56 protein-coding genes and 1 tRNA gene (1 of these 57 running past the window's edge) are annotated in these 57,671 nt (G+C 36.3%); 28 read left to right on the top strand and 29 right to left on the bottom strand.

The genetic code is table 11. The features are described 5' to 3' along the window. Positions 1-283 precede the first annotated feature (283 nt). The gene (locus tag AACZ92_RS04610; RefSeq protein WP_339697614.1) at positions 284-511 is read left to right on the top strand and encodes a hypothetical protein; all 228 of its coding nucleotides are present in this window, start codon (positions 284-286) and stop codon (positions 509-511) included. On the opposite strand, the gene AACZ92_RS04615 is transcribed toward AACZ92_RS04610, so the two are convergent. Continuing rightward, positions 492-1,082, bottom strand: a complete 591-nt coding sequence (locus AACZ92_RS04615) for a riboflavin synthase (protein WP_339697615.1) — start codon at positions 1,080-1,082, stop codon at positions 492-494. The two genes, AACZ92_RS04610 and AACZ92_RS04615, sit on opposite strands and share 20 nt — an antisense overlap. 58 nt (positions 1,083-1,140) lie before the next feature. On the opposite strand from AACZ92_RS04615, the gene pdxA reads away from it, so the two are divergent. The 9 genes from pdxA to AACZ92_RS04660 all read left to right on the top strand — a co-directional run bounded on the left by pdxA (position 1,141) and on the right by AACZ92_RS04660 (position 8,615). After that, positions 1,141-2,205, top strand: coding sequence for a 4-hydroxythreonine-4-phosphate dehydrogenase PdxA (pdxA, locus tag AACZ92_RS04620; RefSeq protein ID WP_339697616.1), 1,065 nt, complete (start codon positions 1,141-1,143; stop codon positions 2,203-2,205). Between the two features lie 78 nt (positions 2,206-2,283). Continuing rightward, entirely contained in the window at positions 2,284-2,820 is a 537-nt protein-coding gene (locus tag AACZ92_RS04625) for a DUF177 domain-containing protein (protein WP_339697617.1), read from the top strand. Positions 2,821-2,829: 9 nt separating this feature from the next. Further along, positions 2,830-3,027 (top strand): 50S ribosomal protein L32, encoded by a 198-nt coding sequence (gene rpmF / locus AACZ92_RS04630; protein ID WP_116694094.1) that lies wholly within the window; start codon positions 2,830-2,832, stop codon positions 3,025-3,027. A 171-nt stretch (positions 3,028-3,198) separates the two neighbouring features. Next, entirely contained in the window at positions 3,199-4,197 is a 999-nt protein-coding gene (locus AACZ92_RS04635) for a beta-ketoacyl-ACP synthase III (protein ID WP_339697622.1), read from the top strand. A gap of 25 nt (positions 4,198-4,222) precedes the next feature. Further along, the gene (gene accB, locus AACZ92_RS04640) at positions 4,223-4,723 is read left to right on the top strand and encodes an acetyl-CoA carboxylase biotin carboxyl carrier protein (protein ID WP_339697623.1); all 501 of its coding nucleotides are present in this window, start codon (positions 4,223-4,225) and stop codon (positions 4,721-4,723) included. Positions 4,724-4,800: 77 nt separating this feature from the next. Then, a complete protein-coding gene (gene accC, locus AACZ92_RS04645; RefSeq protein ID WP_339697625.1) occupies positions 4,801-6,156 on the top strand; it encodes an acetyl-CoA carboxylase biotin carboxylase subunit in 1,356 nt (451 codons plus the stop codon). A 200-nt stretch (positions 6,157-6,356) separates the two neighbouring features. Beyond that, positions 6,357-7,478, top strand: coding sequence for an FAD-dependent oxidoreductase (locus tag AACZ92_RS04650; protein ID WP_339697626.1), 1,122 nt, complete (start codon positions 6,357-6,359; stop codon positions 7,476-7,478). Then, the gene (gene mtgA, locus AACZ92_RS04655) at positions 7,475-8,167 is read left to right on the top strand and encodes a monofunctional biosynthetic peptidoglycan transglycosylase (protein ID WP_339697627.1); all 693 of its coding nucleotides are present in this window, start codon (positions 7,475-7,477) and stop codon (positions 8,165-8,167) included. Before AACZ92_RS04650 ends, mtgA begins: the two co-directional genes overlap by 4 nt. Then, the gene (locus AACZ92_RS04660; protein ID WP_339697629.1) at positions 8,157-8,615 is read left to right on the top strand and encodes a 3-oxoacyl-ACP synthase; all 459 of its coding nucleotides are present in this window, start codon (positions 8,157-8,159) and stop codon (positions 8,613-8,615) included. The genes mtgA and AACZ92_RS04660 overlap by 11 nt, the downstream gene beginning before the upstream one ends. Positions 8,616-8,630: 15 nt before the next feature. Here the strand turns inward: AACZ92_RS04660 and AACZ92_RS04665 are convergent, their stop codons facing one another. Next, a complete protein-coding gene (locus AACZ92_RS04665; RefSeq protein WP_339697631.1) occupies positions 8,631-10,865 on the bottom strand; it encodes an FUSC family membrane protein in 2,235 nt (744 codons plus the stop codon). Between the two features lie 152 nt (positions 10,866-11,017). Between AACZ92_RS04665 and AACZ92_RS04670 the strand changes: the two genes are divergently transcribed. Continuing rightward, the gene (locus AACZ92_RS04670) at positions 11,018-12,013 is read left to right on the top strand and encodes an NADP-dependent oxidoreductase (protein WP_339697632.1); all 996 of its coding nucleotides are present in this window, start codon (positions 11,018-11,020) and stop codon (positions 12,011-12,013) included. A gap of 102 nt (positions 12,014-12,115) precedes the next feature. Further along, positions 12,116-12,754, top strand: a complete 639-nt coding sequence (locus AACZ92_RS04675) for an SDR family oxidoreductase (RefSeq protein ID WP_339697633.1) — start codon at positions 12,116-12,118, stop codon at positions 12,752-12,754. A 41-nt stretch (positions 12,755-12,795) separates the two neighbouring features. On the opposite strand, the gene AACZ92_RS04680 is transcribed toward AACZ92_RS04675, so the two are convergent. The 7 genes from AACZ92_RS04680 to AACZ92_RS04710 all read right to left on the bottom strand — a co-directional run bounded on the left by AACZ92_RS04680 (position 12,796) and on the right by AACZ92_RS04710 (position 19,922). Then, entirely contained in the window at positions 12,796-13,740 is a 945-nt protein-coding gene (locus AACZ92_RS04680) for an ABC transporter ATP-binding protein (RefSeq protein ID WP_339697634.1), read from the bottom strand. A gap of 75 nt (positions 13,741-13,815) precedes the next feature. Continuing rightward, positions 13,816-15,978, bottom strand: a complete 2,163-nt coding sequence (locus AACZ92_RS04685; RefSeq protein ID WP_339697635.1) for a prolyl oligopeptidase family serine peptidase — start codon at positions 15,976-15,978, stop codon at positions 13,816-13,818. Between the two features lie 86 nt (positions 15,979-16,064). Continuing rightward, the gene (locus AACZ92_RS04690) at positions 16,065-16,442 is read right to left on the bottom strand and encodes a DoxX family membrane protein (protein WP_339697636.1); all 378 of its coding nucleotides are present in this window, start codon (positions 16,440-16,442) and stop codon (positions 16,065-16,067) included. A 102-nt stretch (positions 16,443-16,544) separates the two neighbouring features. After that, positions 16,545-17,534 carry an aspartate-semialdehyde dehydrogenase gene (locus AACZ92_RS04695; RefSeq protein WP_339697638.1) on the bottom strand — a complete coding sequence of 330 codons (990 nt, stop codon included), beginning with the start codon at positions 17,532-17,534 and terminating at the stop codon, positions 16,545-16,547. A gap of 159 nt (positions 17,535-17,693) precedes the next feature. After that, a complete protein-coding gene (mscL, locus tag AACZ92_RS04700) occupies positions 17,694-18,110 on the bottom strand; it encodes a large conductance mechanosensitive channel protein MscL (protein WP_339697640.1) in 417 nt (138 codons plus the stop codon). A gap of 60 nt (positions 18,111-18,170) precedes the next feature. Continuing rightward, positions 18,171-19,280, bottom strand: coding sequence for an alanine racemase (alr, locus tag AACZ92_RS04705; protein WP_339697642.1), 1,110 nt, complete (start codon positions 19,278-19,280; stop codon positions 18,171-18,173). Between the two features lie 3 nt (positions 19,281-19,283). Then, positions 19,284-19,922, bottom strand: coding sequence for a thymidine kinase (locus tag AACZ92_RS04710; protein ID WP_339697644.1), 639 nt, complete (start codon positions 19,920-19,922; stop codon positions 19,284-19,286). A gap of 101 nt (positions 19,923-20,023) precedes the next feature. On the opposite strand from AACZ92_RS04710, the gene AACZ92_RS04715 reads away from it, so the two are divergent. Both AACZ92_RS04715 and rsmI read left to right on the top strand, forming a co-directional pair. After that, entirely contained in the window at positions 20,024-20,803 is a 780-nt protein-coding gene (locus tag AACZ92_RS04715) for a hypothetical protein (protein ID WP_339697646.1), read from the top strand. A gap of 18 nt (positions 20,804-20,821) precedes the next feature. Next, positions 20,822-21,493 carry a 16S rRNA (cytidine(1402)-2'-O)-methyltransferase gene (gene rsmI, locus AACZ92_RS04720; protein ID WP_339697648.1) on the top strand — a complete coding sequence of 224 codons (672 nt, stop codon included), beginning with the start codon at positions 20,822-20,824 and terminating at the stop codon, positions 21,491-21,493. A gap of 6 nt (positions 21,494-21,499) precedes the next feature. Here rsmI and AACZ92_RS04725 read toward each other — a convergent pair whose 3' ends face one another. The 3 genes from AACZ92_RS04725 to AACZ92_RS04735 form a co-directional block, all read right to left on the bottom strand. Continuing rightward, positions 21,500-22,090: a carboxymuconolactone decarboxylase family protein gene (locus tag AACZ92_RS04725; protein ID WP_339697650.1), complete on the bottom strand. Its 591-nt coding sequence runs from the start codon at positions 22,088-22,090 to the stop codon at positions 21,500-21,502. Positions 22,091-22,210: 120 nt separating this feature from the next. Continuing rightward, a complete protein-coding gene (locus AACZ92_RS04730; RefSeq protein ID WP_339697652.1) occupies positions 22,211-24,085 on the bottom strand; it encodes a hypothetical protein in 1,875 nt (624 codons plus the stop codon). 188 nt (positions 24,086-24,273) lie between these two features. Then, the gene (locus tag AACZ92_RS04735; protein WP_339697654.1) at positions 24,274-25,692 is read right to left on the bottom strand and encodes a T9SS type A sorting domain-containing protein; all 1,419 of its coding nucleotides are present in this window, start codon (positions 25,690-25,692) and stop codon (positions 24,274-24,276) included. A 128-nt stretch (positions 25,693-25,820) separates the two neighbouring features. On the opposite strand from AACZ92_RS04735, the gene recJ reads away from it, so the two are divergent. Together recJ and AACZ92_RS04745 are read left to right on the top strand one after the other, a co-directional pair. Next, positions 25,821-27,512: a single-stranded-DNA-specific exonuclease RecJ gene (recJ, locus tag AACZ92_RS04740; RefSeq protein WP_339697656.1), complete on the top strand. Its 1,692-nt coding sequence runs from the start codon at positions 25,821-25,823 to the stop codon at positions 27,510-27,512. A 1-nt stretch (position 27,513) separates the two neighbouring features. Next, positions 27,514-28,284, top strand: a complete 771-nt coding sequence (locus AACZ92_RS04745; RefSeq protein WP_339697658.1) for a carboxypeptidase-like regulatory domain-containing protein — start codon at positions 27,514-27,516, stop codon at positions 28,282-28,284. Position 28,285: 1 nt separating this feature from the next. Here AACZ92_RS04745 and AACZ92_RS04750 read toward each other — a convergent pair whose 3' ends face one another. Beyond that, a complete protein-coding gene (locus tag AACZ92_RS04750; RefSeq protein ID WP_339697660.1) occupies positions 28,286-29,041 on the bottom strand; it encodes a UDP-2,3-diacylglucosamine diphosphatase in 756 nt (251 codons plus the stop codon). Between the two features lie 50 nt (positions 29,042-29,091). Beyond that, complete coding sequence (locus AACZ92_RS04755; RefSeq protein WP_339697662.1) at positions 29,092-29,541, bottom strand: 6-carboxytetrahydropterin synthase; 450 nt, start codon at positions 29,539-29,541, stop codon at positions 29,092-29,094. 105 nt (positions 29,542-29,646) lie between these two features. Between AACZ92_RS04755 and AACZ92_RS04760 the strand changes: the two genes are divergently transcribed. Next, a complete protein-coding gene (locus AACZ92_RS04760; RefSeq protein ID WP_339697664.1) occupies positions 29,647-30,288 on the top strand; it encodes a 2OG-Fe(II) oxygenase in 642 nt (213 codons plus the stop codon). 124 nt (positions 30,289-30,412) lie between these two features. Here the strand turns inward: AACZ92_RS04760 and AACZ92_RS04765 are convergent, their stop codons facing one another. After that, positions 30,413-31,741, bottom strand: coding sequence for an MATE family efflux transporter (locus AACZ92_RS04765; protein ID WP_339697666.1), 1,329 nt, complete (start codon positions 31,739-31,741; stop codon positions 30,413-30,415). 39 nt (positions 31,742-31,780) lie between these two features. Further along, positions 31,781-32,281: a GNAT family N-acetyltransferase gene (locus tag AACZ92_RS04770; protein ID WP_339697668.1), complete on the bottom strand. Its 501-nt coding sequence runs from the start codon at positions 32,279-32,281 to the stop codon at positions 31,781-31,783. 78 nt (positions 32,282-32,359) lie between these two features. Here AACZ92_RS04770 and AACZ92_RS04775 point away from each other — a divergent pair. After that, positions 32,360-32,433: transfer RNA gene (locus AACZ92_RS04775), tRNA-Ala, on the top strand. Positions 32,434-32,460: 27 nt separating this feature from the next. Here AACZ92_RS04775 and AACZ92_RS04780 read toward each other — a convergent pair. From AACZ92_RS04780 to AACZ92_RS04800, 5 genes are all read right to left on the bottom strand, one after another. Then, positions 32,461-33,306, bottom strand: a complete 846-nt coding sequence (locus AACZ92_RS04780; protein WP_339697670.1) for an alpha/beta hydrolase — start codon at positions 33,304-33,306, stop codon at positions 32,461-32,463. Next, complete coding sequence (locus AACZ92_RS04785) at positions 33,303-36,053, bottom strand: PD-(D/E)XK nuclease family protein (RefSeq protein WP_339697672.1); 2,751 nt, start codon at positions 36,051-36,053, stop codon at positions 33,303-33,305. Before AACZ92_RS04785 ends, AACZ92_RS04780 begins: the two co-directional genes overlap by 4 nt. 77 nt (positions 36,054-36,130) lie before the next feature. After that, positions 36,131-37,531, bottom strand: a complete 1,401-nt coding sequence (locus AACZ92_RS04790) for an OmpA family protein (RefSeq protein WP_339697674.1) — start codon at positions 37,529-37,531, stop codon at positions 36,131-36,133. Positions 37,532-37,650: 119 nt separating this feature from the next. Continuing rightward, positions 37,651-38,853 carry a glycine C-acetyltransferase gene (kbl, locus tag AACZ92_RS04795; RefSeq protein WP_339697676.1) on the bottom strand — a complete coding sequence of 401 codons (1,203 nt, stop codon included), beginning with the start codon at positions 38,851-38,853 and terminating at the stop codon, positions 37,651-37,653. Positions 38,854-38,881: 28 nt separating this feature from the next. Then, positions 38,882-42,028, bottom strand: a complete 3,147-nt coding sequence (locus AACZ92_RS04800; RefSeq protein ID WP_339697678.1) for a UvrD-helicase domain-containing protein — start codon at positions 42,026-42,028, stop codon at positions 38,882-38,884. 171 nt (positions 42,029-42,199) lie between these two features. Between AACZ92_RS04800 and AACZ92_RS04805 the strand changes: the two genes are divergently transcribed. Continuing rightward, positions 42,200-42,808: a superoxide dismutase gene (locus AACZ92_RS04805; RefSeq protein WP_339697680.1), complete on the top strand. Its 609-nt coding sequence runs from the start codon at positions 42,200-42,202 to the stop codon at positions 42,806-42,808. A gap of 523 nt (positions 42,809-43,331) precedes the next feature. Beyond that, on the top strand, positions 43,332-43,613 hold the full coding sequence (locus AACZ92_RS04810) for a hypothetical protein (RefSeq protein WP_339697682.1): 282 nt from the start codon (positions 43,332-43,334) through the stop codon (positions 43,611-43,613). A 452-nt stretch (positions 43,614-44,065) separates the two neighbouring features. On the opposite strand, the gene AACZ92_RS04815 is transcribed toward AACZ92_RS04810, so the two are convergent. The 4 genes from AACZ92_RS04815 to AACZ92_RS04830 form a co-directional block, all read right to left on the bottom strand. Next, entirely contained in the window at positions 44,066-45,964 is a 1,899-nt protein-coding gene (locus AACZ92_RS04815; RefSeq protein WP_339697684.1) for an amidophosphoribosyltransferase, read from the bottom strand. A 53-nt stretch (positions 45,965-46,017) separates the two neighbouring features. Further along, positions 46,018-46,941 carry a PfkB family carbohydrate kinase gene (locus tag AACZ92_RS04820; RefSeq protein ID WP_339697686.1) on the bottom strand — a complete coding sequence of 308 codons (924 nt, stop codon included), beginning with the start codon at positions 46,939-46,941 and terminating at the stop codon, positions 46,018-46,020. A gap of 94 nt (positions 46,942-47,035) precedes the next feature. Next, entirely contained in the window at positions 47,036-47,674 is a 639-nt protein-coding gene (locus tag AACZ92_RS04825) for a ribonuclease H family protein (RefSeq protein ID WP_339697688.1), read from the bottom strand. Beyond that, positions 47,674-48,255, bottom strand: coding sequence for a phosphoribosylglycinamide formyltransferase (locus AACZ92_RS04830; protein ID WP_339697690.1), 582 nt, complete (start codon positions 48,253-48,255; stop codon positions 47,674-47,676). The genes AACZ92_RS04825 and AACZ92_RS04830 overlap by 1 nt, the downstream gene beginning before the upstream one ends. 176 nt (positions 48,256-48,431) lie before the next feature. On the opposite strand from AACZ92_RS04830, the gene AACZ92_RS04835 reads away from it, so the two are divergent. Genes AACZ92_RS04835 through pyk form a run of 5 tightly spaced genes read left to right on the top strand, consistent with a single transcriptional unit; the run spans position 48,432 to position 52,654 of the window. Continuing rightward, positions 48,432-48,665 carry an acyl carrier protein gene (locus AACZ92_RS04835; protein ID WP_068590783.1) on the top strand — a complete coding sequence of 78 codons (234 nt, stop codon included), beginning with the start codon at positions 48,432-48,434 and terminating at the stop codon, positions 48,663-48,665. Between the two features lie 12 nt (positions 48,666-48,677). Beyond that, complete coding sequence (gene fabF / locus AACZ92_RS04840; protein ID WP_339697698.1) at positions 48,678-49,931, top strand: beta-ketoacyl-ACP synthase II; 1,254 nt, start codon at positions 48,678-48,680, stop codon at positions 49,929-49,931. 7 nt (positions 49,932-49,938) lie between these two features. Beyond that, positions 49,939-50,682 carry a ribonuclease III gene (gene rnc, locus AACZ92_RS04845; RefSeq protein ID WP_339697700.1) on the top strand — a complete coding sequence of 248 codons (744 nt, stop codon included), beginning with the start codon at positions 49,939-49,941 and terminating at the stop codon, positions 50,680-50,682. 50 nt (positions 50,683-50,732) lie between these two features. Then, positions 50,733-51,224 (top strand): IPExxxVDY family protein, encoded by a 492-nt coding sequence (locus AACZ92_RS04850; RefSeq protein WP_339697702.1) that lies wholly within the window; start codon positions 50,733-50,735, stop codon positions 51,222-51,224. Continuing rightward, positions 51,224-52,654, top strand: coding sequence for a pyruvate kinase (gene pyk / locus AACZ92_RS04855; RefSeq protein WP_339697704.1), 1,431 nt, complete (start codon positions 51,224-51,226; stop codon positions 52,652-52,654). The genes AACZ92_RS04850 and pyk overlap by 1 nt, the downstream gene beginning before the upstream one ends. A 45-nt stretch (positions 52,655-52,699) precedes the next feature. Here the strand turns inward: pyk and AACZ92_RS04860 are convergent, their stop codons facing one another. Together AACZ92_RS04860 and dinB are read right to left on the bottom strand one after the other, a co-directional pair. After that, complete coding sequence (locus AACZ92_RS04860; RefSeq protein WP_339697706.1) at positions 52,700-53,479, bottom strand: SH3 domain-containing protein; 780 nt, start codon at positions 53,477-53,479, stop codon at positions 52,700-52,702. 54 nt (positions 53,480-53,533) lie between these two features. Then, positions 53,534-54,637, bottom strand: coding sequence for a DNA polymerase IV (dinB, locus tag AACZ92_RS04865; RefSeq protein ID WP_339697708.1), 1,104 nt, complete (start codon positions 54,635-54,637; stop codon positions 53,534-53,536). A 42-nt stretch (positions 54,638-54,679) separates the two neighbouring features. Between dinB and AACZ92_RS04870 the strand changes: the two genes are divergently transcribed. Genes AACZ92_RS04870 through AACZ92_RS04880 form a run of 3 tightly spaced genes read left to right on the top strand, consistent with a single transcriptional unit; the run spans position 54,680 to position 56,308 of the window. Continuing rightward, on the top strand, positions 54,680-55,330 hold the full coding sequence (locus AACZ92_RS04870; protein WP_339697710.1) for an NAD(P)H-binding protein: 651 nt from the start codon (positions 54,680-54,682) through the stop codon (positions 55,328-55,330). Next, positions 55,327-55,806 carry a CYTH domain-containing protein gene (locus AACZ92_RS04875; RefSeq protein WP_339697713.1) on the top strand — a complete coding sequence of 160 codons (480 nt, stop codon included), beginning with the start codon at positions 55,327-55,329 and terminating at the stop codon, positions 55,804-55,806. Before AACZ92_RS04870 ends, AACZ92_RS04875 begins: the two co-directional genes overlap by 4 nt. Further along, positions 55,796-56,308 carry a hypothetical protein gene (locus AACZ92_RS04880; RefSeq protein ID WP_339697716.1) on the top strand — a complete coding sequence of 171 codons (513 nt, stop codon included), beginning with the start codon at positions 55,796-55,798 and terminating at the stop codon, positions 56,306-56,308. The genes AACZ92_RS04875 and AACZ92_RS04880 overlap by 11 nt, the downstream gene beginning before the upstream one ends. Here the strand turns inward: AACZ92_RS04880 and AACZ92_RS04885 are convergent. After that, positions 56,300-56,890 carry a TetR/AcrR family transcriptional regulator gene (locus AACZ92_RS04885; protein WP_339697719.1) on the bottom strand — a complete coding sequence of 197 codons (591 nt, stop codon included), beginning with the start codon at positions 56,888-56,890 and terminating at the stop codon, positions 56,300-56,302. The genes AACZ92_RS04880 and AACZ92_RS04885 overlap by 9 nt on opposite strands. Positions 56,891-56,969: 79 nt before the next feature. Next, a protein-coding gene (locus AACZ92_RS04890; protein ID WP_339697722.1) for an efflux transporter outer membrane subunit crosses the window boundary here: on the bottom strand, positions 56,970-57,671 show its 3' portion. The gene runs 699 nt beyond the window's last position; 702 of the gene's 1,401 nt are visible here — the last part of the coding sequence; its start codon lies off the right edge, out of view — the gene reads right to left on this strand; the stop codon is at positions 56,970-56,972.

A 57,671-nucleotide genomic window follows, 5' to 3' on the forward strand; every position in this document is an offset into this window, starting at 1 on the left:
CTGACTCATAATCAGGGGGTCCATGGTTCGAGCCCATGTGGGACCACTTTTATTTGGTCTAGGAAGTTTAGTTCTTTTTATAGTTTTTGTTAAGAAAAGTTTAGAGTTTCCCATTACTTTTTTATATTAAATAAATTGCTTTATTTTAGCTCTTTAAATAATAATAAATTGTATCTATAAGCAGTATAGCAGTAATATAAAAGAGAAAAATGAGTTAATAATTATTGGATAACTTTATTTTTACCTTGATTTTAATAAAAAAATAGTACTTTAGACACCAATTATGCGACCCCGAATCGTTTTCATATTAACTATTGCACTAAGTTTATATAACAGTGCTTTTGGCTTTGCACAATCTGTAAAAGATAGTAAAGGGCCACCCCCGCCTAATGATACTCGAACCCCCGGTCTTCCAATTGATGATAATATCACTTTATTATTGATTGTTGGTGTTTTATTAGGTATATACTTTTTATTAAAAAAATACCGCTCTAACGATATCCCTGCGTAATTCGGCTCACGTATTTTCCCACTACATCAAATTCTAAATTAACAACAGTTCCCTTTTTTATTTCTTTGAAACTCGTATTTTCATAAGTATACGGAATAATAGCCACGCTAAATTTATTTTCTTTAGAGTTAACAACCGTTAGGCTAACTCCATTTATGGTAATTGAACCTTTTTCAATAGTCATATTTCCTTTTCCCTCTTCAAATGAAAAGGTAAATATCCAACTTCCATTTGCTTCTATAACTGATTTACAAACTCCCACTTGGTCTACGTGGCCTTGAACAATATGTCCATCCAATCGGTCACCGAGTTTCATGGCGCGTTCTAGATTTACAGCATCGCCCTCAGCAAGATCTCCAAGATTGGTTTTTTGTAATGTTTCATCAATAGCGGTTACAATATAGCTGTCGTTCTTTACTTCAACCACAGTAAGACAAACACCATTATGTGCTACACTTTGGTCAATTTTCAATTCTGAAGAGACATCGCTTTTTATTTCAATATGAAGGTTAGCACCTTCTTTGGTAAGCTTTTTTATTTTACCAACCCGCTCAATAATTCCTGTAAACATCCTTAAATTAGTTACATTTGTAATGCAAAAATAGAAATTAAAAACCGTATTAACTGCTATGGCGAAGAAGGAAAAAACAATTGTAGGAATTTCAATAGGTGACCTTAATGGAATAGGCAGCGAAATTGTATTGAAAACATTTCAAGATTCTCGAATGTTGGAATTTTGCACGCCTGTGATATTCGCTTCAGTTAAATTAATGTCTTTTTTCAAAAAACAATATAATCTTGAACTCAACCTTCATGGGATTGATTCCTTAGATAAAATAGTACACAAAAAAATAAATGTACTTAATGTCTGGCAGGAACATATAGATGTTAATTTTGGGAAAGAAGATAAAAAAATAGGGGAGTATGCGATTAAATCTCTTAAAAGTGCTGTTTCTTCTTTAAAAGATAAAAAGATAGATGTGCTAGTAACAGCCCCAATTAACAAATCTAACATACAATCTGAAACTTTTAACTTCCCTGGCCACACAGATTATTTAGCCCAAGAGCTTCAAGGCGACAGTTTAATGTTGTTAGTTTCTGGTAATTTACGGGTTGGTTTGCTTACCGACCATGTTGCGGTGAAAGATGTTGTAAAAAATATTACTTCGGAAGTAATAGAAAAGAAAATTAATACCATTCACAATACGTTAATTCAGGATTTTGGAATAAGAGCACCTAAAATTGCCGTTTTAGGGATTAATCCGCATAACGGGGATAATGGTGTTATTGGCAATGAAGACGATACGGTATTGAAGCCCAGTTTAAAAATCCTGCGAGAAAATGGCAAATTAGTTTATGGACCATATGCCGCCGACAGCTTTTTTGGTTCTGGTAATTATAAAAATTTCGATGCTATTATTGCTTCCTATCATGATCAAGGCTTAATCCCTTTTAAAACACTTGCTTTTGGTAAAGGTGTTAATTATACAGCGGGTCTAAACCGAGTGCGAACCTCTCCAGATCACGGGACAGCGTACGATGTTGCTGGAAAAAATGAAGCTGATTACGAGTCATTTCAAGAAGCTGTTTTTAGCGCTATTCAAATTTATAAAAAGAGAAAAGAGTACAAGAAAATCTCAAAAAATCCATTAAAAACTAGTCAAAAAAAATCCTTTTCAAAAAAGAAACGATAAATTAATTTGCTATTCAAATAATTTTTTATCTTTGCACCCGCCTTACAAGTAAGGTGGGAATGAGAAATTGGTGTGATTATGAAGGAATTGAAAGAGTTTACGATCCCTTTTGTAGGGTTGAAAATAGGCGAACACTGGTTTAAATTTACGATTGAAAAACCGTTCTTTGAGCATTTTGAGTATAACGAATTTAACGATGCGACTATAAAACTAGATGTATTGTTGGTTAAAAAGGCAACATTGTTAGAGTTTACCTTATTTTATAAAGGTACTGTAAATGTAAATTGCGATGTAAGCAATGAGCCGTATAACCAGAAACTAGACGGAGAATATAAATTTGTTGTGAAGTTTGGCGAAGACACTAACGTGGAAGATGAAGATTTATTAATTTTACCTCACGGAAGTTACGAAGTTAGCATACAGCAATTTGTATATGAATCTATTGTATTGGCAATGCCAATAAAAAAGATACATCCAGGAGTAGAAGACGGTACGTTAAAAAGTGAGATACTCGATAAACTTGAAGAATTACAGCCTAATAAGGATAGAAATCCAGACGAGAAAGAAATTGATCCTCGCTGGGACGAATTAAAAAAACTATTAACGGATAAATAATATAGAGCAATGGCACATCCTAAAAGAAAAATCTCGAAAACAAGAAGAGATAAAAGAAGAACACATTATAAAGCTACTGCCCCTCAAATAGCTACAGATCCTACAACAGGAGAGGCTCACTTATATCACAGAGCACACTGGCATGAAGGTAAATTATACTATCGAGGACAGATTGTAATCGATGCTGTAGAAGAGGTTGAAGCATAGAGCGTTCAAACTTAAAACAAGTAACTCTCACATACCAGTGGGAGTTTTTTGTTTTTGAGCTTGTAAACGTTAAAAACACCCCATAATACCCTCCATTTTGATGAATTTTTAGTAATTTTCACTTCCTTTAAAAGGTTCTGAAGCCTTTTAGGGTGAATTTAATTCAAATCTATGAACAAAATCACAGCAGCAGTTACCGCTGTCGGTGGCTATGTGCCGGACTACGTGCTTTCCAACGAGATTCTTGAAACCATGGTTGAAACCAACGATGAATGGATAACATCCCGTACTGGAATTAAAGAGCGTAGAATTTTAAAAGATAAAGACAAAGGGACTTCCTTTCTTGCTATTAAAGCAGCCGAGGATCTCCTTAAAAAGAATAATACCGACCCTAAAGATATCGATATGGTGATTATGGCTACAGCCACACCCGATATGCCGGTAGCAGCAACAGGCGTTTACGTAGCCACCCAAATAGGTGCCGTAAACGCTTTTTCATATGATTTGGTCGCTGCTTGTTCAAGTTTTTTATATGGAATGTCTACTGCCGCTCGTTATATAGAGTCGGGACGCTATAAAAAAGTATTATTAATCGGAGCAGATAAAATGTCTTCTATTATCGATTATGAAGATCGTACCACTTGTATTATTTTTGGTGATGGAGCAGGTGCTATGCTTTTTGAACCTAATGAAGAGGGCTATGGGCTTCAGGATGAAATTTTACGCAGTGACGGAATAGGACGGCAAAGTTTGAAAATAGACGCCGGTGGCTCTATCTTACCAGCTTCTGCAGAAACGGTCGCTAATAAAAAACATTATGTTTTTCAAGATGGAAAAACAGTTTTTAAATTTGCAGTTTCCAATATGGCAGATGTAAGTGAAAAAATAATGAATCGTAATAATCTTACGGGTGAAGATGTAGATTGGCTAGTACCGCATCAAGCAAACAAACGAATAATCGACGCCACGTCAAAACGGATGAATCTTCCTTCAGAAAAGGTAATGATGAACATCCATAAATATGGAAATACAACTTCAGGAACCTTACCACTGTGTATTTACGATTATGAAAAACAATTAAAAAAAGGTGATAATTTAGTATTTGCTTCCTTTGGAGGAGGCTTTACTTGGGGCGCTATTTACTTAAAATGGGCCTACGATGCAAAATAAAAAACGAAAGATTAAACCAACTGATATGAAGTTAAAAGAAATTCAAAATTTAATCAAGTTTGTGGCAAAATCCGGAGCCAGTGAAGTAAAACTTGAAATGGACGATGTTAAAATTACCATTAAAACCGGAACAGAGGATGGTAAAGACAAGACGACGTATATTCAGCAAGTGCCAACGATGGCTGCACAGCCACAACAAGTAGCTCCTTCGGCTGCTCCACAACAAGCTGAAGCTTCTGCTCCAGCAGCTGACAGTAAAGAACTAGCTGGTGACGATGATTCAAAATACATTACAGTAAAATCTCCAATAATTGGAACTTTTTACCGCAAACCTTCTCCAGACAAACCTGTTTTTATAGAAGTAGGCGACACAATAAAAGAAGGAGATGTATTATGTGTTATTGAAGCGATGAAACTTTTCAATGAAATTGAAAGTGAAGTTTCAGGAAAAATAGTAAAAGTATTGGTAGACGACGCTTCTCCAGTAGAGTTTGACCAACCACTTTTCTTAGTAGACCCTTCATAAATAACCTCTAAAATTTCGAATCGAAGTCTGAATTTTTTTAGAATTTGGGATTTGGAATTTGTTAATTTCAGAAAGTTATGTTTAAAAAGATATTGATTGCCAATAGGGGAGAGATAGCACTTCGTATTATCCGAACCTGCCGCGAAATGGGTATTAAAACCGTTGCGGTTTATAGTAAAGCAGATGAAGAAAGTTTGCACGTTCGTTTTGCAGACGAAGCTGTTTGTATAGGTCCTGCCCCAAGTAGCGAAAGTTATTTAAAGATTTCGAACATTATTGCAGCAGCCGAAATCACAAATGCAGATGCAATTCACCCAGGATATGGGTTTTTATCAGAAAACTCTAAGTTCTCCAAAATATGTGAAGAACACGAATTTAAATTTATAGGTGCTTCTCCCGATATGATAGACCGTATGGGGAACAAAGCAAGAGCCAAAGCTACTATGCGCGAAGCAGGTGTACCTTGTGTTCCAGGTAGTGAAGGTGTAATTCCAGATTTTAAAGCGTGTAAAAAAATTGCTAAAGAAACCGGTTATCCAGTCATGCTTAAAGCAAGTGCTGGTGGCGGTGGAAAAGGAATGCGCGCTGTTTGGAAAGAAGAAAACCTTCAAGATGCGTGGGAATCTGCTCGTCAAGAAAGTAAAGCTGCTTTTGGTAATGACGATATGTATATGGAAAAACTCATTGAAGAGCCACGCCATATCGAAATCCAAATTGTAGGAGATAGCAACGGAAAAGCCTGTCACTTGAGTGAACGTGATTGCTCAATACAAAGACGTCACCAAAAGTTGACTGAAGAGACGCCAAGTCCATTTATGACTAAAAAGTTACGGGACGACATGGGTAAAGCTGCCGTAAAAGCAGCCGAGTTTATTAAATACGAAGGTGCCGGTACAGTAGAGTTTTTGGTAGATAAACACCGAAATTTCTACTTTATGGAAATGAATACCCGTATTCAAGTAGAGCACCCCATTACAGAAGAAGTAGTAGATTACGACTTAATTCGAGAGCAAATATTAGTAGCTGCAGGCGTGCCAATTTCAGGAAAAAACTATTTGCCACAATTGCACTCTATAGAATGTAGAATTAATGCAGAAGATCCATACAACAACTTTAGACCTTCACCAGGTAAAATAGAAGTATTGCACGCTCCTGGAGGTCACGGTGTACGGCTTGACACACACGTATACGCAGGATACAGTATTCCGCCAAACTACGACTCGATGATTGCTAAGCTAATTACTACCGCTCAAACGAGAGAAGAAGCTATTAGTAAAATGAAGCGTGCTTTAGACGAGTTCGTTATTGAAGGAATAAAAACTACGATTCCATTTCATAGACAGCTAATGGACGATCCAGCTTATGTAAGCGGAAAGTATACTACAGCCTTTATGGATACTTTTGTAATGAATGAACCAGAAGAGGAGGAGTAAAATAAGTTGCAGTAGCCAGTATTCAGTTGGCAGAAAACTGAAGAATATATTTAGCACCAATATCAAAGAAAAAACTTTTATTTTTTTTGGATTGGTGCTTTTTTATTGACATTTACTAATAAATGAATTTAAATAACGGTTGCTGAGTGTTTCGAGGAACGAGAAACGTATCGAAGCGACCGATACTAACTTCAATATAAATGACCTTATCCTATTGGGAACATACATCTTGGCTACAAAATATCGATTTCGCTGTCATAGGTAGTGGATTGGTTGGCCTTAATTGTGCCTTGACACTTAAAAAGAAACACCCAACTGCGAACATCACCGTTTTTGAAAAAGGGATGTTGCCCAGTGGAGCTAGCACTAAAAATGCAGGTTTTGCTTGCTTTGGAAGCCTTTCAGAAATAGTAGATGACCTTTTGACACATTCTGAAGCAGAAGTAGTAAGTCTTGTAAAAGAACGAGTAGAAGGGCTTAAATTACTTCGGAAGAATATAGGAGATGAACAACTTCAATTTAAAAAATATGGAGGCTATGAGTTATTTACCGAAGAAGATACCGAATTATTTGACCACTGTCACTCCAAGTTAGAATCCATAAACCAATTATTGTATCCCATTTTTAAGGAAGATGTCTTTTCAATCACTGAAAATACATTTCAGTTTAAAAAAATTCAGCCGCAGCTTATCTTCAATAAATTTGAAGGGCAAATAGATACTGGAAGGATGATGCACGCTCTGCTTCAGAAGGCATATAAAGCAGGAATTTCGGTGCTAAATTGTGCTGAGGTTACGGCGCTATCGCAAAATTCTGATTCAGTTTCCTTTCAGCTTAACAATGAAATAGAGGTTTCAGCAAAAAAGGTATGCATTGCTACCAATGGTTTTGCTAAACAACTGTTAGATGAAGAAGTACAACCGGCACGCGCTCAAGTTTTAATCACAAAACCAATTGAAAACTTACCTATTAAAGGCACTTTTCATTTAGATAAAGGCTATTATTATTTCAGAAATATTGATAACCGGATTCTTTTTGGTGGCGGAAGAAACCTTGATTTTAAAGGGGAAGAAACCACTAAAATGATAACTACGGAACAAATTCAAAACAGGTTGGAAGAATTGTTACAAACTACCATTTTACCTGAAACTACATTTGAAATTGATAAACGTTGGAGCGGAATTATGGGAGTGGGAAAACAGAAAAAACCAATTGTAAAGCAACTTTCCTCAAACATATTTTGTGGAGTACGTCTTGGCGGAATGGGCGTTGCAATTGGAAGCGCAATTGGAACTAATCTGGCAAAAATAGCAAGTGAATGAAACGATTCTTCAAATTTATTTTTAAAGCTTTAGTCTGGTTTATAGTAATCACGGTTTTGTGGGTGGTTGTCTATAAATTTGTGCCAGTTCCGTACACGCCTTTAATGGGGGTTCGTGCATCTAACGGAGATGAAAATTACCAAACTAAGCACCAATGGGAATCTATTGATGAAATCTCGTCTTATTTGCAATTGGCCGTAATTTGTGCAGAAGATCAAAACTTTATGAACCATAACGGTTTTGATTACGAGGCTATTGAAAAAGCGTACGAAAAGAACAAAACAGGAAAGAAATTGCGTGGTGCAAGTACTATTTCGCAACAAACGGCAAAAAACGTTTTCTTGTGGCCAGAGCGAAGTTGGTTTAGGAAAGGAATGGAAGTCTATTTCACATTTTTAATCGAAACCCTGTGGAGCAAAGAGCGCATTATGGAAGTCTATTTAAACAGTATTGAAATGGGTGATGGCGTGTTTGGCGCCGAAGCCGCTGCCCAATATTGGTTTAATAAAAGCGCCAAAAACTTAACACAATATGAGGCTGCAGCAATCGCCGCTATTTTACCAAACCCAAGGAACTACAAGGCTTCGCCAGCTTCAGTTTATATTGAAAAAAGAAAAGCTTGGATTGTAAAACAAATGCGTTATTATGGTACTTTTACCTTAGAAGAAAAAAAGAAAAATGAACGATAAAGAATTAAAAACCGCTTTATTAAACCACTGTATAGAGGTGGTAGAAAAACGTTTTAGCCAAATAAAACAAACCATTGCTGGTATTGAAGAATCGTTGGTTGAAGAATCTAAAAGCAGTGCGGGTGATAAGCATGAAACTGGTCGGGCAATGCTACAAATAGATCGGGAAAATGCTGGAAAACAATTACTGGAAATTGAAAAATTGCAACAACTAGTTCGAAAAATCGATATTAATTCAAAATCAGATTACGTTCGGTTGGGAAGTTTGGTATATACAAACCAGGCTACATATTTTATCGGGATTTCAATTGGTGCTGTAACCGTTGGTAAAACTAACTACATTTGCGTGGCGTTAAACTCACCTATTGGGCAATTACTTTCTGGAAAGAAAAAAGGAGACATGTTTATGTTTAACGAAAAGGAATATAATATTAAAAGTGTCGTTTAATTCCTTTCAGAACGATTACGCAAAATTAACCTTTTCACTTATCTGAAGCATTTTTTTACTTATTGAAAACAACCAATGCAACTGTTCCCTTACCAAATGGGCTTCTTGAAATTGGCGCTCTAACTTAGGGTGAACTGAAGTAGGCAGATTAGGGTTTTCCGTAGTGAATTTCGGAAGTTCTTGTTTAAAAAATTCATTCTTATTTTCCACATTAACCGCTACTGAACCATTTTCTTCTTGTTGTAAATAGGACAAAATATGTTCTAAATTTTCATCAATATGTTCTCCTGCGGTTGTAAATCGGCTAGAGGCTTCAGTTGTTGGATTGTTCTGAATATAGGTACTTAACGAAGCAAGAGAAGATAAAAAAGTATGGTTTAGCACCACTAACTCATAAATCTTTTCCAAGTTTTTTTGTTTCGACTTTGGGTCTTGCGTCATACGTTGAAAAGCAGCACTTAAATTAGACATTTCTAAAAAAGCATTTTTCCTAGAAAGCTTGAAAGTGGTTGGTAACTCTCCCTTTTTATGATACTGATTTATAATTTCTGAAAGAAATACTCTATTGGCCGAAATACTTTTTTCAATACTACTTTTAATATCCATAAACTCCCAAGCCGGCCACAGAAAGAGCATAGCAACTGTAGAAATTCCTGCGCCAATTAACGTATCAATAACTCTAAACTGAATAACCGTTAACACATCGGGTCTAATAATGGCGTAAATAAACACGACACTCAGCGTAATAAAAGTAGCTGCAGTTTTATAGTTTTTTTGCAACATGGAAAGTGCCATAACCAAAGAGCCTATTCCTAAAATAGCAAAAACATAGGTGTTTTGAGTAATGAAGACAATTCCCGTTGCAATGGTGCCACCAATTAACGTACCTATAATACGTTCTTTTGAGCGAGATTTAGTTAGTCCATAACTAGGCCGCATGATAACAATAAGGGTTAGTAAAATCCAATAGGGGTTTTGGAAATCGAAAAATACACCAATACCATAACCAACCATTACAGCTACACCTAAACGTAAAGCATGTTTAAAAATAGCCGATTTGAAACTTAAATTCCTGATCAACAAAGCTGGGTTATAATCTTGTGTGGTTACAAAGCGCTTGGCAACTTCCTTTTTAATAAAAGTAAGCTCTCTGGGGTTTGGATTACTAAGCAGCCATTTTATTTTTTGAATTTTTTCAATCTGCTTTTCTTGATATTCCAATAAGTTTTGAAGCATTAAAAACCCTTCATAATCGTAATTTTCTTTACTGGATTTTAAAATGGAAATCTCTTCTTTAATCTTTCTGAAAATTTGAATTAATTGGTCATGCTTCGGAATCTTCTTCGCGTTTTGACCTGCTTCAGAAATAAGAAGTAATTGATTAGACATTTCAAAAAGTAAATTTTGAAAGCTTTCTATGTATTCAGGATGGTCGTTTAGCAACTCATCCATTTTAGTATAGTTTACAGGATTTGCCAAGGCCATTTCTTGTATATCGACCAACTGAACAAAAACCAATAATCGTTTACTTTGATAGATAGATCTGCCGGAGCTTTTTCGAGAGGAAATTAAAATTTCTCTTAGGGTTTCATGATTAGCACTAATTTCGCCCTGAAGTTCTAAAAGTTTAGATTGTAATTGCTCCCTATCGGAATTTGGTCCAATTAACTTCCCTCTAATTTCTAAAAATTGAGACGTTAATTGATACGTTTGAGTGAAGAGTTCTTCCGTTTGTCCTTTCGGGTTTATTTTGTGCCAAATTGTGGCTAGTAATAAATACCAGAAACCACCAAGGCCTACAAAAAAGGCATATTCGTAGGTTTCTAATCGTTCAGCTTCGTGGGCAAAACTTAACACCAGCGCCAATAAACCAGAAAAACTAATTAAAGATGCCCTAAACCCAAAAACAGCTATATATGAAATGGCAAAGGTCAACACACCCAACACTGGCAATAAAAACCATGTATTAAAATCAAGATAACCTCCAATAAAACTTACGATAACTATAAGTGCAATAGAATATAAAATTCCATATGTTTTATGCCGAAAGCTACCGCTTACATCACTTGGTGAGCTCCAAAAAGCACCAAAAGCCAAAGCAATAGCTATTTCAAAAAAGCCAAATTGTAAACCAACTACTATGGGTAATGAAAGGGCAATACCAACAATGATAGCTTTTGAAAAGTCGGTGCTTTTTAAAAACTGAATCAGGTCTTGAAAGTTGCTTGAAATGGTTTGTGTAAGGTTCAAATCTTGATGGTTCAATTGCAAAGGTACTGTGTTACTAAGGTAAGAACGTTAATCTTTTCAGAAAAAACCCAAAAATCAATATAACACCTAAACTGCTGTCCTTACAAACTTGTAACTTTATAGAACACTGAATTTAAAAAATTGAAAAAGAAATGAATAAGACCATATTGCTAAAAAACAGACCAAAAGGAAGACCAGCCCTTGACGACTTTGAGTTTAAAGAAACTAAAAAACCAAGTCCCGAGAAAGGAGAAGTTTTATTAAAAACAAAGTATGTTTCCGTAGATCCGTATCTACGCGGAAGAATGCGGGATGAAAAATCGTACATTGAACCTTTTCAACTTGATGAACCAGTAGAATCGGGCATTATAGCTGAAGTTATAGAAAGTAACTCAGGCGATTTTAAAAAAGGTGATTACATAAACGGTATGTTACCGTGGAAGCAATTTAATGTTAGTGATGGAAAAGGACTTCAAAAAGTAGATGGTAGCAAAGCTCCGTTATCTGCCTATTTGGGCGTTTTGGGTTTAACAGGAATTACGGCACTTTTGGGCCTCAAAAAAATTGGTAAGCTCGAAAAGGGAGAGACATTATTAGTTTCGGGTGCTTCAGGTGCTGTGGGTACGGTTGTTGGTCAAATAGGAAAAATTAAAGGTTGTAAAGTAGTCGGTATTGCCGGAACCGATGAAAAGATTAAGACTATTAAAGAGAAATTTCATTTTGATGAAGGCATCAACTACAAGACAACCGACACTATGAGCGAGGCGATAGCAAATGCCTGCCCGAACGGGGTAGATGTCTATTTTGACAACGTAGGTGGTGAAATTTTAGATGCCGCCATGGCAAACATCAATAGAAAAGGAAGAATTATTAACTGTGGTGCTATTTCGTTATACAATGAAACCGAACAACCCACAGGTCCAAGGCACGAAACCACCTTAATTAAAAAAAGTGTCTTGATGCAAGGCTTTACTGTTCGTGATTTTCAAGAGGAGTTTCCAGCCGCTATTCAACAGTTGGCTACCTGGTTACAAGAAGATAAATTAACGTATTCTGAAACCATTGTGGAAGGTTTTGAAGAAATACCACAAGCGTTTATAGACTTGTTTGATGGAAAAAATAAAGGAAAGATGATTGTGAAGGTGTAAAGCTTCTCTTTCTTAATGAATTTTATTAAAGACTTGCTAAAGCCTACGTTAAAAGCCGTTAACGTAGGCTTTTAGTTTTTATTCCCTTAGTAACTTGCAGGTATGGAAAAAGTATTAGTAGTGGGTGCCAACGGTACCACAGGAAAAAAAATAGTTGATATTTTAGATGAATACAGAAATTATGAACCTGTAGCGATGATTCGTCATCAAGATCAAGCGGAGCAATTTAAAAAGAAAGATATTGAAACGGTTATGGGCGATTTGGAAAAAAATGTAAGCCATACCGTAACACGAATTCATAAAATTGTATTTGCAGCCGGTTCTGGCGGTGGAACTTCAAAAGAAAAAACCACAGCGGTTGATCAAGAAGGTGCCAAAAAATTAATTGACCTCGCCGAAATAGCCGGGATTAGAAAGTTTGTGATGTTAAGCTCTATGGGGGCCGATAATCCAGAGCAAAGTGAAGACTTGCAACATTACCTAAAAGCCAAGCAAAATGCAGATGAGCATTTACGTAAAAGTGGTATGGATTATTCCATAGTGCGTCCAGGAGCGTTGACTGATGATAAAGGCACAGGTAAAATAAAACTAGCCCAAAAATTAAATGAACGCGGTAGCATTACCCGTGATGATGTAGCCGAAACATTAGTAGCTGCTCTTCATGACGATATTGCAAGTAATAAAACCTTTGAAATTTTACAAGGCGAAACAGAAATTGACGATGCTGTAAAAACTATTTAGAAGCTAAATAATATATAAGAATATGTAAGCCTCACAAATTTTTAAATCTTGTGAGGTTTTACTCTTAAAGATATTGTTTTACCATTTTCAATACTTTCAAAATGATTGAAGAACACTGTAAATTCTTCATAAACAGCTTCAATTAAATAATGACTTCCTTTAAAGAAAGATTTTTTAACCTGTACTTTTAAGTCGGTTTCTTTTAAAGAAACGATTAATTGATGCGGTAGCAATATCCTTTTCTCTGAAGAGTTAACTTGCGAAAGAAGCACTGTAACATCACCAAAAAAACCAGCTTGATATTCAGTTTCTAAACTGTTATAAATAGTTTCTGGTTTCCCAAAACGTTCCATTACCCCTTCTTTCAGGAGTAACAACTCATCTGAAAAAGCGAGTGCTTCTTCAGCATCGTGCGTAGCGGTGATACAGCTTATATTCTCTTCTTTTAAATAACGAAACAAACTCCGACGTAATTTATTTTTCCGAAAAGTATCAATGCTGCTAAAAGGTTCGTCTAACAATAACAATTTTGGAGCTTTTGCAAGTGCTTTAGCCAAGGCAACCCGTTGTTTTTGACCGCCGCTGAGGTTCTTTACTTTTTGGTTGGCAAAAGCTTCTAAATCGACTACTTTCAACAAGGTGTTTACACGATCACTTTCTTCCTTAGGATTCAATCGTGGTAAATGCTCAGCGATATTTTCCCGAACGGTGGTAAAAGGCATCACGTTTAAATCTTGAGCGACTAATTTCATAAACGGTTCGCCAGGAATGAGCGTGTGATTGGGACCTTTTAATTGTTTATCTTCCCACGAAATGGTTCCGTTTTCTAGATGCAGCAAACCATAAATAAGATGAAGCAACGTTGATTTTCCACACCCACTTTCACCCAAAACAGCTAGATGATTTCCACGTTTCAGTTCAAAATTAATATTTTGAAGTATCGTTTTTGAATCGTATGAAAATGATTGTATGGATACGGACAGCATAAATTTATGTATTGAAAAAGGTTGTCAACCGAGTTTTAAACACATTGACAACCTTTTTATGATATTAACAAGAAGTTACTCTTTAATTTTTTCGTTTACTTTTTCAGGCAACACTTCATACCCCATATTGTATAAGGTAAACCCGAAAATATCAGCATATTGATCGATGGTTTTACTTACTGGAGTTCCAGCACCGTGACCCGCATCGGTTTCAATTCTAATTAAAACAGGGTTTGAACCGCTTTGGTGTTCTTGAAGTTCAGCTGCAAATTTAAAACTATGAGCTGGTACTACACGGTCGTCGTGATCGCCAGTAGTAATCATTGTTGCTGGATACTCCACACCGTCTTTTACATTGTGCAATGGCGAATAGCCTTTAAGGTATTCAAACATTTCTTTACTGTCTTCGGCTGTTCCATAGTCATATGCCCAACCAGCTCCAGCTGTAAATGTATGGTAGCGTAACATATCTAAAACGCCAACAGCAGGTAATGCTACTTTCATTAAATCGGGGCGTTGTGTCATGGTTGCTCCAACTAATAATCCTCCATTAGAACCTCCACGAATAGCCAAATAATCTTTTGTAGTGTATTTGTTCTCTATTAAATATTCAGCGGCAGCAATAAAATCGTCAAATACATTTTGCTTTTTCATTTTAGTTCCGGCTTTGTGCCATTCTTTACCGTATTCGCCACCACCACGTAGGTTGGGTACAGCATAAATACCGCCTTGTTCCATCCAAACGGCATTTGTAATACTGAAACTTGGGGTTAGGCTAATATTAAAACCTCCATAACCATATAAAATGGTTGGGTTTTTACCGTTCAGTTCAATACCTCTTTTGTGGGTAATAATCATTGGGATTTTTGTACCATCTTTTGAAGTATAAAATACTTGCTTGCTTTCGTAGTTTTCAGGATTGAAATCTATTTCAGGTTTGCGGTACAATTCCGAAGTTCCTTCTTCAATATCGAATTTGTAAATACTTCCTGGTGTTACATAATTTGTAAAACTGTAATACAATTCTTTTTCATTTTTTTTAGCTCCAAAACCTCCTGCACTCCCTACTCCTGGAAGTTCTATTTCGCGTATTTTGTTTCCTTCATAATCATATTGGGACACTTTTGAAACAGCATCGACCATGTATTTTGTAAAGAAATAACCACCTCCTTTGGAAGGACTCAACACGTTTTTGGTTTCAGGAATAAAATCCTTCCAATTTTCAGACGTTGGATTGGAAGCATCTACAGTTACTATTTTTTTGTTCGGTGCGTTGAGGTTGGTTACTAAGTATAATTTGCTGCCATCGTTGTCTAACAAATATGTATCACTATCTGTGTTATCCATAATAGTTACTAGCTTACTATCTGGTTTACTCAAGTCTTTTAAAAATAGTTTGTTCCCAGAGGTAGAAGTACTAGCACTAATGGTAAGGTACCGGTTGTCTTCCGAAACACTCCCGCCTACATAACGGTGTTTTTCGGCTTCTGTGCCGCCGAAAATTAATTCATCTTCTTTTTGAGAGGTTCCCAATTTGTGATAATACAACTTATGTTGGTCGGTTTTTGCAGAAAGCTCACTCCCTTTTGGTTTGTCGTAACTAGAGTAGTAGAAACCTTCGTTTCCTTTCCACGAAAGTCCGCTAAATTTTATATCAATTAGCGTGTCTTCAACAATTTCTCTGTCTTCAACATTCATAACTAGCACTTTTCGCCAGTCGCTTCCTCCTTCAGAAATACTATAGGCAGATGTTTTACCATCTTCAGAAAAACTAAGGTTTCCTAATGAAATTGTCCCGTCATCTGTAAAAGTATTCGGATCTAGAAAAACCTCAGCAGTACTTGGGTCTTCTCCTGTTTTATAGCGATAAACTACGTATTGGTTTTGTAAACCATCGTTTTTATAAAAATAGGTGTAGTCGCCTTCTTTAAAAGGAGCGCCTACTTTTTCGTAATTCCAAAGGGTTGATAAGCGTTCTTTTAGAGCATCACGATAAGGAATATTATCGAGGTAGCCATAAGTGGTTTTATTTTCACGTTGTACCCAGTCGGCAGTTTCATCGCTCATATCATCTTCCAGCCAGCGATACGGATCTTTTATTTCGGTTCCAAAATAGGTGTCTATAGTATCAACTTTTTTAGTTTCAGGATACGCCACAGCGATTGATTCTTTTTTAGGTTCTTCTTTACAAGCCACTACGGTAAGGCCAATTACAATAGGTATGATTAGTTTTTTCATATAAAATAATTTAATGGTCGGTAAATGTAGTAAAAACCGCTCTTGTAAACTGTTATAAGTTTGTTAGTAATTTCTTCAGAAAAAAACTAATACTGAAATAACGGACGGTACACTTTCCAGTACTTGTATATTAAGATGATATTAATAACAGTTACAACAATCGCACCTGCTATACCTGGAAGGTCTAAAAACAAATGAAATAATACAATATTTACACTAATAGGAGCTAATAAGAGTAAAGCGAACGGAACCCACTTTTTAATAAGTAAAAGGAAACCAATAAAAATCTCCAGAGCACCCACAATAGGCAAAACATAACCAGTTGCTTTTAAAGATTGCATAAAGTTCCCAGCAGTTTCCGGTAGTTCTGGGGCGGGCATAAAACCTATAAATTTATTAAGCCCGAAAACAAGTAAACCTAACGCAAGGATAATGCGTAGGATAGTAGTAAAAGTTGAATTCATAAGTATGGTAGTTTAGTGTTTCTTTACTAAAGATACTGAAAAATAAAAAACCCCGATATCAAGTTATTGATTTCGAGGTTAAAGACTTTTTTTTTAAAAAGATTATACTAATTTATTCTCCACTAAATATTCTGCAATTTGAACAGCATTTGTGGCGGCACCTTTTCGTAAATTATCACTTACAACCCACATGTTTAGTGTGTTTGGTTGTGTTTCGTCACGTCTAATTCTGCCTACAAAAACTTCATCTTTATTATGTGCATACACTGGCATTGGGTAAGTATTAGTATCTGGATTGTCCTGTACGGTAATTCCTGGGGTGTTGTGTAACTCTTTTCGGATGTCAGTTAAGTCAAAATCATTTTCAAACTCTACATTAACCGATTCACTGTGTCCTCCAGCCGTAGGAATCCGTACTGCAGTTGCCGTTATTGAAAATTTACGGTCATTCAATATTTTTTGAGGCTCACGCGCCAATTTCATTTCTTCTTTGGTGTATCCATTTGCTTCAAAAACATCGCAATGTGGTAATGCGTTTTTATGAATTGGATATGGATACGCCATTTCGCCTTTTACACCGGCCATTTCATTTTCCATTTGCTGGACCGCTTTTACACCGGTTCCTGAAACAGACTGATACGTTGAAATAACCACACGCTTCATGATGTATTTTTTATGAAGCGGTGCCAAAGCCATCACTAATTGAATGGTTGAACAGTTTGGGTTAGCAATGATTTTATCTTCTTTAGTTAATTCAGAAGCATTAATTTCAGGAACAATCAGTTTTTTATCGGGGTCCATTCTCCAAGCGGAGGAATTATCAACAACAGTGGTTCCTACTTCAGCAAATTTTGGTGCCCAATCTAATGATGTGCTTCCTCCAGCTGAAAAAATAGCTAGTTGAGGTTTGGCTTTGACAGCATCTTGTAGTGAGACGATTTTATACTTTTTATCCTTAAAAGTGATTTCTTTCCCTACAGATCGTTCCGAAGCTACAGGTAACAGATTGCTAATTGGAAAATTACGCTCTTCCAGTACTTTTAAAAGGACAGTGCCTACCATTCCTGTGGCACCAACAACAGCTATTGTCATAGTTTTCAATTTTGCTGTAAAAATACATAGTATGGATTGATTTTTTCTGAAATATAACTAAAAAAAGACCCTCCGAAACTTTTAGTAACGAAGGGTTTAATTAATATTAAATAATATGTAGTGTAGCGGTTTCCTAATTAAAATTAGGAGCTAAATCGTTTATTTATTCTGTCTTTTTAATTCATCTCTAATTTCTGCTAATAACTCTTCTTGAGTAGGACCTTTTGGTGCAGCAGGTGCTTCTTCTTTTGGTTTTTTGGTTTTGTTATAGGCCTTTACCATAATGAAAAGTACAAAACCAACAATAATCAAGTTAATAATGGCATTAATCCAATTACCATACATAACGGCGTTTTCTGGTTCAACTACTTCACCATCAGTTCCTATAACAGCTTCGTCAAGGATGATTTTAAGGTCGGCAAAGTCCATTCCGCCTGCAAAGTGACCTACAATAGGCATCATAATATCTGTAGTAAAACCTTTTACTACTAAACTAACAGCTCCAGCAAGTATGACGGCAACTGCTAGATCTATGACATTGCCCGTCATAATAAATTTTTTGAATTCTTTTAACATGTTGATTGGTTTTTAAGGTTAACAATGGCTAATTTATATAAAAACAAACGTATAACGTTTTTATTTTCGACAAATAACCCGTTTTACACGTTGTGACACGCCTGTAATAAGTTCATAAGGAATGGTATTAATTACTTGGGAAAGCTCATCTGCAGAAGGGTTTTCACCAAAAACAATTACCTCATCACCTTCCTCACAATCTATATCACTAACATCGACCATAATCATATCCATACAAACATTTCCAACTATAAAAGCTTTTTTACCATGCACAGTTACCCATCCTTTTCTGTTTCCAAAAATACGTTTTATCCCGTCGGCGTGACCTACAGGTAACGTGGCTGTTTTTGTAGTTTCAGAAGCTTTAAAAGCGCGATTGTACCCAACTGTTTCTCCTTTTTTTACCGTATGGATTTGTGAAATCACCGTTTTTAAAGTCGCAACAGGTTTTAGGTGCTTATTTTCTTCAGGATCGTTACCAAAACCATATAAGCCAATTCCAGTACGCACCATATCGTATTGTGCTTCGGGATAGTTTAAAACCCCAGATGTGTTTAACATATGGCGCAATGGCTTATAATCAATTTTTTTACTAATTTTTTCTGAAATGTCTTTAAATTGATCTAACTGCGATTCAGTAAACGCTGTTTCTGAAACATCTTCACTCGCCGCCAAATGACTAAACATAGACTGAATTTTCACACTTGAATTAGTAGTAATTTTTTCAGAAATAAACTCAATATCCTCTGCAATAAAACCTAATCTATTGAGTCCGGTATTAAACTTTAAATGAATAGGGTAATCTGTGAGCCCACTTTCTTCAGCAAAATCAATAAACTGCGTTAACATGGAACGGGAGTAAATTGCGGGTTCCATGCAAGAATCGGTAATTTTTTTAAACGTTGCTGGTAGGGGATGCAAGACTAAGATAGAAGTTTCAATACCTGCTTTACGAAGTGTAATTCCTTCATTAGGATAAGCAACTGCAAAATAGGAAACACCTAAAGTAACTAACTCTTTCGCTACCGCAACCGAATCGCTACCGTAGCCAAAAGCTTTCACAACACCCATAACGCAGGTGTTTTTATGTATTTTTGAAGTAAGGTATTGGTAGTTTTTCGCTAAAGCGTTTAAATCTATTTCTAAAACTGTTTCGGTTGCTTTTTGCATAAATTATGCTTGCTTTTTAGGCGGTATTTGCTGCGGATCTTTCACCTCCATTTTTTTCACCTTGTCGCGTAAAACGGCTTTGTAATAAGCAGCTCTGCTTAAAGGTTCATATTCTTCAGTTTCACCAAGAAGTACCAGATCGTCACTTTTAGATTTTCTAAAACTGTAATTGGCGAGGTTTCCTGTACGTGTGCAAACGGCATGTACTTTGGTTACATATTCGGCAGTAGCCATTAAATTAGGCATCGGGCCAAAGGGATTGCCTTTAAAATCCATATCGAGTCCGGCGACGATTACGCGAATACCTCGATTTGCCAAGTCGTTACAAACTTGTACAATTTCGTCATCAAAAAACTGGGCTTCATCAATACCAATCACATCACAATTATCGGCGAGCATCGGGATATTTGCAGCTGCGGGAACCGGAGTTGACCGAATTTCGTTACTATCGTGAGAGATTACTTTTTCTTCATCGTACCGAATGTCGATAGTTGGTTTAAAAATCTCTACGCGTTGCCGAGCAAATTTGGCACGCTTCAGCCTGCGGATAAGTTCTTCCGTTTTTCCCGAAAACATAGAGCCACAAATCACCTCGATCCAGCCAAATTGTTCTTTTTGATTAACGGTATTTTCAAGAAACATACTTCAATTTTAGAATAAAACGCAAATCCTTGACGTTTTCATATAGGATGCGTAAATTTAACAAAACAAAATACAGTAAAAACACATCATTTTAAAAAGTTATGAAGAAGAAGCTGAGGGAGCAGATACAAGCATTGATTGAAAAACTTTCAGAAGAAGAAAAACAGTTTAACACCACTTCTGTAAAAAAAATCGTTGGACAATTATATGAAAATTTGGCCATTTTAGAATATATGGAAAGTCAGATTGATAACAACCAAAAAGAAGAATCATTCGACTCTAAAAGTTTTCGGGAAGAAAATTGGTTTAAAGAGCCTGAACCAGTTCCGCAGCCCCAGCACGAAGAAGATTTGGTAGAGCCTTTAATGGAAAAAATAAAGGACATTGTTGCGCAAATGCCACAGGAAGCAAATCGCGTTGATAAATTGCTTGAAGATATTCTACCAAAGAAAAACCTTCAAAAAGATGATAAAAACGAGTTGGAAGATTTTGCGGCTCAATATCAGCAAATGCCAACTTTTGAGCGTAAACCGAGTGATGAAAAAAAACAAGACAATACGGAAGAACCTCAAAAACCTACCAATACCGTAAAAGTTGCTGAACTTGCCAATACAAAAGAAGCAAGGCAGCGATCTTTAAACGAATCGGTAAACAAGGGTCTTCAAATAGGATTGAACGATCGTTTGGCATTTATTAAACACTTATTTAATGATGATGCAAACGATTACACCCGAGTATTATCGCAAATTAATACGATGAAATCCTATGATGAAGCTGAAGCATTTATTAAAGGAAAAATAAAGCCCGATTATAACTACTGGCTTAATAAAGAAGAATATGCCGAACGGTTTATGACTGTAGTAGAGAAAAATTTTAATTAAGCTTCTTTTCAAATTTTTATGGGAAAACTCTATCTCGTTCCAACGCCAATAGGGAATCTAAAAGATATTACCTTTCGCGCTATTGAAGTATTAAAAGAAGCCGATCTTATTTTAGCTGAAGATACTCGCACCAGCGGAAAGCTTCTGAAACATTACGAAATTGATACACATATGCACTCGCACCACATGCATAATGAGCATAAAACGGTGGAAGGCATTGTAAATAGAATTAAAAACGGTGAAACCATTGCTTTAATTAGCGACGCCGGAACACCCGCTATAAGCGATCCTGGTTTTTTATTAACCCGTGCGTGTGTAGAAGCGGACCTTAAAGTAGATTGCCTTCCTGGTGCTACAGCTTTTGTTCCTGCGCTAGTAAACAGTGGATTACCAAATGATAAATTTGTATTTGAAGGCTTTCTACCCGTAAAAAAAGGACGCCAAACTCGATTAATCCTTTTAGCTGAAGAAACCCGAACAATGATTTTCTATGAATCACCACACAAACTAGTTAAAACCTTAACTCACTTTACCGAATACTTTGGCATAGAAAGAAAAGTTTCGGTATCCCGTGAAATAACAAAATTGCACGAAGAAACCATTCGCGGTACTGCAGACGAAGTACTACAACATTTTACCAATAAACCACCCAAAGGGGAGTTGGTTGTTGTTGTGGAAGGGAAGAAATAAGTATTATTAAACGTGTTTCCCTTTTTCCCAACCATGCTTGCCTAAATACTGCTCACCACTTTCTACAGCACCTTCTTCAATGGAGGTTCCCATAGAATCGTTCCAACGGTTTAGGTAGCCAAATAAGGAAATAACACCTAGCATTTCCACAATTTCACCATCATTCCAATGTTCGTGTAAGCGTTTTTCAATATCTGCGGTTACTGCATTCGGAACTTGCGAAGCGGCTAACGAAAAATCTAAGGCCGCACGTTCAGCTTCCGAAAAAGCGGGATGCGTTCGGTATTCCCAAATGTTATCCAATTGTTCTTGTTCGGCGCCGTAGCGTTCTGCCGCCCGAACGGCGTGAGCTTGGCAATAACGGCATCCGGTTGCATTGCTGCTTACCCAAGCAATCATTCGTTTTAAGGCTGAGGTTACTTGGCCTTCATTAGCCATAACCGCTTTGTTCAGGTTGATAAATGCTTTGCTAATAGCTGGTCTACGTTGCATAGTCAACACGCTGTTGGGGCAAAAACCGAGAGTTTCATTAAAAAATTCAGCTAATTCTTGGGTTTCTTGATCGTGATCTGAAGATAAAGGTGTTACTAATGGCATGTATCGGCTTTTAAATATTAGGATATGAAATTACGAAATTGAATTGATACCATGCAAACAGAGCTTTTTTAAAATGAAATCTATTTTAAAAAAGCTCTGTTTTGTGCTTAACTTACCGTGTTACCTACAAAAAATCACACGATCACTGATGTTGTGGTGTTGATTTTCACCATCGGTCAGATTTAGTTCAGCATGAAATTTAATTTCATAAGCACAATTTTTCAAATCGGTTATTTCTCCGGTATAGTTAGAAGTACCGTAAGCTTCTTCTCCAGGTGACGGAAAATCGATTGCTTCAAAACTGTTAACAGCATTGGGTCCGGTCATTGTCAACCAGACATTGCCCAAGTTAGGGTTGGTTGCTGTATAATTTACCGAAATGGAATTTGCAATATTGCTACAGCCTCCTCCATCGATCAACTCTTGAAGATCCAACGAAGCAATACCTCGTTCATTATCGCTATCACCCGGCAACCAAGAACCACCTTGAGGCACATTGAGATACTCAGTATTAAAAATGGCAAGTGGTCGTGAAAAGCCTGCTGCTATTCCATTACCGTTGCTCCCTACTTCCCTTTTACGCATTCGCAAGACGATGTAGGTGTTTTTCTCCAACAAAGAAGGGTTTGCCACCGAGCTTTCCCCTTGAGTTAAACCGGACATGTTCACTGATTTACTTACTAAATTTGAAGAAACTAACTTGATGAGCGACCCGTTAAAAAAGAGATCAAACCCACCACCGCTATATTGCGGTACTTGAATCCAATTACCATTGAAAGGCACATCGATTTCTGCCCCAGTTGCTTTTATAGCGTAATAATCAGCCTCAACAACAGGAAATAATTGTGTAATCCTCGAAGCGATGACAGTATTGGCAATCTCGTCTTTGGTAACATCAGTCCAACTCGAAATGGTTGAAACATCGGTGTCAGGACTAGAAACTATTGCGTATTGAAATTTGTATTCCACCGGGTTGCCGTTGAGTTCTTCAGAAAGTGACCCACGGAGATCTAGCGTGCTATAAAAAGCTTGTTCGTTCCAACTTGTAGTGGCTTTTCCGGTGGTTCTACCCGTAGCTGGATCGATATTGAGTACAGGGTGATACTTGCGTGCGTACCCAATTTGGTAAAATGCCGCAGGTGGGTCTTGGGTCACTTGAGGCGCATCGTCTAAACAAAGCGTCACACATAGGCAGTGTCCCACGTTTTTACGGCTTGGCTTTTGTGCTTCGGAAACAGGTTCAGAATCAATAAGCTCTCCACCCAAAGAAAATGTAAAGTAAACATCTGGCCCATTGTCAAAACTAAATGGTGGCGTGGTTTCTACATTTATCCAAGGTGACAAAAATGTTTTCTTAAAATCAATCGATCGGTAGTAAATACAAAACTGACCGTTGGCGTCGGTCACCGCACTTCCCAAACGGTCGTCGGTTATGATATCGTCGTCCATCGCGGTAACTTCAATACCATTTAATGGAGCTTGCGATTTACAATTGAGCAACGTACCGCATATAACCCAGATATCCAATCGTTGCAAAATATAGCACCAAATACGCTTTAGTAGGGTATAGTTCCAAACTGCAACAAGACCATTTTCGGTTTCGCGCCACTTAGGCTGTATGATGTCTATACGTATTTCAAAAGGTTTAAAGCCCTTTGGGGGTTCTGTGTTTTTTTGTCCATAATCAGGAACGGAATCATAGTATAAAACTATTTCGATAGCACCCCCATTGTAGTCTGTTTTTTTTCCATCGATTTCAAGTTTATACTCTCCTTTGGCATTGGTTTTGGTTTCTGCCAAGAGCTGTTTTTTTCGGACTTTAATTTGTTTTTCTTCAAAAACCTGCGCCACTTCTTTGCTCTGTGCTGCGGTGTAAGCTGTTGCAGCATTTACATCTTGTTCAATACTGTATGCCCGCACTTTAGTGTTGGCAATTACACGTTTGTTTTCATCACAGATTGCAGCGTGCAATCTTCCATTTACATTGTACTTCATCTTTTTTCCTTTTAAATTTATATTAGGCTTGAATGTGAAGTACTAAAGTATTGGTTTAGGGTATCTTTAAACAGAAGTAAACAACTGATAATGAATAGGTGAAATCCTATTTTTGATTGAGTGAAATATGGATATTTTATGGGGTATTTATTTTGAAATATCCACCTTATAGAATTTTTTTAAATTAACTATTTTACTAATAATTGGAAGGTACTGCTTAAATTATTCAGGAAATATACTCCTTTTGAAAAAGAAGAAAGGTCTAATTCATTTTCAATACCTTCAAAGGTGCCAGTAAGTAATATTCTTCCATTAATATCGCTCACCGTATAAGGACTGTAAATAGGTTCTTGGCTTTTTAAATTGAATATGCCATTCGACGGATTGGGAACAATTGCAATCGAGGTTGTATTTTTGTTAGTAATACTTAATGGATTGTTATTATATTGAAATAACAGGATATCTTGAAAAGCATGTAAACCCATGTTATTTGCAGCAATCAATAGTTTCCCTGAGTTGGTAATCATACTTTTGAAACTTCTTTCTATTATTTCGGGAGCTGGTTCAAACTGAAAGGTAGTGTCTAAATCTCCATTGTTGAAAAACCGCCTAAAAACGATGTTCGTGCCGCCTTCATAATCTACAGGGCCGCTATTGGTAATAAAGCGTTGGTTTTGCTGTATTAATTCCACCGTTTTGCCATTTAAAACACCATTAGTGCTAAAATTGGTATCCAGATCACCTTGTGCGGTTAGTTTCAATGTTTTCCTTAAAAAATCTAAAGTATCTGGATTCCAGCCGCTACAACTTACCAGTATACTCTCATCATTAAAAGAAAAGATTTTACACCCAATGAAATCTTCTATTGGGAGTTCGGCTCTACCGTTTGTACCAAAATTTAGGTCTAGGCTACCATCTGGCATAAACCGTGCAATATACTTTAGTGTATTTCCATTCTCTGTTGAATTGTAATAAATCAGTAATTTGCCATTCTCTAAATATTTTAAGGATATATTACTATTTGCTCCCGAAACAAATACTATTGATCCATTAGTGCCAAAAGAAGTGTCCAGAGCTCCATCAGGTAAATACCGCATTAAAGATATCGAGCCATTTTGCGTTGTAGTGGTTAAAATACGGTCATTTACATCTATCATTAAATAAGTGCCGCTACCATTGGTCATGTATCCATTGTCTGCAAAAGTGGTATCCAATGTTCCGTTAGGAAGCAATCGCGCGACTTTATCAAATCCATTAAAATTACCATATACCAGTAGTTTCCCATTGCTTTGGAAGTCTATGTTTTCAAATTCATTATCTGATTGCTCCCTTAAAAATCCATTATCTGCAAATGAGGTGTCTATAGTTCCGTCTTCGAGATACATAACGATGAAACTTTCAATTTCAGTTTCCCCTAAACTTTCTCCAGCAACAGCTATTTTTCCGGAAGGCGATTGTGCTACAGCATAAAAAACTTCTATTTGTTGATCAATATCTGTATAAACCACTCCATTGTCACCAAATGAGGTATCATACGTTCCGTCTTGGGCTACAACAAAGCCGATACTTAAAATAAAGGCGATACATAAAAGGCTAGTTTTCTTCATGAATTTAAATTTAATTAAGTAGTTAGCTTTTAGATACTTAAAAATACAATTTTAATTTCACTTTTTACTTTGCTTCACTAATAATAACTTTACCTTTACCATTCTCCCCTATTTAGAATAGAACTTTTATGCGCTGGACATTACAACCAAAACCTTCTGAAAAAATTGTCAATCATCTTTCAAAAGAATTAGGTGTCGATACTATAATTGCCACTTTATTGGTTCAAAGAGGAATTAAAACTTTTGATGAAGCAAAGCATTTTTTTCGTCCGCAATTAAGTGATCTTCACGATCCGTTCTTGATGAAAGATATGGATAAAGCAGTAGCAAGAATTGAAAAAGCTATCGCCAATGAAGAAAATATTTTAGTCTACGGTGATTACGATGTGGATGGAACCACTAGCGTTGCATTGCTGTCTTCCTATTTAAAAAGCTACTATCCCAATGTAGCGACATATATTCCAGACCGCTATGACGAAGGCTACGGTGTTTCGTATAAAGGAATCGATTTTGCTGAAGACAACGGCTTTTCATTAATAGTTGCATTAGACTGTGGCATAAAAGCGATTGATAAAGTAGCATACGCTTCCGAAAAAAATATTGATTTTGTTATTTGTGACCACCACCGCCCAGGATCCGAATTGCCAAAAGCGGTTGCCGTGCTCGACCCCAAACGGGAGGATTGCGAATATCCATATAAAGAGTTATGTGGTTGTGGTGTGGGGTTTAAATTAATTCAAGCGCTTTCAGAAAAAAGAGGTTTGAAAATAGACGATTTATTACTGTATTTAGATTTGGTGGCTACTGCTATTGGTGCAGATATTGTTCCCATTACTGGGGAAAACAGGGTGTTGGCCTATTATGGTTTAAAAGTTATTAATAATAATCCTAGAGTTGGTTTTAAAGCCATTTTAGAGCAAGTAAAAAAGAAGACCCTCACAATCACCGATGTTGTTTTTATTCTAGGTCCTAGAATCAATGCTGCCGGACGCATGAAACATGGGAACCACGCTGTGCAATTATTAACCGAAATAGATGTTAACCGTGCGATTGAATATGCTTCGGAAATTGAACAATTCAATACCGATAGGAGAGAAGCCGATAAAACCATTACCGAAGAGGCCTTACTTCAAATTGTTGAAAATAAGGAAGAAAACCGCATTACTACCGTGGTCTATCAAGAAGATTGGCATAAGGGAGTGATTGGCATTGTAGCTTCACGTTTAACTGAAACGTATTATCGCCCAACATTGGTTTTTACAAAAAGTGGAGAAAAGTTGGCTGCTTCAGCGCGATCAGTCCAAGGATTTGATGTTTACAATGCACTGGAAAGATGTTCCCAATATATTGAGCAATTTGGAGGGCATAAATATGCAGCGGGCTTAACGTTACACGAAAAAGATTTTGAAAGTTTTAAGGGGGAGTTTGAAAAAGTGGTTTCAGAAACCATCGACCCCAAACTATTGCAACCTGAATTAAAAATTGCTTCTGAAATCAATTTAACTGAAATAACCCCAAAATTTTATCGTCTTTTAAAGCAGTTTGCACCCTTTGGTCCCGGAAATATGACTCCTGTGTTTATGACGCAAGGCTTAAAAGACACCGGTTGGGGAAAATGTGTAGGCGAAGATAAAACACATTTGCGTATTACCATAAAACAAGGCAACTCTCCTCAGTTTGTGGGGATAGGTTTCGGTATGGCAGAGAAGCAAGACATTGCTTGCGGTGATAATTCCTTTAAAGCAGCCTACGTAATCGATGAAAACGAATGGCAAGGCAATGTAAGTTTGCAACTGCGGTTAAAAGATATAAAAGAATAGTTTGAATATAAAATACCATCATTTTAGTAAATTAAAAAGCATACTATTATGTGTCGTATTTCTTTTATTTTCCACATCCTTATTATCACAAGAAATTTCAGGAAGAGTCTATGATGATACCTCGGTATTACCTGGTGTCACTGTTTTTAACAGCAACAAAAAAACTGCTGTTGTTACCAATGAAGACGGTGCGTTTACAATTAAAGCAGCTATTGGTGATACGCTTACATTTCAGTCATCTTTTCATATAAGCCAAGATAAAATCATCACATTAGCCGAATATAGAACGCTTTTAATTGTTGAACTAAAGCAAAAAATAAACACTTTAGATGAGGTGCTGTTAAGCGGAAAAGAAAAAGAATTTGATGTAGAAAAGTACAATGCGGATTTAAGCAAACAAATAGAAAATGATATTGAAAACAATCCTTTTGATTATGGAAAGGCTCCAGCTGGAGGTGGGGTAAATTTATTGGCTCTTGCAAAGTTGGTTATTTCAATTTTTAAAAAGAAACCTGAAAAAGAAATTATATACGCAACTCAAACAGACTTAATACACCTCTTTAAAGATGATGTTTTTTTTACAGAAACCTTACTTGAAAACACCTTGAAAATCCCCAAGCAATATAAAAATCTCTTTTTAGAATATTGCACTGCAAAACAAATTGAAGAAGCTCTATTAAAAGAAGAAAATAAATTTCAATTGCTCGATATATTGGTTGTTAGTAGTAACGAGTTCAGAGATATTGTTGCGAAATATGAAGCGGATAAATAATTTATTTAAATTCCTTCAACTCAAATTTCTTACCGTCAAAAACTCCGTAGGTATAATGGTTAATCCAATCGCCGAGATTAAAGTAGGTTGAATTTTCACCTACTTTTATCTCCATAGGCAAGTGGCGGTGGCCAAATACAAAATAATCGTAATGCTTGTTTTCTAGCTTTCGTTTAGCGTACTGCGCGAGCCATTCGTTTTCCTCACCTAAAAACTGTTTATCTTCATCACCGGAGATTAATTTATTTTTTACAGATAGGTGTTGTGCCACACGAACCCCAATATCTGGGTGCATCCAGCGAAACAACCAATTAAAAAATGGATTAGTAAAGATTTTTTTCATGCGTTTATAACCCTTATCGCCAGGACCTTTACCATCGCCATGGCCAACAAAAAAATGCGTATTGTTAAAAATAAATTCTTTAGGTTCGTGATAGACTGGGATGTTAAGCTCCTTTTCAAAATAATCATCCATCCATAAATCGTGATTACCTACAAAAAAGTGAATAGGAATACCACTGTCACGTATTTCAGCAAGTTTTCCCAAAACACGTACAAATCCTTTAGGAACAACGGTTTTATATTCAAACCAAAAATCGAATAAATCACCTAATAAAAAAATGGCGGCTGCATCTTCTTTTACTTCATCTAACCAGGCTATAAATTTCTGTTCACGAGGTTTGCTGGTTTCAGTCGTTGGCGCGCCCAAGTGGTTGTCGCTCGAAAAATAGATTTTTTTGCCTTCCGGTAGTTGCATAGGGTAAAGATAGAAAAAAGACTGTAGCGGTAACTTGGGTGCTTGTAAAATTAATTGTCAGCAGCATACCACTCAGCGTAACTGGTAGCAGTTTCTTGTAGTTTTAATGAATGAAGTTGAATGTTATTGGGCAATCTTTTTTTAATTTTTTCTGCAAAATCAATCACCATCATTTCGCTGGTAGGCTGATAATCTACCAATAGAACATTGTGGTCTCTATCCTGTAATTCTTTTGCTAGTTCTACGTGTGGGGTGTTTTTATTAAACACGGTGGCGTGATCAAAAACATCGACAATATCTTCTTTTACAATCTTTTTAAGATCGCCAAAATCGATCACCATTCCGTATTTTACATGGTTGTTATCGTCAATAGGCGTTCCAATAACCGTAACGGAAAGCTTGTAACTGTGCCCGTGCACATTGCGGCATTTACCATCGTAACCATATAGTGCGTGGCCGGTTTCAAAAGAAAATTGTTTCGTAATTCGAATCTTGCTCATGTATCTATTTTATGATACAAAGATAGAAGTTTTAAGGACACTATTTTTTTCTGAAAAACATATCTTTTTCCGAAGTATATTTGTTCATCTTTATACTTTAATAAAATGGAAACAGAGGAACTGTTCGAACAATTGGATTTTACAGTTAATCCTGTTTTTGAAACCCTTATTGAAGACATACAAAACAAGCAGTTTTCAATAATTGATAATTTTTTTTCTTCGGAAGAAGTTTCGCAACTTCGTAATTCATTATTGGAAAAATACGAAGCTGACCGTTTTAAAAAATCGGCGATAGGAAACCGAGTGAATGAAGAAATCCATACGGAAATACGAGGTGATTTTATTTTGTGGATGGACCAACAAAAAGCCACTCCAAGCGAACAGATTTTTTTCAATAAGATTAACGCTTTGGTTGACTATCTAAATAGAACTTGCTTTATGGGGATTTTACATAAAGAATTTCATTATGCGGTGTACCCAACCGGAACTTTTTACGCAAAACATTTAGATACGTTCCAAAATGACGATAGGCGAAAACTCTCGGTGGTTTGTTATTTAAACGAAGCTAATTGGCCTAAAGAAAATGGCGGCGAATTGAGCCTCTACTTGGCCAACAATGAGGTTTTAGATGTGTTGCCACTTCCTGGACGCGTCGTTATTTTTGAAAGCCAAGAACTGGAACACGAAGTGAAAGTAGTAAAAGCTGCTGAGCGTTACAGTATTACAGGCTGGTTAAAAAGTCGCTAATTATCGGTTTTTGTATTTGTTATAAACTACAACAACAATCACTAAAATAGCTAAGATTAAAAATAATCCAGGACCGCCTATAAATTCTAAAATTTCCATTTTTTTGTTTTAGTAAAGATTACGATTATACTTCTTTATTCAAATATTTTCTTCGGAATTTTATCACCAATCCTCCAGCACGTATCAACATCCACACAAAAAAGGCAATCCAAATAGCGTGTAGTTTTAGTCCAAAGTAATCTAAAATAAGCAAAGCAGGGGTAAAGCCCAAGAAGGTAGCAACCAACAATAAATTACGTAAGTATTTTGCTTCGCCCAGGCCTTTAAAAATTCCGTCGAACATAAACGCGATGGCATTTATAGGTTGCATTAATAAAACAATCCAAAACACCGAACTGAACAATACCAAAACGGTGGCTTCTTTATTAAAAAGCAGTCCAATTTCATCGTATGCTAAGGCACAACCTGCCATCAAGATAAGCGCTATTAAAATGGCGTACTTGCTTATTTTCTTGCTTAACACCCATAGCGATTTATAATCTTTTGCTCCTAATAAGCGTCCGCCAATAGCATTTCCAGCATTCGCATAGCCATCGATAAAGAAACTGAAAAACAACCAAATATTCATTAAAATACTCTGGGCGGCGATGTAATTTTTACCGTAATCGGTTGCGTAAGCGTTTGCTAGATAAATAGCAAAATTTAGCGCTGCGGTCCGTACAAAAAGATTGGCAGCCATTAAAAGCAAGGGCTTCAATTGTGGATTTATATTGAAACTCAATTTTAGATGAAACGGTGTTTTTTTCCAGAAAAACCATAAGGCCATCAAAAGCATCACACTTTGGGCTGCTAAACTAGCGTAGGCAGCACCTTTTAAATGAAGCGGTGGAATAATGCCTTCTACACCATAAACTAAAAGATAATCTAAAACCACATTTACCAATGCTCCGGTAAGGCTACATTTCATCGCCCAATAGGTGTTTTGTAGCCCTCGGAAAATTCCGAAGATGGCAAAAGTGATTAGTGTCAACGGATAACCGATGGCACGAATACGGTAGTAATCGGCAGCATAACTTAAAATAAGTCCTTCGGCATTGTATAAACTGAAAATAGCTTCAGCAAAAAAAGCGGTAATGCCATAAATAAATAGACTCAATATGAAATTAAAGCCGATTGCCTGGGGAATCAAGGTTTTAACAGCGTGCAACCTGTTAGCCCCTAAATGTTGTGATACAGTGGCTGAAATAGCCGTTTTGGTTTGTGCCACAATCCAAATAATGGCCGAAAGAAATGAACCCACCAAACCTGCAGCCGCCAACGCTTCGATTGAATGTTCTTTCACATTACCAATTATGGCAATATCGGTCAATGAAATCAAAGGCTCGGCAATACCGGCAATAATAGCTGGAATTGCAATTTTATTGATGCTCTTAAAACTGACTGTCGTATTCAAAGCGAGTTGATTAAGTGAGCAAAAGTAGTAGTCTAAAATTTAAAAGACCAACTCGTAACAATAAAAAGGATGTTCGCTTTGCCTCGGGAAATAAATAGATTCTAATTTTTGATAGCCGCGAGCTTCGTAAAATTTTTGGTTTCGATGGTTTTGGCTAAAAGTATCTAAACGTACTGATGTTGCATTGTTTTCTTTCGCAGTATCTTCAGCAAAATTCATTAATTTTTTGGCATATCCTTTACGTTGATGCTCAGGATGAATAGCCAATCGATGAATGTAATAGTTGTTTGCATCTTCAGTAAGCCAGCTTACATCGTTATACTCTTCGTCTTTTAAGGTTGAAATAACAATGCTGCCAATTATTTCTTCAGAAAAAGTAAGCACATACAGTTCATTTCTTTTACTATCGTTTTCAAACGCTTCGAGTGTAGGATACTGCGCATTCCATTGAAAGATGTTTTGTTCTATCATGTTAGCGGCACACGCTCGGGTTATTGTTATAATTTGCTCAATTTCTGAAACGTTTGCTTTTCGAATCATTTAATAAAATAATTTAATTGTTTATTAGTTTTAAAGGTTCAAGGTTAATAAAAATTATTATTTTAGCGATATAATTATGGGGGATTAGCTCAGTTGGCTAGAGCGTTTGGCTGGCAGCCAAAAGGTCATCGGTTCGACTCCGATATTCTCCACAAACCACCGCGTTAGCGGTGGTTTTTTTATTTTATAAAATTTATTGTTGCTTTTACAACCTGTTTAAGTGAATTGGGCATTTTATCATCATTCCATGGATGTTTTGCCTCAAAAACATGGTTAGTACCTTCTATAATTTTTAGTGTACTTTTTGGGTTCCATTGGTGCATTGCTTTTGCTTCTTCAACGGAAACAGTTGGGTCATCACTTCCGTGAATAATAAGGTGAGGGATTTCTATTTGTTCAACAGCTCGTTGGATGGTGAGTCTGTTTTCATTTTCCTTAAAATCTGTATAAAACTGAAAGTAATGTGGCATTTGCTGTTTGGTGCGTCCATTTTGGACGTGTTTAACGCCACTTTCTTCCCATTCTTTGAAATCTGCTGTGCCTTCCTTAAAACGGACCTTATAATCGCTTACGCCAGCCCAAGTGATGACTTTTTTTACTTTATCATTTTCTTCAGCTTTAATTAAAATAATCCCGCCACCGCGACTGTGACCAATTAAGGAAATGTTTTTTACATCTGCTTCTAACATGTAGTGCTTAGTGGTTGCAAAATATTCAATAACCGTCTCCAGATCATCTAGCTCTTTGGTGTAATTGTTTTCGGCAAAGGCTTCAAGGTCTGGGAAATCGATAGGCTCATCAACGGTGCCGCCGTTGTGGGAAAAATTGAATTTAATGAAGAAAAATCCTGCTTTGGCAAATGCTTCTGCAACTAAATGCCAAGCGCCCCAATCTTTAAATCCTTTGTAACCGTGACAAAAAATGACCACCGGTTTTGGTTTTTGGTTTTCATTGTAATATACATCGTATACAATGGGTTTCTTGTCTTTCCTATGTAGTATTTTGTTTTGTTCAATCATCATCATGCTATCTCTTTTTCGGTAAACGGTTTATTTGGGTTACAAATTTCAAGAATTAACCTTTTTAACTCATGAGTGAAAGTATCTAATGTTTCTTGCGTAATAATTTGATCTTTTGATCCGCCTCGGGCTTTTTCTCTTTTCCCGAATTTTAAAAATCCGCTGCTGAGGTTTTTAAACGAAATAATACCTGCTTCCGCATTATTAATAGGAATTTCTTTATTCATCATTAACGCATACGCTAATACCTGAAATGCTTTACTGTATTTATAATCTAACGTTATTTCTTCCCAATCTACTAATTCTACATCACCTTGAGCTACCTTTCCTGTTTTATAATCGACAATGCGCAATTGGCCGTTGTATTCATCCACGCGATCTACTTTTCCTTTAATTTTTACTGGGAACGATAGCTCTGAAATTGCTACTTCAACCTCTAGATTATTTTCAATAGAAATTATTTTAATTTCATTTCCCGCTTCTATTTCTGAAATTTCTTGGTTGATGAAGTTCTCAATGTAGCGTTTGGCTACTTCAAAAATGATGAGGTTTTTCCCTTTATTGAAGGTTCCTCCTTTAAACGTTTTTTTAAATTGAGTGGTAACTTCTTCTTCAGTCTTCAATTTTAAAGTCTTTAAAATTTCTGAAGTTAATAATGTACCCTGAAGTGGTTTATAAAACTCTTCTAGTGTATCATGAACAATAGTACCAAGCGTGTTAGCAGCGACGGTTTCTTCCACTTCTTCGGTTTCATTGAGTCTTAATATTTTCTGAAAATAAAAGTCAATCGGATTCCGAATGTAGCTCGTAAGTGCTGAAGGGGAAAAGCCTTTTACAGCAATTTCCTGCAAACGTTGCATTACTGCCTCTGTCTTTTCAATGGTTTTTAATGTTTGTACAGTCGGTGTAATTTTAGGGGATAAAATGGTTTTAGAAAGCGTATGGTTCTCTTGCTTTTCAATTTCCAATTGTAATAAAAAACGACTTTTTTCTCCCGTGTTTATGCCTTCAGAATGGTTATTGTATAGTAAAGTAACATCCTTTGCACGTTGTAACATGTGGTAAAAGTGGTACGTGTAGATTGCATCTTTTTCAGTATAAAGCGGCAGGCTGAATTCCTTTTTTAAGTCGTAGGTAATAAACGAAGCGTTCGACTTTCCGGTAGGTAACACCCCTTCATTAACCGAAGTAACAATTATCGTTTCAAAATCGAGTACCCTAGTTTCTAAGACTCCCATAATCTGAAGACCTTCATACGCATCGCCTTCAAAATCCAGTGATGTGGTTGCAATGAGTTCGGTAAACAATCCTTGTACCGTTTTTACTGAATCCAAATGTGAGTATGAGTCGTTCAGGGCATCAATCTTGCTAAAAACTTGATACAACTGATATAAGACAACACGTTCCACAGGGTTTTCTTGAAACTCGCTTTTCAGCTTATTTAATACTTTTAAACAGTTGGTAATGGCTGTTTTACTATTGTTGTTCCAATCTTTAAATAAAAGTGACACAATATCAGTGTCTTCTTTATCTGAAAATTGCAGGATATCGTCAATAGTGAGGTGTGTTTTATTTTCGACATTAATTTTTGACGTTATTACTGAAGCGTTATTCAGCAACGAATTTCCTAACGGATGATTAATAAGCGACAGCACATCTTTATAATAAATTGTTTTAATTTTTTCTGAAGCAGCTTCAGAAGAGACGGAATGAAGAGTTAATGCAAGTTCAAAAAACAAGGTGGCTGGAAAATTTTTAAGCACGGTTCCCATCGTGACATTTACAGAATCTAAATTGTCTGGCAGTGAATGCAACACTGGGATTAACAAGTTTTCATCGGCCAATACAATAGCGGTTGAATTTAGTTTTTCCTTTGAATAGGTTGCTAACAATTCACCTACATATTTTGCCTGTCCTATATTTTTCTGCACTTCGACAAAGCGGATATCTTTCTGCTCTTTAAAATGATTCGAAGTACCAAGAGGTGCGTTGTTTTCAAAATGCGACCAGTTCTTAAAATAGCGTCGTATAAAAAGAGAGGCGCTGTGTTTTGTGTCCTTTAAAAATGTCTCATCAGCATCCCAATATATTTCTGTATTACCTGTGTTTAGTAATTGCTGTATAATATTTTGTTCAGCCGAGTTCAGCGCATTAAAGCCTATAAAAGCGTGTTTTTTACTAGGATTCTCACTTATGTAAGTATCAATTTTTTCTGAAGCGATTCGGTATACCAGTCCTTGATATGCTATCGATTCTTGAAGAAGCATTTCTTTTAAGTTGGTATACAGTTCTAAGAGGCTATTCCAAAACTGTAAGTATTTTTCTATAAGTTCGGTTTTCTCTTCTTTCAAGTTCCACCGCTCCATTGTTTTTATACTTCCTAAGTAATTGAAGAAGTCTTTTGGATTTACTAAATAACGATCTATTTCATTAAAATCGTTTAGTAAGGTAATTGCCCAAGTGTTGTAGTTTTCAAAACTTTCTTTTTCAGAAAATGAATCGGTATTTAAATAAACCTGATAGCTCTTAAAAAGAAGTTCTGTGCTATCTAATATAGAAAGACCTGAAACGGCTTCTATAAACTCTTCAATACTTATTATATGTGGTAAAAAAGAAGTCTTTTGTGCATGCTTGCTTAACTGGTTTTTAAGAAAGCCTCCAGCACGTTTACTGGGAAGTATAAGGGTAAGACCAGACAGGTCTTGGTGTTTTCGTTGTAGGCTAAATAGGGTTTCTTCCAAGAATGTTTGCATACCCTAAAAATAAGAAACGCCCCCGATTTACGGAGGCGTTTCTGTTATTTATTTAATGAACATTATTTCATTATCGTTTATTTATCTCTGTTCTTGTTAAGAGAGATTTCAACACGTCTGTTTTCTTGTCTTCCAGCAGCTGTATTGTTTGTAGCAACTGGTCTTTCTTCACCATAACCTTCAGAAGTTAACCTGTTGTTAGGCATTCCGATTGTAGTCAAGTAATCTCTTACAGAAGCTGCTCTTTCTTTAGATAACTTCATGTTGTAAGAATCACTACCTCTACTATCTGTGTGACCTTCAATATGGAATACTGTATTTGGGTATTCTTTCATAATGTCAGCAATGCTTTGTAATGAAGCATAAGACTCTTGACGGATAGAAGATTTGTTATAATCGAACAAGATTGTTTTAGAATACTCGTTGATTTCTTTAATTACTTCTACAGTAACTTCTGGACAACCGTTGTTTGCAACAGTACCAGCAACGTCAGGACATTGGTCATCTTTGTCTAATACACCGTCACCATCTCTATCTTCGAAAGGACAACCGTTATTAGATGCAGGACCTGCTTCGTTTGGACATTCATCATCACCATCAGCGATACCATCACCGTCAGCATCAGGACAACCGTTTAATTCGGCTAAACCAGCTACAGTTGGACAAGCATCTTGAGGATCAGCGATTCCGTCACCGTCAGTATCAGGACAACCGTTAAACTCAGCTAAACCAGCAGTTTCTGGACAAGCATCGTTTCTGTCTTCGATTCCGTCACCGTCAGTATCAGGACATCCATTAAATTCTGGAAGACCAGGAGTTTCTGGACATTCATCATTTTGGTCGTAGATTCCGTCACCGTCAGTGTCTTTTCCACCAAACTTAAATACAATACCAGCAGAATGTTGGAAATGCTTTACTCCGTAATCATCTTCAAATGCGTGCTTATAAGTTGTTTGTAGGTTTAAGGCTATGTTTTCAGCAAACCAGATTTTAACACTAGCTAAACCGTTAGCTGTTCCAAATCCGATGTCATCAACCCAAGTGTAACCACCACCAACACCAATAGATGGGTCAAACCATCCACCAGGACCGTTGATAAGGTCTCTAAAGCTATATCTAATTTCACCATCAGCAGCGTAGTAACTTAAGTCATCTACACTTACATCACCTACTTTATCTATTCTGTTAATAGAACCTACTGCAGAAAAAGTAAAACCACTACCAACATATCTGCTGATTGCAATTTTAGATACTGAAGGTAAAATGTTCCAGTGATCATTTACATTGTAAAATTCTTCAAAAAGCTCTCCTCTCATAGGAGAAGATACAGATTGGCCATCCTCTAGACCAACGGGAAAGACGTCAACAGCATTGACACCAATCTCAAAAGCCCAAGGGTTGTTTTCGTCTTGTGCGTTCGCTACGCCAATACCCATAAATAGGATGGCAGCAACTAATAAACTGTTAAGATGTTTCATATTCGATTGTTTAATTTTTAAGTGTTAATTAGAGCAAAAGTAAGTTCTTATTACTTATAAACAAAGTCAAATCTATTAAATTTTTCATAAATACAAAGCCTTTTGCCCCCAAATTTAATTTATTCAGTCTTAATAATATCTAGTTTTTTACCCACTTTAATAAAAGCATTTATTGCTTTGTCCAGTTGGTCATTTGTGTGAGCAGCAGATAATTGCACTCTTATTCTCGCTTTCTCTTTTGGTACTACCGGGTAGAAAAAACCGATAACGTAGATGCCTTCTTCCAGCAACATATCGGCCATGTCTTGTGATAGCTTTGCATCATATAACATGACAGGAACAATAGCAGAATCTCCATCGATAATATCAAAACCTGCTTCTTTTATTCCTTTTTTAAAGTATGCTGTATTTTCTTGTAGACGATCTCTCAGTGTAGTATCGGTATCAAGCATATCAAACACCTTAATAGAGGCTCCAACAATTGCCGGTGCCAATGAGTTTGAAAATAGATATGGACGCGATCGCTGGCGAAGCATTTCGATAATCTCTTTTTTACCAGTAGTGTAACCGCCCATAGCGCCACCTAAAGCTTTACCTAATGTACCCGTTATTATATCTACACGATCCATAACTCCTTTTTCTTCTAAGGTTCCACGGCCTGTTTTACCAATAAATCCAGTAGCATGGCATTCATCAATCATAACCAAAGCATCATATTTATCGGCTAGATCACAGATTTTATCTAATGGTGCTACTAAACCATCCATAGAAAATACACCGTCGGTAACGATAATCTTAAAACGAGCTCCATTTTCATTAGCTTTAATTAATTGCTCTTCAAGCTCATCCATATTGCTATTTTGGTAGCGATACCGAGCAGCTTTACATAAACGAACGCCGTCGATAATAGAAGCGTGGTTTAAGGAATCTGAAATAATTGCGTCTTCCTTCGTCAATAAAGGTTCAAAAACACCACCGTTTGCATCAAAGCAAGCTGCGTATAATATAGTGTCTTCCGTTTGGTAAAAATCGGCTATTTTATGTTCCAGCTCTTTATGAATGTCTTGCGTTCCGCAAATAAACCGAACAGACGACATACCAAAACCGTGCGTATCCATCGCGTCCTTGGCTGCTTGTATAACGTCTGGGTGCGAAGAAAGCCCCAAATAGTTATTCGCGCAAAAGTTGATCACTTCTTGTCCTGTCGAAATTGTAATAGCGGCATCTTGCGGAGAGGTGATGATGCGCTCTTTTTTAAATAATCCGTCGTTTTTTATTTCCTGAAGTTCTTCTTGCAGGTGTTCTTTAATTTTTCCGTACATAATGTCTGTTTTTTTTCAAGTAACAAAGTTAGGCTTTATTTATAAGTATGCCATTTTCTGAAGTATAAACCAAGATTTTTTCAGCAATCTTAAAATTCATTTCTGAAAGCGCTGCTGCATATTGGTTTATTTGAATCCTGTGTTTTTGAGATTGACTTCCCGTTTTATAATCTATAATACTTACGCTACCGTCGGGATGAAAATTTAAACGGTCGGGACGTAATATTTTTCCTTCTGAAGTAATTAAATCTCGTTCGTTTTCTACTTTTTCGGAAGGTTGAAATAAGTGGTTTAACTTCTCGTCTTGTATTAAAGCATCAACCGCTTCTTTTAAAATTTTAAAATCGCTTTCTGAAACAATCGCTCGTTTTTTTATATTCTTTAATATTTCCGAAGCATCGTTTTCATATTTAATTTCAGCCATTGTATCGTGAAAAAGATTTCCACTTAAAATAGCAGCTTCGGTTTCGGTGTCCCAAAGCAATGCTTCTTTGGTTACAATATTCAAGTTACGGCTTGTTGGTGAAGTGTTGATGTATGTAGGCGCAACCGTTTCAGTAATATTTTCTTCTTCTTTTAGTTCTTTCCGTGTTTTTTCACCAAATTGATATAACAATTGGTCATCGTTCCATTTCTGTCCATGTTTAAGGTATTCTACAAACAACTGACTAAAATCCTTAGGTTGATCTTTTACGCTGCTTGGCTTTTCAGAAAAAATATAGAGCTGATCAACAGGCCTTGTCAGGGTAACATATAGTAGGTTTAAATTGTCGAGTTCTAATGTGTTTCTGCGGTCTGCGTAAATTTTAGCACCTTCTTCGCCAAATTCTGCTACACTACTATTAAAATTAATTACCGCTTCTTCAAAACCGAAATCGTTTTCAGGGGCTTTAAACCACGTTTTTGGTTCTATTTCTTTGTATAAATCGGTTTCAGCAAACGGGAATAGTACAATAGGAAATTCTAATCCTTTTGCTTTATGGATGGTCATTAATCGCACTGCTCCGGTAGTTTCGGCAGCGGCAACCGAAACTTTTTCTTTTTTGGTTTCCCAATATTCTAGAAAGGCCATTTTTGACGCTAATGGTTGTTGTTCAAACTCATAAACCAAATCCATAAATCCGAAGAGATAGGCGTCGGCACTCGGTTCTAACTTAAATTGACGAATGCAATACTCAAAAGCTTCGTATAAAGAAACTGAATGTATAAAACTGGAATTAAAATCGATGTTGTATTGCTGTAAGAGTTGCGTTACTTCTTCCGCAGGTTGGTTTAAAAATTGAGTGAAAAATGTATGTTTTTCTTCTGAAATAGAAAGATGTTCGTGAATAAAATCGAACATATTGATTTTTGCCTCTTCATTTTCAGGTTGTAAGGAATAAATAAGCGTCTGAATTAATCCTTGAACCAAGGGCGAGGATTGAAGCAATAACGTTTCAGAAGAAATAATTGAAATCCCGTTTTCCATAAGCCAAGAGCCTAATGCAATTCCCTCTTTTTTGCGACGTGTTAAAATACAAATATCTTGTTCTTGGTAACCGTGGGCTTTTACTTCGTTAATGGTTTGTAAAACCAATTCTGCATAGCTTTCTTCTTTTTCTGTAGCCGATTGTTTTTCAATAAACTCAATCTGTACATAGCCTCCGTCTTTTTTATTGGGCTTTTGCTGGTTTCCTATTTTGTATAAATGTGTATGTTCGGCATCGCCGAAGTATTTTGAAACAAACGTAAAAAATGAATTATTAAACGTGATAATCTCTTTACAACTTCTGTAATTGGTGTCTAAGGTTTCTACCTCGGCTTTTGAAACAGCAAAAGGTGTTTTGCCGCCATATAAATCCATAAACTGTTCAGGTTTACCACCTCGCCAACGATAAATAGATTGTTTGGCATCGCCTACCAATAACAGCGAGCCTGCTTCTTCACTTGCTACTTGTTGCGATAATGCGTTTTCAATTAAAGGAATTAAATTTTCCCATTGCAATTCGGAAGTATCTTGAAATTCATCAATAAAATAATGACGGTATTTTTCTCCCAACCGTTCATAAATAAAAGGCGCAGGCTGGTTTTTTATTTCTTTATTAATGATGGAATTAAATTCTGAAATAGGCAAGATGTTTTTCTCTTCCTTAATAGTTTCAATTTCCTGCTGCACCAAATTGATAACCGAAAGCGGGGTGAGGTTTTTTACTATGGAATTAATTAACTGTAGCTGAAATACCAACTTTTTACTCGTTGAAAAAGCGGAAACCAATTCTGGTGCTAATCCGTCCATAATATTGCTTTCTGGGGGTTTTATACGTCCTGGGTATAAGGGTTTTTCGCCTAAGGTTTCTTGCCATTTGGCGCCGTACGGAACATCAAAATTGCCTTCAGAAAGCTTTACAAAATAGTTGTATAAATATTTCCCGCTGAAGTGGCTTTCATCCAATCCGTTGTCAGCTATTGTTTTAAGGGTAATGGAAGCAACTTGTATTATGTTTTCTGAAAGTTGTTTTTGTTGTTTCAGCAAATGCTTTTTAAACGAAAGAAAATTGTCGAGGGATTGTAGCTTTAGTTTTTTAATGTGTTTGGCTTCATTTTCAGAAAAAAGCAAAGAAGAAGCTTTGGTAATATCTAGGGCAATATCCCACGATTTATCATTATCTGTTTTTTCAAGTGCGAAGTCCAATAAGACGTTGGTGATTTTTTTATCGTCGCCCGCTTTGCTAATTAATTGATCTACGGATTCAGACAATAATTGATCTGTATCTAGACTCACTTCAAAATTTGAAGAAAGTTTTAAGTCACGAGCAAAAGTTCGAAGTAATTGATGGTTAAAGCGATCAATGGTTTCTACGCTAAAAGCCGAATAATGATGCAATAAATGCTTTATAATTGCTTTTGAAGTAATTTGAATTTCCTCAAGACTCATTCCTGTTTCAGAAGCAAGAAGCGTCATCATATCCGATGGACATGAAAGAGATGTTTCCGAGGAAAAAGAAACTAAATTTGAAATAATCCGCTGTTTCATTTCGGCAACCGCTTTATTGGTAAAGGTTATCGCCAATAGATTTTTATAGCTTCCTTCATTTTTTGAAAGTAGTAAACGGCTTAGATATTCTTTTACTAGGGTGAAAGTTTTACCGCTTCCTGCGGCAGCGTTGTAAATAGTGAATGGCGAAGTTGTTTTCAAGCTGTTTTTTATTTAAAAGTAGCGAATCGTGTGTGTATTTGCACAAATAATCAATATAATCTATATGGTTATAAAATCTTATAAATTTTATAACATTTTTTATGTCTTCTTCTGCGTACCTTTGATAATGAACATAACAAAAAAATATAAATAACTAAAAACGATATAATTATGGCTTTCGAATTACCGAAATTACAATACTCATTTGATGCATTAGAACCACATATTGATGCTAAGACTATGGAAATCCATCATGATAAACACCATAATGGATATACCAATAAATTAAATGCAGCGATTGAAGGAACCGACCAAGAAGGAAAAACAATCGAAAATATTTTGAACAATCTTGATATGGACGATAAAGCCGTTCGTAATAACGGTGGTGGTTTTTATAACCATAAACTATTTTGGGAAATAATGTCTCCAAACGGGGGTGGAAAACCTTCAGGTGCATTAGCCGAAGCAATTAACAGTGCGTATGGAAGCTTTGAAGATTTTAAAGAGAAATTTTCTACAGCAGCGAAAGGTCAGTTTGGATCTGGATGGGCTTGGCTTTGTGTTCACGAAGGTGGTAAAGTAGAAGTTTGTTCTACACCTAACCAAGACAATCCACTAATGCCTGGAGTAGGTTGTGGTGGAACACCAATACTTGGGTTAGATGTTTGGGAACACGCGTATTACCTAAATTACCAAAACCGCAGACCTGATTACGTAAACGCATTCTTTAATGTGATAGATTGGGATGAAGTATCAAAACGATATGAGCAGAATAAATAAGTAGAGTTTATATAAAATCAAAAAACCCTCTTAATATTAAGAGGGTTTTTTTTATCAATTTTTAATTAGATTTTCAATTTGGTACATAAAAAAGGTGAACTAGTTGTGAAGTGAGGGAAACGGCTCACAACAAAGTTTGTTTAAAGAGAATAAGTTTTAGTAATTGCTCGCCACCCCGAATTTGGCGCATAAAAAAAGGTGAACACTTGTTCACCTTTTTTTGCCCCAAATCTACCATGAACTTAACCTACTTATGCTATGGTATGATTCAAATATATATTATAAAGTATTTAATTGTTTGTTTTTTAGACCAATAGCTTTAATTTTCGATAAAGAGATGTTTTTGCTAGGTGTTTTCCTTCAGAGAAGGTGAAACATGTGAATGATTTATTAAAAATTTATATATTTTGATATTTATCTGATAAACAGGTTTTAAAAGTTATATTAATGTTACGCTAATGTAAATTTAACGTTAAGTAATTAAATTTTTCATATATTTGGGGTTGATAAAAATGAATGAGTTATGAGCAATGATGAAAATAAATATTATATACTGAAGGTAAAGTATTCAGTTCAAGAAATATCTGGAAAGAAAAAAAATGGTAAAAAATCTATCCATAAAAGAAAGAAACGGTATTTGGTTAAGAACCTTGACACGTTAGATAGTAAATTTCAGGATATTGAACACGCATTGACCGAAGTGGATACTTCTACTTCTAAAAATATCTTTACTGTTTTTAAAGATTATATAGTTCGGTTTGGTTCTAACTGCAATTCTACATACCATAGAATGTTGCGAACTTAAACCTTCTAATAATTTACTTAGAAAAAGCAAGCTGTGTATATATCGCTTGCTTTTTTTGTTTTATATAAACTCTGTTTGTTGAAGAAGCTTAGTAGATGGCTGCTTAACCATACGATGAAAATAATTTGTTATAATTATTTAAATCAGGCTTGAAAAAAGCAAATATGTGTTTAAATGAAATTGTAAGTGGCTCGCTTTATTTTCTGTTAGTGTCATTTAAGTATAGACTACAGCTCGCCACCCCGAATTTGGCGCATAAAAAAAGGTGAACAAGTGTTCACCTTTTTTTGCCCCAAATCTTACCATAAACTTAACCTACTTATGCTATGGTATAATTCAAATATATATCAAATTTTCAGTTCTACAATAAGGTTTTTCCTACTTTTGGACGAACTGTTTTATAAACTCGATTAAGTGTTTAATAATAACTATTTACACTGTTTTTTAACAGGTTAGTATGCTCTTTCTGGGTTTCCTTCGTAAAAATGAACATAAGCTTTGTTAACCACTCGCTTTCCACCATTTGTTGGGTAATTACCTGTAAAGTACCAATCACCTAAATTCTTAGGACAAGCTTTGTGCAGGTCGTCTACCGATTGGAAAATCAATTTTACATCTGCGTTTATGTTTTCGTCGCTAATAATTTCAGCAATCTTATCAGAAACTTCTTGATCGCTGAAAGGAGCATATAAATCTTTCACGTGATTTACCACATCTTTATCTTCTGTATCTAGCTGCGCTTTACATTTATGGTAGATTTCTTCAACAACATCATACGTTCCGCGTTCTTTATGAAGTGCTAACGCTGCTTGGAAAGCAACTAAACCTTCCAAACGTGCCATATCGATACCATAGCAATCTGGGTAGCGAATTTGTGGTGCAGATGAAACCACTACAATTTGTTTCGGGTTTAATCGATCCAGCATCTTTAGGATACTCTTTTTAAGTGTTGTCCCGCGCACAATACTATCATCAATAATAACTAGATTATCCGTTGGTTTAACAACCCCGTAGGTGACGTCGTATACGTGGGCAACTAAGTCATCACGACTGCTATCTTCGGTAATAAAGGTTCGCAGTTTTACATCTTTAATCGCAATTTTTTCGGTGCGAATTTTATGCTGTTGTATCTGCTGAAGCCTTTCAGTGGTTAAATTCCCTTCTTCCTCTAAAATGGCTTCGTTTTTCTGTTTGTTCAGTTCATTTTGGGCAGCGTCTAACATTCCGTAGAACGAAGTTTCAGCTGTGTTCGGAATAAAAGAAAACACGGTATTTTCGGTATCGTGGTTTATTTCTTTTAAAACTTTTGGCATCACCAAACGGCCTAACTCTTTTCGTTCTTCATAAATTTCAGCATCACTTCCGCGGGAAAAATAAATTCGCTCAAACGAACAAGATTTACGCTCTAATGGTTCTAGTATCTTTTTTTCTGAAAAACTACCGTCTTTTTTCAAGATAATAGCGTGTCCAGGTTCTACTTCTTTAATGTCTTCAAACGACACATTAAATACAGTCTGAATTGCTGGTCTTTCTGAAGCAACAACTATCACTTCATCGTCTTTGTAGTAATAGGCTGGACGTATTCCTGCAGGATCGCGTAATACAAATCCGTCACCGTGCCCCAACATTCCGGCCATAGCATAGCCTCCGTCCCAATCTCTAGCAGACTTCTTAAGTATTTTTTCAATTTTAAGGTTTTCAGCAATAAAAGGAGAAGCTTCCATTTTATTCAATCCTGCCTTTTTCGATTTTTTATAAAGTTTGCGAACGCCTTCATCTAGAAAATGACCAATTTTTTCCATCACAGTGATGGTGTCGGCTTTTTCTTTAGGGTGCATCCCAAGTTTGATCAAATTATTGAACTGCTCGGTAGTATTCGTCATATTAAAGTTACCGGCAATAATCAAATTACGGTGCATCCAATTATTTTGCCGAAGAAAGGGGTGTACGTTTTCTACACTGTTAATGCCAAAAGTTCCGTAGCGAACGTGCCCTAAAAGCAATTCGCCAATGTAAGGGATGTTTTTCTTTTGAGCGGCGACATCGTTTTTGTATTCTGGGTGTCTTTCAAACTCCTCATTAATACGACCGTTAATCTGAGCAAAAATATCCTGGATGGGTTGCGATTTGTTAGAACGTACTCTGCTTATGTAACGTTCTCCAGGGTCTACATCAAGTTTAATACTGGCAAAACCGGCACCGTCTTGACCACGGTTGTGCTGTTTTTCCATCATTAAGTACATTTTGTTTACTCCGTAAAATGCAGTTCCATATTTCTCTTTATAATATTCAAGCGGTTTCAGCAATCGTACCATTGCTATTCCACATTCGTGCTTTAACGCGTCGCTCATTTTTCTGAAAAATTAGTTCAATTAAAAACGCCCCGAAAATTCAGGGCGCGATGTTATGTTAATTCTATATCAAATTGTGTTAGGCTTTGAAATTGTTTCAAGCGCTGATGTACTTCTTTTTTTGTGAGACCCTCCAATCGTTCTGTTCCAAATTTTTCTACACAAAACGAAGCTAAAGCCGAACCATAAATTATGGCATTCTTCATATTTTCAAAGCTATAATCTGCGGTTTTTGCCAAATAACCCGTAAATCCTCCTGCAAATGTATCGCCCGCTCCAGTAGGATCAAAAACTTCTTCTAACGGTAATGCAGGTGCAAAGAAGACATCGTCATTATGAAATAACAAGGCTCCGTGTTCTCCTTTTTTTATAACCACATATTTAGGTCCCATTTCTCTTATTTTTTGAGCTGCTACCACCAATGAATATTCACCGGTTAATTGCCTAGCTTCTTCATCGTTAATCGTAATAACATCTACTTTAGCAATAACTTCTTTTAATTCGGCTAAGGCGTTATCCATCCAAAAATTCATCGTGTCCAGCACAATCAATTTTGGCGAATCCATTTGCTCAATCACACTTAATTGGACGAGCGGATGTAAATTTCCTAACATCACCACTTCAGCACCTGTATAGTTTTCTGGTACTTTAGGTTGAAAATTCTCCAATACATTTAACTCAGTCGCTAAAGTATCGCGAGAATTCATATCGTTACGGTATTTCCCGCTCCAAAAGAATGTTTTTCCTTCTTTAATAACTTCAAGTCCTGAAACATCTAAATTATTGTTTTTCAGCATCGCGATATATTCCTCTGGGAAATCACCTCCAACGACTGAAACAATAGCGCCATCGGCATTAAATTGGCTAGCTGCCAGCCCTATATATGTAGCGGCGCCACCTAATATTTTATCGGTTTTGCCAAAAGGCGTTTCAATAGCGTCGAAAGCAACGGTACCAACTATAACGAGTTTGCTCATAAAAGGGTTTTAAATTGAGGGTGCAAATTTAACGAAATAATTTAGAAAATATATGTTTTTAACGAAGACTAAACAAAGTGTAAGGTGTTGATTATTACTTTCTTCCAAAATCTGCTGGAATTTCGCCCCACGCTTTGGTTTCCCATTTAACCACTTTGGTGGAATAAGTGTTTGTTTTAAGCCAAGTTTCGGCTCGGGCAATTAATTCAAATAACGATTTATTTTTTGAAGACTTCTTTAATTTAGTGTTGCACTTTTTTCGTTTTATCCACCCCATTGCAATCCTACTATCCGTATATAAAATACGATCGCTACTAATTTTCTTTAAATAAGCAAGCCCATGAACCAAAGCTAAAAATTCACCTACATTATTAGTTCCTTGCTGAAAAGGGCCTTGATGAAACAACTGTTTATGCGTTTGGGTGTCTACGCCTCGGTATTCCATTTTCCCTGGGTTACCACTAGAAGCCGCATCAACTGCGATGGAATATAAATTGGGTTGCCCTATTTTAGCTAATTGTTCTTTAGTAAGTGTTTTTTTCTTTTTGGTGTTTTTTCCTTTATAGTCTGCGTATTCTTTATTGTACGCTATTTTAGCTTCTTTTAAACTTTCAAAACTTTTGTATTGTGCGCCGGTGACTCCTGTAATGGCTTTTTTACATTCCTTCCAACTATGGAAAATACCTGTTGGGTTTCCGAACCAGACGACATAATATTTTTTGGTCTTTGCCATTAATCAGTTTTTTCAGCAATTAATAATTTTTCAATTACTCTTGGAAAATGTTCATATTCTAATGCATGTACTTTTTCAGCAACCGTTTTTGGTGTTTCATTTACTGAAAGCGGTGTTTTTTCTTGAAATATAATTGCGCCTTCATCATAATTTGCGTTCACATAATGAATTGTAATACCAGTTTCAGGTTCTTTATTTGCAATAATTGCTTCGTGAACATAGTTTCCATACATTCCTTTTCCACCATATTTTGGAAGCAAGGCTGGATGAATATTTATTACTTTGTTTGGGTATTCCTCCAAAATTAATTCAGGAAACTTCCATAAGAAGCCTGCTAATACAATTAAGTCTGGTTTGGTTTTTTGAAGCGTTTTTAAAATGCCTCCTTCAGAAAATAAATTTTCCTTATTAAAGTATAGGGATTTGATATTGTGTTTTTTAGCCTTTTCTAGCACCTTGGCATTTTTCTTGTTTGACAGTACAAGAACAACTTCACCAACATTAGATTGTTTAAAATATTTTATTATATTTTCGGTATTGGTACCGCTACCAGAAGCGAATATGACAATGCGTTTTTTCATCAAAATAACAATGAGGTTTTCAAGAAGTAATATTAAATAAATAACAAAAGTAAGGTAATAGGGTTTTACTTCTCCCAAAAATGTTTAAATTGGTATTCACATTTTAGGTTTAAAATGGTGTATTAAATTAAAAAATTTTATTTTTGCCACTTAATTAAATTAAAAAAACAAAGATTATGTCAGACATTGCATCAAGAGTAAAAGCAATTATAGTAGACAAACTAGGAGTTGACGAAAACGAAGTTGTTAACGAAGCAAGCTTTACAAACGACTTAGGAGCTGATTCCTTAGATACAGTTGAACTTATTATGGAGTTCGAAAAAGAATTTGATATTCAAATTCCAGATGATCAAGCTGAAAACATTGCTACAGTAGGTCAAGCAGTTTCATATATAGAAGAAGCTAAATAAATTTAGTCCTTTATGGAACTTAAGCGAGTTGTAGTTACAGGTCTTGGAGCACTTACGCCTATTGGTAATAACATTCCTGATTATTGGGAAGCATTAATCAATGGAAAGAGCGGGTGTGCCCCTATTACTTATTTTGATGCTGAAAAGTTCAAAACTAAATTCGCTTGCGAGCTGAAAGACTTTAAACCAGAAGATTTTTTTGATAGGAAAGAAGCCAGAAAACTGGATCGCTTTGCCCAATATGCTTTAGTATCTTCAGATGAAGCTATTAAAGACGCGGGAATAAACCTAGACGACGTTGATAAATTTCGTGTAGGAGTTATATGGGGTGCTGGTATTGGCGGACTTGAAACCTTTCAAAATGAGGTAATAAACTTTGCAGAAGGGGATGGAACACCACGTTTCAACCCCTTCTTTATCCCTAAAATGATAGCTGATATTGCCCCTGGTAATATTTCTATTAAACACGGCTTTATGGGGCCTAACTATACAACGGTCTCTGCGTGTGCTTCTTCTGCCAATGCAATGATTGATGCTTTAAACTACATTAGGTTAGGGCATTGCGATGTCATTGTAACTGGTGGTAGTGAAGCGGCAGTAACAAAAGCTGGTATGGGAGGTTTTAATGCTATGCATGCCCTTTCTACCCGAAACGATAGTCCTGAAACCGCATCAAGACCTTTTGATGCTACCCGTGACGGATTTGTATTAGGGGAAGGAGCAGGAGCATTAATTCTTGAAGAATACGAACACGCAAAAAAACGCGGTGCTAAAATATATGCTGAAGTTGTTGGTGGCGGAATGTCTAGCGATGCCCACCATATGACAGCTCCACATCCAGATGGTATTGGTGTAGAGCGTGTAATGCTTAATTGTTTACGTGATGCAGGGATGAGCCCTAATCAAGTAGATACTATTAATACACATGGTACATCAACACCCTTAGGTGATGTTGCCGAATTAAAAGCAATTACCAGTGTTTTTGGTGAACATGCTAAAGACATTAATATTAATTCTACTAAATCCATGACTGGGCACTTATTAGGTGCTGCAGGAGCTATTGAGGCGATTGCCTCCATTTTAGCAATGGAAAATAGTGTGGTGCCACCTACCATTAATCATACTACAGTTGATGAAAATATAAATCCATCTCTTAACCTTACCCTTAATAAAGCTCAAGAACGTGAAATTAAAGTAGCAATGAGCAATACTTTTGGTTTTGGAGGGCACAATGCCTGTGTGCTGTTCAAAAAACTGGACGCATAAATACTAGATGGCATCCATTAAAAACATATTTAATTCCCGAAATTCAACCGACGGGGATTTTTTTCATGCAATTAAAAAAATATTGGGTTTTAAGCCCAAGGATATCTCAATCTATAATGAAGCTTTTACCCATAGATCGCTTCACGAGAAGAATAATGACGGTCAACCCCAAAACTATGAGCGTTTAGAGTTTTTAGGAGATGCTATGTTGGGAGCGGTAATTGCTGCTCATCTTTTTGGCAAAGTACCTTCCGGCGATGAAGGATATCTTACTAAGATGCGATCCAAAGTAGTAAGCCGCGAACATTTAAATGAATTAGGACGGGACTTAAACCTTATCAAGTTTTTAAAATCCTCCGTTTCTTCTGATCAATTTGGAGGAAACATTCACGGAAATATCTTTGAAGCTTTAGTCGGAGCCATTTATTTAGATCGTGGATATAACTATTGTGAAAAGTTTATTTATAAACGGGTTATTAAACCTTATGTTGATATTGAACGCTTGGAAGGCAAGATAATAAGCTATAAAAGTTTATTTATTGAATGGTGCCAAAAAAGTAAACAACACTTCAAGTTTCATGTATATGAAGACACTGGCAAAGATGAGTTAAAGCACTTTGCTGTTAAGCTTCAACTAGAAAATGAAACCATTGCCAAGGCACGTGCTACTTCAAAAAAGAAAGCTGAAGAACGAGCCGCTAAAAGAGCTTATTATAAGTTTCAGTCAAAAATTGACAAAGAATTAAACTAAGCCTTTCGTTAATTACCTAAAGTATCCTTATTTTTATGCTAAAATCCGTTATGGGTAAACATAAATTAGTGCTCGAAGACGATTTTAGGGAAGATTTTCAAATACTAGCTATTCACTGTGGTGTGGAGCCCTATAAAATGGCGTTCTACTTAAATAAATACTTACAATTACGGTTAAAACGGCGAAGAACAGATCTTGAATTTTCAAAGGATGGATTAGAAGTGCAGTTTCCGTTGTTTGAATTTGAAGACACCACAAATTACATGGTGTATGATCTCGTTTCAAACACTTGTAAATCTGCAACTGCAAATACAACAGCCAGCGGAGGATTATTTGGTTCAAATGCTTCGGAAGAATACATAACCACCTATTTAATTCCGGAGTATAAAAAAGTGGATTATTTTTTAAAAATTACTTCCGAACACAACCAGGTTTCAATAAATAAGCTGCTTTCAGAAGCAAATAAAATAAAATCCATTATTTCTTCTTACCTTATAGATAGTGAACATATAAAGTCTAAAAACAATTTAATATTCAATTAATGCAGAAATTAAAAAGAACTAAAATAGTCGCCACCTTAGGCCCATCGACCACCAAAAAGGAAATTATAAAAAAAATGATTTTGGAAGGGGTGGATGTTTTTCGCATAAACTTTTCTCACGCCAAATACGAAGATGTAAAAAAACGCATCGCAACTATTAGACAAGTAGGGGAGCAATTGGGTATTACCCCAGCTATTCTAGGTGATTTGCAAGGTCCTAAACTACGGGTGGGCATCATGAAGGAAGAAGTGATTGTAAATCCGGGAGATAAAATTAGTTTCTGTACCGGAAAAGAGTTTGAGGGCACAAGTGAAAGGGTGTACATGAATTACGATAGTTTCCCTAAAGATGTTAATGCTGGCGAACGAATTTTGCTAGACGATGGGAAGCTTATTTTTGAAGTAATTGAAACCAATGGGAAAGATGAAGTTAAGGCTAAAGTAATTCAAGGAGGGCCCTTGCGTTCTCGAAAAGGTGTAAACTTACCCAACACCAACATTTCGTTACCAGCACTTACAGATAAGGATAAAAAAGACGCAGTTTTTGCAGTAAAACAAGACGTAGATTGGATTGCCTTATCATTTGTACGCCACGCAGAAGACTTAAAAGAGCTACAAGCTATTATTGAAGCACATTGTGAATATAAAATTCCGATTATCGCTAAAATTGAAAAGCCCGAAGCTGTACAAAACATCGATAAAATTGTTGCTTATTGCGACGGTTTAATGGTTGCAAGAGGTGACTTGGGAGTAGAAGTTCCAGCTGAAGAAGTACCGCTTATTCAAAAAGAACTGGTCTTAACAGCAAAACGAGCTAGAATTCCTGTAATTATCGCTACACAAATGATGGAAACGATGATTACCTCATTAACACCAACTCGTGCCGAGGTGAATGACGTGGCCAATTCAGTAATGGATGGTGCCGATGCTGTTATGTTAAGTGGAGAAACCTCCGTAGGTAAATATCCAGTTGAAGTTATTAGAACGATGGCCAATATCTGCAAAAGTGTGGAAAACTCAAACTTAATTACGGTACCACACCAGCCGCCACAAATTAGAACCAATCGCTATGTTACCAAATCGGTTTGTTATCATGCCGCAACTATGGCAAATGAAATTGATGCGACTGCCATTTGTACGTTAACCAACAGTGGTTATACAGCTTTTCAAATTTCGGCTTGGCGACCAGACGCGAACATTTTAGCATTTACATCTAACAAACGTATTTTATCACGATTAAATTTATTGTGGGGCGTAAAAGCTTTTTACTATGATAAATTTGTGAGTACCGATGAAACAGTTGACGATGTAAACAAAATTGCGCGAGATAAAGGATACGTAAACAAAGGCGATTATCTAATTAACCTTGCGGCTATGCCCATTTCAGATAAAGGGATGGTAAATACGTTAAGGGTATCATTGATTAAATAAAAAAAAGCCGAGTTTTAAACTCGGCTTTTTACTTTTTTACAAATTTTAGTCTGCCACTTCGGTGCGTTCTAATTTCATTTCCTTTCCTTCTTTGGTAATATTTACAGAATAGCCGAAGCCTTCAGTTCGATAGTCATAATTTATTTTTTCTAGACTATTGTCTTTTCTATTCACAGTTAACTGGCTTGTCCAAGTACCACTTTTAGGGTCCTTCTCTTTAATAGTTTCTTCCTTGCTTCCTTTTGGGGTGGGGAATGCAAAACTCTTCGGAATATCGAACAACTCGGCTGCAATGTAGAATGCTTCGTGCCACTTGTCGGTTGGGAGCACTAATGTTTCAGTATTTGTAGGTTTACTAGCCGTTCCGCCGCTGGTTTCTGTAAATGAAACTTCCGGGAACTGTCCTTTTAAATCATCAGCGTATATTTTGGCATTTATGTCTTCTTCAGGAGGAAAAAATCTGGAAAGATACCCGTTAAAAGCATAGCCAGTTTTCTGATTGTATTCTATCTCATGCATCGCACCTCTAATACCACCAATGGTCATCGTTTCTTCATTTTCTGAGGCTATTACCTTAATCTTAGTTCCGTACGGCATTACGCCTAATTTATCACTGTTTAAATTGTCATGTTTTCGTAGAGTAAGTCCGCTTGAAGCGGTTACGTAGAGAAAATCTGGTGTAGTTTTGGTTTCTTTTTCAGCTAAAGCTAAATTGTTAGTTTCTTCTGAAATTTCTGAAGATTCATTTGATTTTGTTTCGTTTTTACAAGATAATACCGTGATGGTTGCGGCTAAAACGAATAGAGAATAAGCTACTTTTTTCATAATAGATGGGTTTTTGAAATTATTAATTAGATTCAAGTAGTCTTATTGCATATTTTAAAAATCAAGTTTTAGTTGAACGTCTATACTTTCCTCAGGTTCGGGCTGTTGCTCCTTTTTTTCGTTATTGAGGTTCGATAAAGAAATCCCCAATAATCGCACCGAATTTTTCATTTTCTCTTGAAATAACAAATCTTTAACAGCTTCGAGCATCAGTGACTTGCTCGAAATATAAAACGGTAACGTCTTGCTTCTTGTTTGTAACGTGAAATCGCTGTATTTAATTTTGAGGGTAATGGTTTTTCCGGCCACGTTACTTTTGGTAAGGCGTCTTTCTACTTCCTCGGCAATCGTTTCAAGGCGTTCTAGCATATACACTTCCGAAGAAATATTTTCTGAAAAGGTCCGCTCAGCAGCTAACGATTTTCGGGTTCTAGTAGGTTTTACGGCGCTGTTATGAACTCCCCGAACCACGTGGTAATAATAACCACCACTTTTTCCGAAGTGTTCGGTTAAATATTCAACCGATTTTGATTTTAAATCTTCCCCCGTGTAAATTCCATGACGGTACATCTTTTCCTTGGTCACTTTCCCTACACCGTAAAACTTTTTAATATCCAGTTTTTCTAAAAAGTCGAGTACTTCTTCCGGCGGAACGGTTTTTTGTCCGTTAGGTTTATTGATGTCACTCGCAACTTTGGCAATAAACTTATTTATGGAAATCCCTGCAGAAGCATTCAACCCGGTCTTCTCTTTAATTTTCTGTCTGATTTCCTTAGCAATTAACGTAGCACTAGGATTCCCTTTTTTATTTTCTGAAACATCTAAATAGGCTTCGTCTAACGATAAAGGCTCGACTAGATCTGTATAGTCATGAAAGATTTTCCGGATTTGTTGCGAAACTTCTCGATACCGATCAAAATTACTTTTTACAAAAATTAGATGAGGACAAAGGCGTTTTGCAATTACACTGCTCATAGCCGATCGCACCCCAAATTTTCGGGCTTCATAACTCGCAGCACTTACCACACCGCGCTTACTGCTTCCACCCACAACAATGGCTTTACCCCGTAATTCGGGGTTGTCCAGCTGTTCTACTGAAGCATAAAAAGCATCCATATCTACATGGATTATTTTACGAATGGGCAGCGACTCGTTCATTTTATAAAATTATAATATCTTAGTAGTAAAGTACACAAGAAAATGGCCAAAACAGCAATTATTTTAGGAGCAACTGGTTTAACGGGTAGTATATTGCTTCAGCGGTTACTTAATGACGATTCAATTTCAACCATAAAATTGTTTTCACGAAGTTCAAGTAACGTAAAAAGCCCAAAAGTAGAAGAACATCTAGTCGATATGTTTGAGTTAGAAAGCCAAACAGAACACTTTACAGGCGATGTTGTTTTTTGTTGCATTGGAACGACAAAATCGAAAACACCTGATAAAGAAACGTATAAAAAAATAGATTATGGTATTCCTGTTACAGCGGCGAAATTGGCTAAACAGAATTCAATTTCCAAGTTTATTGTAATTTCAGCCTTAGGCTCAAACCCAGAAAGTAGCGTATTCTACAACAAAGTAAAAGGTGAAATGGAATGCGATGTTTTGCAGCAGAATATTTCAGAAACATATATCTTACAGCCTTCATTAATTGGTGGTGACCGAAGTGAAAACAGAACTGGAGAGTCTATTGCGCAGTTTTTTGCGAAGGTATTTGGGTTTTTAATTCCGAAAAAATATAAAATGATTGAACCGGAAACCATCGCTAAGGCAATGCAAAACTTACTATATAAACCGTATTCTGAAACGAGAATTCCTTCAGATGAAATTAAAAAGATAGCAAAAGCATGATTGAAATAGAACGGAAATTTTTAGTGACTTCTGAAGCATTTAAAGAACTCGCGTTTAAAAAAACTAGAATTGTACAAGGCTTTTTAAATACAGATCCCGAACGAACGGTACGTGTGAGAATAAAAGGCTCCGAAGGATTTATTACGGTAAAGGGCATAGGAAATGAAACGGGAGCTAGCCGATTTGAGTGGGAAAAACAAATAACTGTCGAAGAAGCAGAAGCCTTGTTGAAAATTTGCGAACCTGGGATAATAGATAAAATACGTCACGAAGTGAAAGCTGCTAACCACATTTTTGAAGTGGATGAATTTTTTGATGCTAACGAAGGATTGATTATTGCTGAAGTTGAACTTTCAGAAGAAAAAGAAACAGTCACCATACCCAATTGGATAGGAAAGGAAGTTACCGGAGAAACAAAGTATTATAATTCACAATTAAGCAAAAACCCTTTTAAAAATTGGAATGATGAAAACTAAAATTACGCTAGTAGCTATATTAATAGTCTTTTGCAGCTGTAACAATGTAAAAGAAAAAGAAGAAGAAAACACCTTTGTAGAGCAAGAAGCGCAAGTTTTGGAAGCTAAAAAAGAATCAGTAGCGCAACTTAAAGAGAATCTAACAAACGATGGTTACCAGATATTTGATTATGTAGATGAAAAAACCGGTGACACCGTTTTGATGCAACAATATTTCATAGCCTTTTTAAAACGAGGTGCTAATAGATCGCAAAATAAAAAGGAAGCCGATAGTCTTCAAAAACTACATTTAGCGCACTTAGGGAGTATGTACGAAAAAGGTTTTGCAGATATTTCGGGACCTTTTGGTGATGATGGCGATATTCGCGGTATTACTATTTATAATGTGCCAACTCAAAAAATGGCAGATAGTTTGGCCAATATGGATCCTATGGTGAAAGCAGGTCGTTTAGCCATTGAAATACATCCGTGGTGGGCAGCAAAAGGGTTTTCATTACGGTAAGTAAGAGAATAATACAGGATCGACGACAATTCCTCTTAAATTATAAATGACCAAATGGTTCAGCATTTGCTGAGTTGAATATTGAGTGTTGAAGTCTGGATCGGCTAAAATTTCATCAATTTTATAGAGATGAATTTCACAAAAAAGATTCAGGTTTACATCTTGCCTGATTTCGTTCAGCTCTTGTGCTTCTTTTAATAAGCCTAAAATTGTTTTAAAAATAATATCATTTTTATGGCCTTCATAGTGTTTATGAGCCGAAATATGATACTTTTTTAATTCGAAGTAAAAAGCAGGATCATACGAGATCATTTGATTGATTCCGTAGCGATAAATAAGGATAATTTTTTGAAGAGGCGATAGATCTTTTTCGAGTATACGATCTATTTTTTTGAAATGTTCCGTAAAAATATAAAAGATAGTCTTTTCAATAAGCAGGTCTTTGCTGTCAAAATGTGTGTACAGCGTTTTCTTAGATACGGCTAATGCTGAAGCAATATCATCCATAGACACACTTTTAACACCAAACTTTTTAAAAAGATCTAGTGTTTTAACTATTATTTTTTCATCGTCATTTTGCATACTTTCTTATAAAAAAAATTCCCGCCCTGCATTGCTACAGAGCAGGAATCAACAATCAACCAATCATGAAAACTATGATCTATTGCCAGCCGCCACCTAAGGCTTCATACAAGTTAACAATGGCTTGTAACTGGCTATTTTTTGCATTTACTAAATCTAAACTTGAGTTTAACGCATTTTCACGGGCAGTTAAAACTTCTAAGTAGTTTGCCAACCCATTATCCAGCAATTCTTGGGAATAATCTGTTGCTAAAGAGTAGGCTTCATTTTCTTTTTCTTTTACCTCAATTTTATCGGTAGCTGCTTCATACGAATACATCGCATCTGAAACTTCTTTGCCAGCATTTAAAATTGCGAACTTAAAGTTCAAACGAGCCTGTTCTTGTTGCGCTTGCGATACTTCGTATTGAGTTCGTATTTTTCGGCCGTTAATAATAGGCTGCATTAACCCTCCTGTAATTGTTGCAAATAAAGAACTAGCACTGAATAAATCGTCTACATCCAAGCTTTGCAATCCTCCTGTTGCTGTTAAGGTAAGCGAAGGATAAAAACTGCTTCTTGCTACATTGGTTAGCTCAAAAGCATTCACAAGATTATATTCTGCGGCAATTACATCGGGACGATTGCTTAGCAATTGAGCAGGAACGCCTGTTTTTAGTTCGGTATTTATTTGTTGCTTATCCAATTCACCCCGAGTGATTTCTTTCACTGGGCTTCCCAATAAAATAGACATGGTGTTTTCTAATAATCTCGCTTCATTTTTTAAGTCGATTAGTATGGC

The sequence above is a fragment of the uncultured Marixanthomonas sp. genome (assembly GCF_963974425.1).
Taxonomy (GTDB): domain Bacteria; phylum Bacteroidota; class Bacteroidia; order Flavobacteriales; family Flavobacteriaceae; genus Marixanthomonas.

What these genes read in the sequence shown, in the direction of transcription:
- AACZ92_RS04610 (WP_339697614.1), top strand. Translation starts at nt 284, where the DNA reads ATGCGACCCCGAATCGTTTTCATATTAACTATTGCACTAAGTTTATAT.
- AACZ92_RS04615 (WP_339697615.1), bottom strand. Translation starts at nt 1,082, where the DNA reads ATGTTTACAGGAATTATTGAGCGGGTTGGTAAAATAAAAAAGCTTACC.
- pdxA (WP_339697616.1), top strand. Translation starts at nt 1,141, where the DNA reads ATGGCGAAGAAGGAAAAAACAATTGTAGGAATTTCAATAGGTGACCTT.
- AACZ92_RS04625 (WP_339697617.1), top strand. Translation starts at nt 2,284, where the DNA reads ATGAAGGAATTGAAAGAGTTTACGATCCCTTTTGTAGGGTTGAAAATA.
- rpmF (WP_116694094.1), top strand. Translation starts at nt 2,830, where the DNA reads ATGGCACATCCTAAAAGAAAAATCTCGAAAACAAGAAGAGATAAAAGA.
- AACZ92_RS04635 (WP_339697622.1), top strand. Translation starts at nt 3,199, where the DNA reads ATGAACAAAATCACAGCAGCAGTTACCGCTGTCGGTGGCTATGTGCCG.
- accB (WP_339697623.1), top strand. Translation starts at nt 4,223, where the DNA reads ATGAAGTTAAAAGAAATTCAAAATTTAATCAAGTTTGTGGCAAAATCC.
- accC (WP_339697625.1), top strand. Translation starts at nt 4,801, where the DNA reads ATGTTTAAAAAGATATTGATTGCCAATAGGGGAGAGATAGCACTTCGT.
- AACZ92_RS04650 (WP_339697626.1), top strand. Translation starts at nt 6,357, where the DNA reads ATGACCTTATCCTATTGGGAACATACATCTTGGCTACAAAATATCGAT.
- mtgA (WP_339697627.1), top strand. Translation starts at nt 7,475, where the DNA reads ATGAAACGATTCTTCAAATTTATTTTTAAAGCTTTAGTCTGGTTTATA.
- AACZ92_RS04660 (WP_339697629.1), top strand. Translation starts at nt 8,157, where the DNA reads ATGAACGATAAAGAATTAAAAACCGCTTTATTAAACCACTGTATAGAG.
- AACZ92_RS04670 (WP_339697632.1), top strand. Translation starts at nt 11,018, where the DNA reads ATGAATAAGACCATATTGCTAAAAAACAGACCAAAAGGAAGACCAGCC.
- AACZ92_RS04675 (WP_339697633.1), top strand. Translation starts at nt 12,116, where the DNA reads ATGGAAAAAGTATTAGTAGTGGGTGCCAACGGTACCACAGGAAAAAAA.
- AACZ92_RS04680 (WP_339697634.1), bottom strand. Translation starts at nt 13,740, where the DNA reads ATGCTGTCCGTATCCATACAATCATTTTCATACGATTCAAAAACGATA.
- AACZ92_RS04685 (WP_339697635.1), bottom strand. Translation starts at nt 15,978, where the DNA reads ATGAAAAAACTAATCATACCTATTGTAATTGGCCTTACCGTAGTGGCT.
- AACZ92_RS04690 (WP_339697636.1), bottom strand. Translation starts at nt 16,442, where the DNA reads ATGAATTCAACTTTTACTACTATCCTACGCATTATCCTTGCGTTAGGT.
- AACZ92_RS04695 (WP_339697638.1), bottom strand. Translation starts at nt 17,534, where the DNA reads ATGACAATAGCTGTTGTTGGTGCCACAGGAATGGTAGGCACTGTCCTT.
- mscL (WP_339697640.1), bottom strand. Translation starts at nt 18,110, where the DNA reads ATGTTAAAAGAATTCAAAAAATTTATTATGACGGGCAATGTCATAGAT.
- alr (WP_339697642.1), bottom strand. Translation starts at nt 19,280, where the DNA reads ATGCAAAAAGCAACCGAAACAGTTTTAGAAATAGATTTAAACGCTTTA.
- AACZ92_RS04710 (WP_339697644.1), bottom strand. Translation starts at nt 19,922, where the DNA reads ATGTTTCTTGAAAATACCGTTAATCAAAAAGAACAATTTGGCTGGATC.
- AACZ92_RS04715 (WP_339697646.1), top strand. Translation starts at nt 20,024, where the DNA reads ATGAAGAAGAAGCTGAGGGAGCAGATACAAGCATTGATTGAAAAACTT.
- rsmI (WP_339697648.1), top strand. Translation starts at nt 20,822, where the DNA reads ATGGGAAAACTCTATCTCGTTCCAACGCCAATAGGGAATCTAAAAGAT.
- AACZ92_RS04725 (WP_339697650.1), bottom strand. Translation starts at nt 22,090, where the DNA reads ATGCCATTAGTAACACCTTTATCTTCAGATCACGATCAAGAAACCCAA.
- AACZ92_RS04730 (WP_339697652.1), bottom strand. Translation starts at nt 24,085, where the DNA reads ATGAAGTACAATGTAAATGGAAGATTGCACGCTGCAATCTGTGATGAA.
- AACZ92_RS04735 (WP_339697654.1), bottom strand. Translation starts at nt 25,692, where the DNA reads ATGAAGAAAACTAGCCTTTTATGTATCGCCTTTATTTTAAGTATCGGC.
- recJ (WP_339697656.1), top strand. Translation starts at nt 25,821, where the DNA reads ATGCGCTGGACATTACAACCAAAACCTTCTGAAAAAATTGTCAATCAT.
- AACZ92_RS04750 (WP_339697660.1), bottom strand. Translation starts at nt 29,041, where the DNA reads ATGCAACTACCGGAAGGCAAAAAAATCTATTTTTCGAGCGACAACCAC.
- AACZ92_RS04755 (WP_339697662.1), bottom strand. Translation starts at nt 29,541, where the DNA reads ATGAGCAAGATTCGAATTACGAAACAATTTTCTTTTGAAACCGGCCAC.
- AACZ92_RS04760 (WP_339697664.1), top strand. Translation starts at nt 29,647, where the DNA reads ATGGAAACAGAGGAACTGTTCGAACAATTGGATTTTACAGTTAATCCT.
- AACZ92_RS04770 (WP_339697668.1), bottom strand. Translation starts at nt 32,281, where the DNA reads ATGATTCGAAAAGCAAACGTTTCAGAAATTGAGCAAATTATAACAATA.
- AACZ92_RS04780 (WP_339697670.1), bottom strand. Translation starts at nt 33,306, where the DNA reads ATGATGATGATTGAACAAAACAAAATACTACATAGGAAAGACAAGAAA.
- AACZ92_RS04785 (WP_339697672.1), bottom strand. Translation starts at nt 36,053, where the DNA reads ATGCAAACATTCTTGGAAGAAACCCTATTTAGCCTACAACGAAAACAC.
- AACZ92_RS04790 (WP_339697674.1), bottom strand. Translation starts at nt 37,531, where the DNA reads ATGAAACATCTTAACAGTTTATTAGTTGCTGCCATCCTATTTATGGGT.
- kbl (WP_339697676.1), bottom strand. Translation starts at nt 38,853, where the DNA reads ATGTACGGAAAAATTAAAGAACACCTGCAAGAAGAACTTCAGGAAATA.
- AACZ92_RS04805 (WP_339697680.1), top strand. Translation starts at nt 42,200, where the DNA reads ATGGCTTTCGAATTACCGAAATTACAATACTCATTTGATGCATTAGAA.
- AACZ92_RS04810 (WP_339697682.1), top strand. Translation starts at nt 43,332, where the DNA reads ATGAGCAATGATGAAAATAAATATTATATACTGAAGGTAAAGTATTCA.
- AACZ92_RS04815 (WP_339697684.1), bottom strand. Translation starts at nt 45,964, where the DNA reads ATGAGCGACGCGTTAAAGCACGAATGTGGAATAGCAATGGTACGATTG.
- AACZ92_RS04820 (WP_339697686.1), bottom strand. Translation starts at nt 46,941, where the DNA reads ATGAGCAAACTCGTTATAGTTGGTACCGTTGCTTTCGACGCTATTGAA.
- AACZ92_RS04825 (WP_339697688.1), bottom strand. Translation starts at nt 47,674, where the DNA reads ATGGCAAAGACCAAAAAATATTATGTCGTCTGGTTCGGAAACCCAACA.
- AACZ92_RS04830 (WP_339697690.1), bottom strand. Translation starts at nt 48,255, where the DNA reads ATGAAAAAACGCATTGTCATATTCGCTTCTGGTAGCGGTACCAATACC.
- AACZ92_RS04835 (WP_068590783.1), top strand. Translation starts at nt 48,432, where the DNA reads ATGTCAGACATTGCATCAAGAGTAAAAGCAATTATAGTAGACAAACTA.
- fabF (WP_339697698.1), top strand. Translation starts at nt 48,678, where the DNA reads ATGGAACTTAAGCGAGTTGTAGTTACAGGTCTTGGAGCACTTACGCCT.
- rnc (WP_339697700.1), top strand. Translation starts at nt 49,939, where the DNA reads ATGGCATCCATTAAAAACATATTTAATTCCCGAAATTCAACCGACGGG.
- AACZ92_RS04850 (WP_339697702.1), top strand. Translation starts at nt 50,733, where the DNA reads ATGGGTAAACATAAATTAGTGCTCGAAGACGATTTTAGGGAAGATTTT.
- pyk (WP_339697704.1), top strand. Translation starts at nt 51,224, where the DNA reads ATGCAGAAATTAAAAAGAACTAAAATAGTCGCCACCTTAGGCCCATCG.
- AACZ92_RS04860 (WP_339697706.1), bottom strand. Translation starts at nt 53,479, where the DNA reads ATGAAAAAAGTAGCTTATTCTCTATTCGTTTTAGCCGCAACCATCACG.
- dinB (WP_339697708.1), bottom strand. Translation starts at nt 54,637, where the DNA reads ATGAACGAGTCGCTGCCCATTCGTAAAATAATCCATGTAGATATGGAT.
- AACZ92_RS04870 (WP_339697710.1), top strand. Translation starts at nt 54,680, where the DNA reads ATGGCCAAAACAGCAATTATTTTAGGAGCAACTGGTTTAACGGGTAGT.
- AACZ92_RS04875 (WP_339697713.1), top strand. Translation starts at nt 55,327, where the DNA reads ATGATTGAAATAGAACGGAAATTTTTAGTGACTTCTGAAGCATTTAAA.
- AACZ92_RS04880 (WP_339697716.1), top strand. Translation starts at nt 55,796, where the DNA reads ATGAAAACTAAAATTACGCTAGTAGCTATATTAATAGTCTTTTGCAGC.
- AACZ92_RS04885 (WP_339697719.1), bottom strand. Translation starts at nt 56,890, where the DNA reads ATGCAAAATGACGATGAAAAAATAATAGTTAAAACACTAGATCTTTTT.